Genomic DNA, 49,063 nt, shown 5'->3' with positions numbered 1-49,063 from the left:
ATTATTCACAAAGTATAAGCTATCTACATAAAATGGGGTAAATGAACTGCATAAAGAAGTTACATCTTGTCGATACTTATTTAGTGGAGGTGGAGAGTAATGGAAAAACAAATTAAAACATGTTCCGTTTGTCATGAACAGCATACAAAGGGTATTGAGGTGTTTTCCAGCTTTATATGCCAACACTGCGAGGTAGAGATTGTAGAGGTGGATTCATCTCATTTTCGTTATCAATTGTTAGTAAATCAATTAAAGAGAATATCAGGAGCGTTTTCTTACTAAAAGTCCTTTTTTATAAGGGCTTCTTTATATGGCTCAAAAAAATCATCTAAGTTTGTTATAATGAAAGAAAAATGAATTTTGATAGGAAAAATGCTTACATATTCTTTTATCAAGTTAACAATGTTATATTTACAAAAAGTAAGGAATGGATGTATGGATACATATTTACCTTTATATAACCGTTTAGTAAGGCATAGCGAAAAGAGGTCACTCTCTTACCACGTGCCCGGCCATAAAAATGGTCAAATTCTCCCTTCACATATTCAGTCTTCTTACGCAGATTTTTTGCAATACGATCTAACGGAAATTAGCGGATTAGATGATTTACATGAAGCAGAATCTGTTATTAAAGAAGCACAAGAGTTAACGGCAAAGTTGTATGGAGTAGATGAAAGCTTTTTTTTAGTTAATGGTTCTACTGTAGGCAACCTCTCAGCAATTTTATCTCTTTGTCAAGAAGGAGATAAAATTGCTGTTCAAAGAGATTCTCATAAATCTATTTTTAATGCTATTACTTTATCAAAGGCATCACCTATTTTTTTAGCTCCTGAAATAGATTCAAAAACACATCTTAGTACAGGTGTATCCATTAAAACAATTAAAGCGGCTTTAGAGCGTTCTGAGGATATAAAAGCATTTGTATTAACAAATCCTACTTACTACGGGGTGGCACGAGATTTAAAGGAGACCATTGACTTTATTCATAGCTACAATATTCCTATAGTTATTGATGAAGCTCATGGAGCCCATTTTATTTTAGGCAATCCTTTTCCGTCGTCAGCTGTTACGTATGGAGCTGACCTTGTCGTTCAGTCAGCACATAAAACGCTACCAGCTATGACAATGGGTTCTTATTTACATATGCAGGGAACATTAGTGAATAAGCAAGCGGTGCGCCATTACCTACAAGTACTTCAGTCAAGCAGTCCTTCATACCCTATTATGGCTTCTCTCGATTTGGCACGGTATTATCTGCAGCAGTTTACACAGCATGATATCGATAGAATGACTGACAATATTCATTCGTTTGTTGAAAAGATTAATAAGATTGATACACTTTCAACTATTAATGTGGAAACAGATCAAACTGCTACCGACCTTTTGAAAATGACATTGACTTGTTCAGCGGCAACAGGATATGATTTGCAAAAGGAACTGGAAAAACAAGATATTTATACAGAACTAGCTGACGTTAACTATGTATTGTTTGTTCTACCGTTAAGCAGCAGTTGGGACTTTAATGATACAATTAAGCGGGTTAGACAAGCAGTAGCAAATATACAGCGTAAGTCGTATGAAAAACCACTAATCAAACCATTTCGTTTTTCAAGGGCAACGGTTCTCCTGTCTATGGAAGAAAGAAAATTAAGGACAAAGCATATGTGTTCGTTTGAAGAAGCGATTGGGTGTGTAAGCGCACAATCTATTATTCCATATCCTCCTGGAATTCCTATTTTAATGGAGGGAGAAACGATTACGAGCAATCATATTGACTATATTTTGCATATTCAAAGGTTAAATGGTCATATTCAAGGCGGCTCTTGTATGGAAGAAGGAAAGATAGAAGTATTTAAATAGAGAAAGGAATTTATACATGTCAGGAACGTTTATTACATTCGAAGGGCCAGAGGGTGCTGGTAAGACGACCATCATCCATATGGTTCAACAAAAATTAATACAAGATGGCTATAACATTGTATTAACAAGAGAGCCTGGAGGCATACGAATTGCTGAACAAATTCGTGAAATCATCTTAAATCCATCTAACACGGAAATGGATGCCAGAACAGAAGCACTTCTTTACGCTGCGGCTAGGAGACAACATCTTGTAGAAAAAGTGATTCCTGAGCTAAATAAAGGGAATATAGTATTATGTGACCGTTTTATTGATAGCTCACTTGCTTATCAAGGAAATGCGCGGGGGATAGGTGTAGAAGATATTTTTGCTATCAATCAATTTGCTATTAAGCAAACGATGCCACAGGCCACTTTATATTTTGATATTGAGCCTGAGGTAGGATTAGAAAGAATTAATAAAGGTCGAAAAGATGAGATTAATCGATTAGATTTAGAATCCTTAGACTTTCATTACAAAGTACGAGATGGATATCTATCTCTTTTGAGTCAATTTCCAGAGCGTATTCGCCGAATTGATGCAAATCAATCCATTGAAAAGGTCTGTGAAGAAGTTTATAAACAGATACAATTGATTTTAAAATAAATACAGATGATTGTTATTCTTGCTATACTATTCTTAACAATAAAGTAAAATGAGGTGTTATTCATGAAATTAGTAATGGCCGTTATTCAAGATTCAGATAGCTCAAAGCTTTTAAATGCACTTGTAGAAAGAGGATTTCGTTCAACCAAATTATCAAGTACGGGCGGATTTTTAAAATCAGGGAATACAACAATTATGATTGGTACAGATGATCATAAAGTAGATGAAGTACTTGATATTATTAAGGGCCAATGTGAAAACCGCAGACAGATGATTTCTCCTGTGGCACCGATGGGTGGTAATGCAGATTCATACATTCCGTATCCTGTTGAAGTTGAAGTGGGCGGAGCTACAGTATTCGTACTACCAGTAGATCAATTTCATCAATTTTAAGAGAGAAGATTTTAAATAGAAAGTGATGATTGAATGGGAAATACATGGGAACAGCTTGAAGCTCTTCAGCCGAACGTATTAAAGATTTTGCAAAACAGCTTACTTAAAGAGCGAGTTGCTCATGCTTATTTATTTGAAGGAAGCAAAGGAACAGGTAAAAAACAAATTAGTTTTTTGTTTGCTAAAGCACTGTTTTGCCAAAATCCAGTTAATCATAGGCCATGCCATGAGTGCAGTAACTGCCGGCGAATTGATTCAGGTAATCATCCAGATATTCACTTTATTGAGCCAGCTGGTTTATCGATTAAAAAAGAGCAAATTCAATTCTTGCAATCAGAATTCACAAAAACCGGTGTTGAATCTAATAAAAAGTTATATATTGTGAATCATGTTGATAAAATGACAGTAAGCGCAGCAAATAGTTTACTGAAATTTTTAGAAGAGCCTGGCAACGGAACTTATGCAATTTTATTAACAGAAAATATACAGCGCTTATTAGATACGATTATCTCACGTTGCCAAGTAATATCATTTCGATCTCTTACACCAGAACAGTTAGCTGAAAAACTAGTAGAAAATGGCCTTTCCGCAGTAGATGCGTCCATCTTGTCTAATTTAACAAACAGCATTGATGAAGCAATTGAATTAAGTAAAGATGAATGGTTTGGACTTGCAATAAAGTTAGTGATACAATTATATGAAGTGTTAACAACGAGACCTCAACAAGCTCTTCTTTTTATTCATGAAAAGTGGGTAACACATTTTAAAGAAAAAGAACAAGCTCATATTGGTTTAACTTTATTGATGCTTCTTTACCGTGATTTGTTGACGCTGCAAGTTGGACAAGAGTCTAAAATCGTCTATCGTCATAAAATAGAAGAATTAAAACAGCAAGCTCTTCAGACAACGCAGGAAAAAGCGATTTATCGCTTAGAGGTTATCTTGAAGGCCAAAAATAAATTAAATTCAAATATGAATCTACAGTTATTAATGGAACAGCTGGTGTTGGATTTGCAGGAGGGATAAAAGCTTGTATGATGTAGTAGGCGTTCGCTTTAAAAAAGCGGGAAAAATATATTATTTTGACCCTGGAGAACTTACAATTCCAGATGGTGAGTTTGTTATTGTAGAAACAGTTCGTGGTGTTGAATTTGGCAGAGTGGTTATTAACAAAAAGCAAGTAAGTGAACATGATGTCGTGCTTCCTTTGAAAAAAGTAATCCGCATTGCTGAACAAAAAGACAGGCTGATTGTGGATGAAAATAAACAAGCTGCTAGAGAAGCGTATGACGTATGCGTGCAAAAAATTCAATCACACGATTTAGATATGAAGTTAGTAGATGTAGAATATACGTTTGATCGTAATAAAGTCATTTTTTATTTTACAGCAGACGGCCGTATTGATTTTAGAGAGCTAGTTAAAGATTTAGCTGCTATTTTCCGTACGCGAATTGAGCTTCGTCAAATTGGTGTACGAGACGAGGCAAAACTGTTGGGCGGGATAGGTCCTTGTGGACGTATGCTATGTTGCTCAACGTTTTTAGGTGATTTTGAGCCGGTTTCTATTAAGATGGCCAAAGACCAAAACCTATCGCTTAATCCAACGAAAATTTCTGGTTTATGCGGACGTTTGATGTGTTGTTTAAAATATGAAAATGATGAGTATGAAACGGCAAAAGAACAGCTTCCTGATATAGGCTCAACAATTAAAACTTCAGATGGTTCAGGACGTGTAGTAGGTTTGAATATTTTGGAAAGAATTATTCAAGTGGAACTGTCAGATCACGAACAAATTTTAGAGTATACTCTGGATGAGATCAATAATGAAGGTGCTGTTTCGTTTCAAGCCACAGATTAACGAGGTGGGCAAAGGTGGATAAAAAAGAGATTTTTGATTCGGTGACAAACATGGAGGAACAAATTGGTCATTTATATAAGCAGTTAGGTGAGTTGAAAGAGCATCTTGCTGAGCTAATTGAAGAAAATCATCATCTGCAAATAGAAAATGATCATTTGCGCCGTCGCCTTGACCAGACAAACTTCGAAACGAAGCTGAAAAATAGACATTCAAAAGCAAGCGCTCAAACAAAAGAGCAAAAACAAATTGATATCGGAGAAGGATATGACAATTTGGCTCGCCTTTACCAAGAGGGTTTTCATATTTGTAACATTCATTATGGAAGTGTGCGTAAAGATGGAGACTGTTTGTTTTGCTTGTCATTTTTAAATAAAAAGTAACAACACCTCTCCCTTTTGGAGAGGTTCTTTTTATGAGTAAAAGATGTAAATAATAGATGTACAAGGAGAAGAACGATTATGGTTGAGTTATATGGAGATGAACGTTTAGATTATCTATTAGCCGATGAGGAAATGCGCATTATTCAAAGTCCATCTGTCTTTTCCTTTTCATTGGATGCTGTGCTTTTATCTCACTTTGCTTATGTCCCAATTCGTAAAGGCAACTTGGTTGATTTATGTTCAGGAAACGGTGTAATCCCACTGTTTTTATCTAAACGAACAAAGGGAAAAATCATTGGTGTAGAAATTCAAGAGCGGCTACATAGTATGGCACAAAGAAGTATTGCGTATAATCAGCTGGATGGGCAGATTAAAATGATACATGGTGATTTAAAAAATGCACCTCAAGAACTGGGTTATGGAAAATATGATGTTGTAACATGTAATCCTCCTTATTTCACCACATCCAATAAAGAAGAAATAAATGAAAACGAACACTTTGCAATCGCTCGCCACGAAATTCATTGTTCGTTGGAAGATGTGATTAGAGCCAGTAGTCAACTAGTTAAGCAAGGCGGAAAAGTAGCATTGGTTCACCGTCCAGGGAGACTATTAGATATCGTTACGTTAATGAGGCAATACCGTTTAGAGCCAAAGAGACTTCAGTTTGTCTATCCTAAAGATGGGAAAGAAGCAAATACACTTTTAATTGAAGGTACGAAGGATGGAAGTCCAGATTTAAAGATTCTTCCTCCGCTGGTGGTCTACCAAGATAATGATGAATACACGGACGAATTAAAAAGGATTTTATATGGAACAGAATAATCATTATTTTTATGTAGTTGAATGCAAGGACTGTACGTATTACGCTGGTTACACGAATAATTTGCAAAAACGTATTTCTGTCCATAATGAAGGGAAAGGGGCAAAATATACGAGAGCAAGAAGGCCTGTTTCATTAATTTGGCATGAGGTGTTTACTTCTAAAACAGAAGCTATGCAAAAAGAGTATTGGTTCAAACAGTTAAGCAGAGTGCAAAAACAGGCTTACATTCGAAGGGAGCAAGAAAAGCAGAATGAAATCACAAAAAAGTTATGATGTATCGAATGAACGAGGCGTTTTATATTTAGTTCCCACTCCTATTGGAAACTTAGAGGATATGACATTTCGTGCGATTCGAATTTTAAAAGAAGTTGATTATATTGCCGCAGAAGATACGAGACAAACGAAAAAACTATGTAACCACTTTGAAATCGATACGCCTATTACAAGTTATCATGAACATAATAAACATACAAAAAGTGAACAGCTGTTAAGCGACTTGGACAGTGAAAAAAATATTGCTTTAGTAAGCGACGCGGGTATGCCCTGTATTTCAGATCCTGGTTATGAGTTAGTGGTAGCTGCCGTTAAAGAAGGATATACGGTTGTTCCGCTGCCGGGGCCTAACGCAGCATTAACAGCTTTAATTGCTTCTGGTCTACCTACAGGGCAGTTTTATTTCTATGGATTTTTAAACAGAAATAAAAAACAGCGTAAAGAACAGCTTCAAGAGCTTCAGTATATTAAAGAAAGCATGATATTTTATGAAGCCCCTCATCGATTAAAAGAAACGCTAAAGAGTATAGAAGAAATTTTAGGGAACCGATCTATTGTGTTATGTAGAGAGTTAACCAAACGCTATGAAGAATTTTTAAGAGGAAGCGTATTAGAAGCAATTGAATGGACAAATGCCACAGATATTAGAGGGGAATTCTGCTTAATTCTTGAAGGGACAAATGAAGAAGCGCCAGATGAAAGTAATCTATGGTGGGAACAGCTCACCATTATCGAGCACGTTGATCACTATGTAGAAGAAGGACTTTCAAACAAAGAAGCGATTAAGCAAGTGGCAAAAGACCGAGATGTATCAAAACGAGACATTTATAGTGAATATCACGTACATTAAAAAAAGCTGTCTATCATAGACAGCTTTTCGTTTTATTTAGAAGCTTGTAAAGAATCTTGAAGTTCTTTCATGATTTGTTCTGCACCTTCACGGCTTAGAATTAATTTGCCGCTAGCAAGTTGAATGTTATCATCAGATACTTCACCTGTTACTTGGCAAGTCATGTTTGGTTTATATTTTTTTAAGATGATGCGCTCTTCATCTACATAGATTTCTAGAGCATCTTTCTCTGCAATTCCTAATGTACGACGTAATTCAATTGGAATTACTACGCGTCCTAATTCATCAACTTTACGAACAATACCTGTAGATTTCATGTTAATCGTTCTCCTCTCAATGATCATTTTTCTATGTTATTACTTTCGTCATTATTCGACAATTTCAACGTACTTTCATAATACCAGCGTTTCCAAAACTAGTCAATCATTTTATATGTAAAAAAATGTAGCTGGGAAAAATTTTTTTCCCCGACTCGTTTAGAAGCTAATTGTGACCGTCAGTCAAGGAATGACAAGGGGTTTCATTGGAAAAAAGATTAATCGCCTAAATAGCTTGATATTAACTATTTTGAAGATAGGGTAAATATAATTCGACATAAAACGACAAAATTAGACCTATTTGTCGTTTTTATCAAAGTGACTTTTTGAATGGGGGTATATTTTATATAAAAATAGGGCGAAGCTGATACAATTAACAGGATTATTTTTTGGGAAAATAACGATTATTTAAAAATGAAGTGAATCCGTCATATTCCCGTGTATATAGGAAGAGAATGTTTTGAAATTATCATGTAAAATAGTATGATAGATAGTAGAATAAGAAGACAGGGTTTATATGATTACATCCATATAAATCAAAATGTTGAAATGGAATGTTGGAGGTTATGAACATGGCAGATGGAAATAATACATTTTACATTACTACGCCGATTTATTATCCGAGTGGTAAATTACATATAGGGCACGCATACACGACGGTAGCGGGAGATGCAATGGCTCGTTATAAACGTTTGAGAGGGTTTGACGTACGTTATTTAACAGGTACGGATGAACATGGTCAAAAAATTCAGCGAAAAGCAGAAGAGAAAAACGTGACACCTCAGCAATACGTAGATGATATTGTCTCTGGAATCAAAGAGCTGTGGGATAAGATGGATATTTCGTATGACGATTTTATCCGTACAACAGAACCAAGACATAAAGAAATCGTGGAAAAGATTTTCGCGCGCCTTTTAGAACAAGGTGATATTTATCTTGATGAGTATGAAGGTTGGTATTCAGTTCCCGATGAGACGTACTATACAGAGCATCAACTAGTAGATCCAATCGTTGAAAATGGAAAAGTTGTAGGTGGGAAAAGCCCGGATAGCGGACACCCTGTAGAGCTCGTTCGAGAAGAGTCCTATTTCTTTAAAATGGGGAAATACGTAGATCGTTTACTAGCTTTTTATGAAGAGAACCCTTCATTTATTCAACCGGAGTCTCGTAAAAACGAAATGATCAATAATTTTATTAAGCCGGGTCTTGAAGACTTAGCTGTTTCTCGTACGACGTTTGATTGGGGGGTAAAAGTTCCAGGTAACCCAAAACACGTTATTTACGTATGGATTGATGCGCTTTCTAACTATATCACCTCTCTTGGGTATGATACTGAGAATGATGAAAACTATCGAAAATACTGGCCGGCTAACGTACATTTAGTAGGAAAAGAAATCGTACGTTTCCATACCATTTATTGGCCAATCATGTTGATGGCACTTGATTTGCCACTTCCTAAGAAAGTATTTGCTCACGGCTGGTTATTAATGAAAGATGGAAAGATGTCGAAGTCAAAAGGTAATGTAGTAGACCCAGTGACATTGATTGACCGCTATGGGTTAGATGCCCTTCGTTACTACTTGCTTCGTGAAGTTCCATTCGGTTCAGACGGTGTATTCACACCAGAAGCGTTTGTTGAACGTATTAACTTTGACTTAGCAAATGACCTTGGCAACCTAGTTAACCGTACAGTGGCGATGATTAATAAGTATTTTGATGGTGTTATTCCGACTTATGAAGGAAATGTAACAGAGTTTGATGCACTTATCGTACAAGCTCAAAAAGATACAGTGAATAAATATGAAGAAGCGATGGAGGATATGGAGTTTTCAGTGGCTCTTGCTTCTATCTGGCAATATGTAAGCCGCACGAATAAATACATTGATGAAACGCAACCTTGGGCGTTAGCAAAAGATGAGAATAAGCGTGCAGAACTTGCTTCCGTTATGACACATCTAGCTGAATCAATTCGTCACATTGCGGTATTACTACAGCCATTCTTAACACGTACACCTGAGAAAATTTTTGCTCAGATCGGTGTAAAAGAAGATGTGTTAAAAACGTGGGAAAGCACGACGCGCTTTAATATGCTTAAAGAAGGCACAAAGGTAGAAAAAGGTGAGCCAATGTTCCCTCGTCTAGATCGAGAAGAAGAGGTAGCGTTTATTAAAGAGCAGATGCAAGGAAGTGCTCCGAAGGAAGAAAAACCTGTTGTGAAGGAAGAGCCTTCTGAAGAGATTACGATTGATGATTTCATGAAAGTAGAGCTTCGTGTAGCGCAAGTTACGCAAGTAGAACCAGTTAAGAAGGCAGATAAACTATTAAAGCTGCAGCTTGATCTTGGCTATGAAAAACGCCAAGTTGTATCAGGTATTGCCAAGTTTTATAAGCCTGAAGAATTAGTAGGTCGCAAAGTAATTTGTGTAACCAACTTAAAACCTGTAAAATTGCGCGGCGAACTATCACAAGGAATGATTTTAGCCGGTGAAGATGAGAATGGTCTTTCACTAGCAAGCGTAGATCAAAACTTAGCAAACGGCACGAAGATAAAATAAGTATAGTTAAAAGGGGTGTTTCACGTGTAACATGCGAGGACCCCCTTTTATTCATGGAAAGGATCGATTAGATGTTATTTGATACACATGTTCATTTAAACGCAGAACAGTATGAAGACGATTTGCAAGAAGTAATTAATCGCGCGTTAGAAAAAGGTGTTCAAAACATGGTGGTTGTTGGATTTGATGAACCTACCATTAAAAAAGCTATTCAAATAGCTGAAACGTACGACTTTATCTATGCTAGTGTAGGCTGGCATCCAGTAGATGCAATTGATATGACGGATGAGCATTTAGCTTGGATTGAAGAGTTAGCTCAGCATCCGAAAGTTGTGGCTTTAGGAGAGATGGGATTAGACTATCATTGGGATAAATCACCTAAAGAGGTTCAAAAGGACGTATTTCGCCGTCAAATTCGCTTAGCGCGCAAAGTGAATTTACCTATCATTATTCATAATCGTGATGCCACCGAAGACGTGGTAACCATTTTAAAAGAAGAGCACGTAGAGGAAGTAGGCGGGATTATGCATTGCTTCACGGGCAGTATTGAAGTAGCGAAGCAGTGTATGGATATGAATATGTATATTTCTTTTGGTGGACCTGTTACTTTTAAAAATGCAAAAAAACCAAAAGAAGTTGCTGCAGAACTTCCTTTAGATAAACTATTAATTGAAACAGACTGTCCTTATCTAACTCCTCATCCATTCCGCGGCAAGCGCAATGAACCTGGTTATGTGTCATACGTAGCGGAGCAAATTGCAGAGTTAAAAGGCATAACGTATGAAGAGTTGGCTGATATTACAACAGCTAACGCTAAAAAGCTATTTGGCATTAATGATTAAAACTTTTTCTCATATAACAATCATTTTCGTGTTAAAGTAAAGATAGGCGCAGAGGAGAATGTTATCCTCTGCCTTTTTCAGTTAAAATAACAGATAGATGCTTTTTAATTTAGTTGATAATAAGATAAAACGTTGATTTCATAGAAGAAAAATGATGTGAGTAACGAGCATTTCATTTTTACTGAAAAGCAAATGAACAAAACTGAATGTTTTGGAGGAAGAAATGAAGATTAAAGAAATTATTGTAGTAGAAGGTCGGGACGATACCGTAGCGATTAAACGTGCAGTGGATGCGGATACTATCGAGACAAATGGATCAGCTGTAAATGAAGAAACCATTGAAAAAGTAAAATTAGCTCAAAAAACAAGAGGCGTAATTATTTTTACAGATCCAGATTATCCAGGACAGCGAATTCGAAATATTGTTTCAGAACGTGTTCCAGGATGTAAACATGCATTTTTAGATAAAGAAGAGGCTCGCCCTAAAAACGGCAAAGGTATTGGAGTTGAACATGCTTCTATTGCGTCTATTCAAAAAGCACTAAAAGATGTAAAGCAAGAGTGGGTAGAAGCAGATATGGAGATTTCTCAAGAGGATTTAATCGTAGCTCGTTTGGTAGGAGATAGTAAAGCCAAGTCTCGACGTGAAAGAATAGGAAAGTTATTAAAAATAGGCTATGCCAATGGAAAGCAGCTTCATAAACGATTACAGATGTTCCAAATTTCAAAAGAGGAGTTTATCAAAGCTGTTGAGCAGATAAATAAGGAGGAAAAGGAATCGTGTTAAAAGATATTGCAACGCCTAATCGAACCAAGGAAATTTTAAAGAAATACGGTTTTACATTTAAAAAGAGTTTGGGACAAAATTTTTTAATTGATACGAACATTTTACATCGCATTGTTGATCATGCAGAAATAACAGAAGAAACGGGAGCAATTGAAATTGGACCCGGTATCGGAGCGTTAACTGAACAGCTAGCAAAGCGCGCAAAAAAAGTACTGGCATTTGAAATCGACCAGCGTCTGCTTCCGATTTTAGCCGACACTCTTTCTCCTTACCCAAATGCAAAAGTTATTCATCAAGATGTGTTAAAAGCGGATTTAAAAGAGACGCTCGAACAAGAATTCGAAAACATAGAAGATTTAATGGTCGTTGCGAATTTACCGTATTACGTGACGACACCCATTTTGATGAAATTATTAGAAGAGCAAATTCCGGTACGGGGAATCGTTGTTATGCTTCAAAAAGAAGTTGCCGACCGTATAGCAGCTAAACCGGGAACAAAGGAGTACGGTTCACTTTCTATTGCGATTCAATACTATACAGAGGCTGAGACGGTTATGATTGTGCCTAAAACAGTATTTAATCCGCAGCCTAATGTAGATTCAGCTGTTATTCGGCTGCTGAGAAGACCGAAGCCAGCGGTAGAAGTACAAGATGAAGCATTCTTCTTCCAAGTTGTACGAGCAAGTTTTGGACAGCGCCGAAAAACCATTTTAAACAATCTAGTGAACAACTTGCCAAATGGGAAACAGAAAAAAGCGGACATTGAGCAAGCACTTGCAACTGCTGAAATTGATCCGAAAAGAAGAGGCGAAACGCTGTCTATTCAAGAATTCGGAGCGTTAAGTGACCAACTTTTAAAATCATTTCGCTAAATCATCACATTTTTATCATGAAGTCATAGGCTATGAAGAGAATTTATTTTTGAAGTAGCAAAGACGGAGTGAAGCATATGAACATCAAAATTGGTGATATAGTTACACGACCTTCTTATCAAAGAGATTTGCTTTTTCGTGTTATAGCTATTAATGACAGCGAAGCGGGGAAATATGCGACTTTAATAGGAGAAGACGTTCGGTTGATTGCCGACGCTCCTTGTACAGATTTAGAGGTTGTGGATGCTAAAGAACAGGATCAAAGAAAAAAACAAGAAGAAGAACTTTTAGAAAGATCCTTGGAGCTTATTCAACAGGATTATCGGCTCGTTCGAGAGAAAACTGAATATAGTATGACTAATGGATACAGCCATTCACATCGCTTGTTTCAAATTCCTGGAAAGGTCCTGCACGTAGACGGAGACCCTAATTATTTACGTAAATGTTTGTTGGTTTATGAAAAAATTGGTGTTCCTGTTTATGGTGTTCATTGCGTAGAGTCAGAGATGCCGGAGAAAGTTGGAAAGTTAATTGAGGATGTAAGGCCTGATATTCTGGTGCTGACAGGGCATGATGCTTATTCCAAAGGAAAAGGAAATAAGGATGATCTTCTTGCTTATAGACATTCCAAGCACTATATTCGAACAGTCCAAGAAGCAAGAAAAAGAGTTGGTAATTTAGATCAGCTGGTGATTTTTGCAGGTGCCTGTCAATCGCATTTTGAATTATTGATTCAAGCTGGAGCAAACTTTGCTAGTTCACCTTCGCGTGTAAATATTCATGCGCTTGACCCCGTGTATGTAGTAGCAAAACTAAGTTTTACTCCTTTCACGGATCGTATTAATGTATGGGACGTCTTACGTAATACATTAACGGGTGCTAAAGGTTTAGGAGGAGTAGAAACAAAAGGGCTGCTTCGCACGGGCATGCCTTATGAAAGCGATGAGTAGAAATAAAAACAACTGGTTACAGCATGTACACGCATGATGTGCAACCAGTTGTTTTTTCGTATGAAGCCAAAGTATACGCTGAATTTCACAAAATCATTTTCAATATTTGCTAAAGATATACATATTTCGTTAAAAAACGAGCATACTAACAGCGAAATGTAGATTCATGTTGAAAATTATTTATTGACACAATTAGAGATAGATTGTTATAATTTTATGTTTTTGACTATTTTTCTAACATGTGTTACACTATACATAGTGAGGTGGACCAATATGGCGAAAACTTTGTCTGATATTAAGCAAGCGCTGGATTTGCACCTAGGCCAACGATTAACTTTAAAAGCAAACGGTGGTCGTAGAAAAACAGTAGAACGTTCAGGTGTATTAACAGAAACGTACCCATCTGTTTTTATCGTTGAATTAGATCAAGAGGAAAACTCTTTGGAGCGCGTTTCGTATAGTTACGCAGATGTGTTAACGGAAACAGTGCAACTAAAATTTTTCTAAGAATGACATAGGCAATATAGCAAGTGGTGATGAGCAGTGGACATTGGTTTACTGCTTTTTTATTGGTCTTTTTTTCAAATTATATATACATTATTTTTTATATATACTATACATATCGTCCTCGCATTTTCATGTATAAAGAGCGAGGAGATTCAGGTTGAAATTTCATTTTATACGTAAAGGAGCCATGTGCAATGTCAAGGCGTAGAGGGATTATGTCATCGAAGCTGAAAGAAGAACTGGCTAAAGAACTTGGTTTTTACGATACTGTACAAGCAGAAGGTTGGGGCGCTATTCGGGCAAAAGACGCAGGCAATATGGTGAAGCGAGCAGTGGAGCTTGCACAGCAGCAGCTAAGGCAATAGTGAAAATCAATGCTTATGCGATTATTTAAAGTGAAATGAGGAAAACCGAAGTGTATAACCGCTTCGGTTTTTTTGTCCCAAAATGAAAGATAAAACAGAGGATTAAACAAAGATGTTTAAATGAACAGCTATATCTTGTTCATTTTATGATAAAATAGCGTTAAACTCGATAAGATGAAGTAGGTGAAGTAAGTTGAAATTAATGGTGAAAGCACCGGCTAAAATAAATTTGTCACTTGATGTGTTACATAAACGCCCAGATGGTTACCATGAAGTTAAGATGATTATGACAACAATTGATTTAGCGGACAGAATTGAACTTTCTGATCGTGAAGATGGACGAATTGTTATTTATTCTCATAATCGCTTTGTTCCAGATGACCAGCGAAATCTTGCTTATCAGGCAGCGCAGATTTTGAAGCGGCGTTATAACATTTCAAAAGGTGTAAATATATTAATTGATAAACATATTCCAGTAGCTGCTGGATTAGCTGGAGGCAGCAGTGACGCGGCTGCTACATTACGCGGTTTAAATACGTTATGGGAATTAGGGTTATCATTAGACACACTTGCAGAAATAGGGGCTGAGATTGGCTCTGACGTATCTTTTTGCGTGTACGGAGGGACAGCTCTTGCTACAGGGCGCGGAGAGATTGTAGAGCATATTGAGGCACCTCCAAGCTGCTGGGTGATTTTGGCTAAGCCTGAAATAGGTGTTTCTACAGCAGATGTATATCGAAACTTAAAAATTGAGGAAATGGATCATCCTAAAGTAGATGAGATGGTTCACGCCATACATTCAGGAAATTATGATCAAATGTGTAGCCTTGTCGGAAATGTATTGGAAGCAGTAACGCTGAAAATGCATCCGGAAGTAGCTCTCATTAAAGAACAAATAAAGCGTTTTGGCGCCGATGCTGTACTCATGAGTGGCAGTGGGCCAACTGTATTTGGACTTGTACAGCATGATTCACGTATGCATCGCATTTATAATGGATTACGTGGCTTTTGTGATAAAGTTTATGCAGTTAGGTTACTAGGTGAACGAATAACGCTTGAATAAATCCGTATGTTAATGTTATATTTACATTACAATATTCGGATTTTCAGGAGGATGTTATGAAGTTTCGACGTAGTGGACGATTAATTGATATGACCAACTATTTCATTCAAAACCCTCAGCGCCTTATCCCTCTTACGTATTTTGCAGATAAATATGATTCCGCAAAATCATCTATTAGCGAAGATATGGCGATTATTAAACAAACTTTTGAACAGCAGGGTATCGGAACTTTGGTTACGCTACCAGGGGCTGCCGGCGGAGTTAAATTCATTCCAAAGATGACGAATGAAGAAGCCGGTCAGCTTGTTCAAGAATTATGTGGGTTGATTGAAAAACCTGAGCGTTTATTGCCAGGTGGATATTTATATTTAACTGATATTTTAGGGAACCCCCGCGTTGTGAATAAAATCGGTCGCTTGTATGCATCGCTTTTTGCTAACCGCAAAATCGATGTTGTGATGACTGTAGCAACAAAAGGTATTCCTATTGCGTATGCGGTTGCTCAGTATTTAGACGTGCCCGTTGTTATTGTGCGCAGAGACAGTAAAGTAACTGAAGGATCGACCGTTAGTATTAACTACGTGTCAGGTTCATCTAAGCGCATTCAAACGATGCTGTTAGCTAAGAGAAGTTTAGCGGTGGGGTCAAATGTACTCATCATTGATGACTTCATGAAAGCCGGCGGTACGGTAAATGGAATGGTTAGTTTGCTTGAAGAGTTTGATGCAACTGTTGCTGGTATTGGAGTTTTAGTAGAATCAGAAGATATTGAAGAACGTTTAGTGGATGAGTATGTGTCTCTTGTACAATTAACAGATGTAAATATTAAAGATAAACAAATTCGTGTACAGGAAGGCAATTACTTAAAATATATTTGATCAAGTAAGGGAGAGGAACATATGTTACAGGTTCAAACAAAAAATGCACCGCAAGCTATTGGTCCATATTCACAGGGAATTGTTGTGAATAACTTGTTTTACAGTTCAGGTCAAATTCCACTTCGTCCAGATGGTACGTTGGTCGAAGGCGATGTTCAAGTACAAGCTACTCAAGTATTTGAAAATCTAAAAGCAGTTCTTGAAGAAGCAGGAGCTTCTCTAAATACAGTTGTAAAGGCAACCGTGTTCATTAAAGATATGAACGACTTCGCAGCATTAAATGAAGTCTATGGTGACTACTTCGGCGACCATAAGCCAGCACGTTCGTGTGTAGAAGTAGCGAGACTACCTAAAGATGTACTTGTTGAAATTGAAGTTATTGCGCTTGTTAAAGGGTAATTAAATTAACAAATTTCTAACAAAAAGCAAGTAACTTCCAATTGTTCACTTTTTTTGCGAAAATTTTCTAAAAATTTTTTCTGAATAGCAGGAAAACACAAAATTCTGTGGAATTAAGTATGTAAAGCTTCGCATAGAAAAAGGTGGTGAACAAGATGGAAGTAACTGACGTAAGATTACGCCGCGTGAACACTGAAGGACGTATGAGAGCGATTGCTTCAATCACATTAGATGGTGAATTTGTTGTTCATGATATTCGTGTGATTGATGGTAATAATGGCTTATTTGTAGCCATGCCAAGTAAACGTACACCGGATGGTGAGTTCCGTGATATTGCACATCCAATCAATTCAAATACTCGCGGAAAGATTCAAGATGCTGTTTTAGCAGAATATCATCGTTTAGGTGAGGTAGAAGTTGAATTCGAAGAAGCGGGTGCTTCGTAAACATATGATACATTAAGAGTCTACTGAAAAGTAGGCTCTTTTCTTTTTGATTACCGCTTATATAATTTCACACCTTTGTAAAACTTTAGCATTACCAAAAAATAAAATTCATGACTTATAAATGATTCCTTGAAATGCTGTCATTTTTGATATAATATTCTTAATGGATAAAAAGGTAAAATTGGAGGCCTGTTATGTCAAAAAGATATGCAGTCATATTGGCAGCTGGTCAGGGTACACGTATGAAGTCATCTTTATATAAAGTGTTACACCCTGTGTGTGGCAAACCGATGGTGCAACACGTAATTGATCAGTTATCACGCTTAGATTTAACAAATTTAATTACAGTTGTAGGTCACGGTGCCGAAAAAGTGAAATCACATGTTGGAGATAAAAGCTTATTTGCTTTACAAGAAGAGCAGTTAGGAACAGCTCATGCAGTAATGCAAGCAGAATCTTTACTTGCACATGAAAAAGGTACGACAATTGTTGTATGTGGAGATACTCCGCTTATTACAGCTGAAACAATTGAATCTTTATTAAAGCATCATGAAGCAACAAATGCAATGGCAACTATTTTAACGGCTCATGCAGAAGATCCAACAGGATATGGACGCATCATTCGAAATGAACAAGGCTCTGTTGAAAAGATTGTTGAGCATAAAGATGCCACAGAACAAGAGCGTCTTGTACAGGAAATTAATACTGGTACGTACTGTTTTGATAATGAGAAATTATTTGAGACACTTTCAAAAGTTTCAAATGATAATGTACAGGGAGAGTACTATTTACCTGATGTTATCGAAATTCTAAAAAATGAAGGTCAAATTATTTCTGCATATCAAACATCCGATTTTGCTGAAACATTGGGCGTTAATGATCGATTTGCTCTGTCTCAAGCAGAAGAAACAATGAAAAAGCGTATCAACAAGCAGCATATGTTAAATGGAGTGACGATTGTGGATCCTTCTAACACGTACATTTCAGCAGATGCTGTCATTGGCAGAGATACGGTTATTTATCCTGGTACGGTTATTCAAGGAACAGTTGTAATTGGAGAGAACTGTGAAGTAGGACCTAACAGTGAAATTAAAGACTGCAAAATAGGTAATAATACTTCTATTCGCCATTCTGTTGCTCACGATAGTGAAATTGGTCACGAAGTCACAATTGGCCCATTTGCACATATTCGTCCTCAATCATTAATTGGAGATGAAGTGCGCGTAGGAAACTTTGTAGAAATTAAAAAAGCATCTTTTGGCAAAGGTAGCAAAGCTTCTCATTTAAGTTATATTGGAGACGCAGAGGTCGGAAAAGGTGTAAACTTAGGGTGCGGATCTATTACAGTTAACTACGATGGGAAAAATAAATTTTTAACAAAGATTGAAGATGGGGCATTCGTAGGATGTAACTCAAACTTAATTGCACCTGTAACAATTGGTGAAGGCGCCTATGTTGCAGCTGGTTCAACCGTAACGGATAATGTGCCAGGAAAAGCATTATCAATTGCTCGTGCGAAACAAGTAAATAAAGAAAACTATGCTGAAAAGCTTGATATTAATAAAAAATCCTGACGGAGGTTTCACAATAAAATGTCAAATGTATATGCTGATGAAAATTTAAAGTTATTTACGCTAAATTCAAACAAGGCTTTAGCTGAAGAGATCGCAAAAGTAATTGGTGTGGAATTAGGTAAATGTTCGGTTGATCGTTTCAGTGACGGTGAAATTCAAATTAACATTGAAGAAAGTATCCGTGGTTGTGATGTATTTATCATTCAATCAACAAGTGCTCCAGTTAACGAACACTTAATGGAATTATTAATTATGATTGATGCATTAAAACGTGCATCAGCTAAAACAATTAACATCGTTATGCCTTACTATGGCTATGCTCGTCAGGATCGTAAAGCTCGTGCACGTGAACCAATCACTGCCAAATTAGCAGCAAATATCATTGAAAAAGCGGGAGCTACTCGTATTATCACATTAGATTTACATGCTCCTCAAATTCAAGGTTTCTTCGATATTCCAATTGACCATTTAGTAGGTGTTCCAATTTTAGGTGAATACTTCAAGAGTAAAAACCTTGATGACGTTGTTGTTGTATCTCCGGACCACGGTGGCGTAACGCGTGCTCGCCGTTTAGCGGAACGTCTAAAAGCGCCGATCGCTATCATTGACAAACGTCGCCCACGTCCAAACGTAGCAGAAGTTATGAACATTGTTGGACAAGTGGAAGGGAAAACAGCAATCTTGATTGATGACATGATTGATACAGCTGGTACAATTACAATTGGTGCAAGTGCATTAATTGAAGCAGGTGCAAAAGAAGTATATGCTTGTTGTACACACCCAGTTCTTTCAGGCCCTGCGATTGAGCGTATTCAAAACTCTACAATCAAAGAGCTAGCTGTAACAAACTCTATTGCTTTAACAGAAGATAAGAAAATTGGTAAAGTAACAGAACTTTCAGTAGCTCCGTTAATTGGTGAAGCGATTATTCGTGTTCACGAAGAGCAATCAGTTAGTACGTTATTTGATTGATAAACAGAACCTCTTTCCATTTGGAAAGAGGTTTTTTTGAAAAAAATTAAATGGGCTAATCCTTGGTTTTAAAGGGATTTGGACGGGATGAGCAAAGATATATTGCTGATTGAAACGAGTTTTATGTTTAGCAGCCTTCTAAAAAGGGTACATTTTAAGTAGAAAACATACTGGAAGGTGAATAAAATGAGTATTTCAATTCAAGCAAATAAAAGAACGGATTTCAAAAATTCTACAAATAGAAAAATTCGCGACGAAGGAAACTTCCCAGCGGTTGTTTACGGAAATAAAACAGAATCCACGCCTATTTACTTAAACAGTGCTGATTTTATTAAGACTATTCGTGAAGCAGGACGCAATGGAGTGTTAACATTACAAGTGGACAAGCAAAAATATTCCGTAATGTTACATGATATTCAAACCGATCCATTAAAAAACGAAATTGTCCACGCCGATTTCCAAGTGGTCGACATGAAGAAAGAAATTGATACTGAAGTTTCTTTATCTCTAGTAGGAGAAGCAAAAGGAACAAAAGAAGGCGGCGTATTACAGCAGTCTCTATATGAAATTTCATTAAAAGGCTTGCCGCAAGATATCCCATCATCTATTGATGTAGATGTATCAGATTTGGGAATTAACGATACAATTACAGTAGGGGATATTAAGGTAGATAAAAAGCTAGAAATTACGCATGATGCAGAAGATACAGTTGCTTCTGTACTACCTCCTCAACAGGAAGAAGAGCCGGATAGCGGCGAAGTTCAGGATGCTGAAGGCGACGTTGAAGCAACAAAAGAAAAAGATAGCGAAGAATAATATAAAAAGACGTAACCAAAAGGTTACGTCTTTTTGTGTGAATTGATTATAATAAAAGTGATACTATATATTAATGTAAAACATTAAAGACATTTACCTATTATGTACAACTTACATAGAGTGGAAAGGAGTATCTATTTTGAAATTAATCGTTGGTTTAGGGAATCCTGGAAAAGAATATGACCGTACTCGTCATAACATAGGATTTATGGCAATTGATAAAATTGCCGAACAGTTTATGATTTCATTAGATAAAACAAAGTTTAACGGAATATATGGAACAGGTATAATAAGAGGAGAAAAAGTCATATTATTAAAGCCTCTAACATATATGAATTTATCAGGAGAAAGTATTCGCCCGTTAATGGACTATTTTGATATAGACGTCGAAGACTTGCTTGTTATTTACGATGACTTAGATTTGCCGTGCGGAAAAGTAAGATTGCGTACAAAAGGAAGTCCAGGCGGCCATAACGGAATAAAATCAATTATTCAGCATTTAAAAACCCAAGAGTTTAACCGAATTCGTATTGGGATTGATCGTCCGAAAAACGGTATGAAAGTAGTTGACTATGTACTAGGGCGCTTTACAGAAGATGAAATGGTTCATATGGAAGAAGCGATGAAAACGTCTGTGCACGCGAGTGAAGACTTTTTAGGTCAAACGTTCTTAGAAGTAATGAATCGCTATAATTAAGCAGAATAAAATTTCTCTCAATCGTCCATACTAACACTAAAAGATTTGGGAGGATTTGTATGTCTATTCATTATTTCTGTAGACATTGTGGCGCAAAAGTCGGTATGATAGAAAAGACAGCTCACAATACAGAAGCACTCGGTTTTAATCACCTGACCGCAGATGAACGACAAGACTTTATTCACTACCATAATAGTGGAGACATCGTGGTTAAAATTATTTGTGAAGACTGTCAAGAAGCGCTAGAACGAAATCCAGACTATCATCAGTACGAAACATTTATACAATAAAAAGCTTTGGTCTCAAACCAAAGCGTTTTTCTGTTTAGTTTAGACATATCATGGGAGGAGGGAATTCCTTTGCGAGGGATTAGACAGCAATTTGAAGAAAATAAAGAAATTGGAGCTGTTGTCAGCAGTTTAGAAGAAGGTTTGAAAGAACAGTTAGTAACGGGAATTTCCGGTTCAGCTCGATCTGTATTAATGGCACTCTTAAATGAGGATAAAAAATACCCCTTATTAGTAGTGACTCATAATTTATATCAAGCCCAAAAAGTGTATGAAGACCTTTTGCACCTTTTACCGGAAAAAGACGTTTTCTTATACCCTGTTAACGATTTAGTTGCTACAGAAGTGGGGATTGCAAGTCCAGAATTAAAGGCTCAGCGAATTGAAGTACTCAATTATTGGAGTCAACATACAGGTGGAGTAGTTGTAACGCCGCTTGCAGGAATTCGAAAGCTGCTGCCTCCTAAAGCAAGATGGGAGCAAACGCAGCTGCCGTTTCAAATGGGAATTGACATCGACGTTGATCATTATTTAAAAAGGTTAGTTGAGTTGGGTTATGAGCGGGCATCGATGGTTTCAGCTCCGGGTGAGTTTAGTGTGCGCGGAGGAATCATTGATATTTATCCGTTAACAGAAGAGCTACCTGTCCGAATTGAACTATTTGATACCGAGATCGATTCCATTCGTACTTTTACAATTGAGGATCAACGCTCTCAAGAACAGTTAAAAGAAATTTCAATCGGCCCTGCTACGGAAATCATTGTGAACCAAAATGAAGTGGCCCAAGGAATTGAAGAACTAGAAGCACAGCTGGCTTCGACGCTGCAGCAAGTGAAAAACGCAGCGCTAAAAGCTACCTTAACAGAAAATATTAAAGGTGAAATTGAACAGCTGCGTCAAGGTCAACTTCTTGAAAATATGTTCAAGTATTTATCATTCTTTTACGAATCGCCTGCTAGTTTACTAGATTATTTACCAGAAGGTGGCCTTGTCATCTTTGATGAAACAACTCGAATTCAAGAGACGTCTGATCAGCTTGAAACAGAGGAAGCTGAATGGATAACAGAATTATTAGGACAGGGGCAAATTGTTCGAGATGTTCAATTATCTCATAAGCTCCCATCTCTTATTCAGCGAGCAAAACATCAGTTTTTATACTTATCGTTATTTTTGAAGCACGTATCGTATACGAGTCCGCAAAATATTATTAATATTTCATGTAAGCAGATGCAGCAGTTTTACGGTCAAATGAACTTATTAAAAAGTGAAATTGAACGTTGGAAAAATGCTAATTATACGGTAGTCCTCTTAGGAGCAGATAAGGAGCGCGTAAAAAAACTCGAAGGTGTGCTAGCAGATTATGATATTGATTCATCTATTTTAGATGGAAATGGTCAGCTTGTGCCAGGTCTTGTTCAAATTATTGAAGGCGATTTACAAATGGGCTTTGAACTGCCGATGCAAAAATTAGCAGTTTTAACCGAGGAAGAATTGTTTAAAAAGCGGATCAAGAAATCAAAGCGTCGTCAAAAGCTTTCCAATGCAGAGCGTATTAAAAGCTATTCAGAGTTAAACGTAGGTGACTATGTCGTTCACGTGAACCACGGTATTGGCCGTTATTTAGGAATGGAAACGTTAGAGATTAACGGTAATCATAAAGATTATATCCATATCAAATATGAAGGCTCTGACAAGCTGTACGTTCCTGTTGAACAGATTGATCAAGTACAAAAATATGTAGGCTCTGAAGGGAAAGAGCCGAAAGTATATAAACTTGGCGGAAATGACTGGAAGAAAGTGAAACGAAAAGTTGAGTCTTCTGTTCAAGACATCGCTGATGACTTAATTAAACTGTATGCAGAGCGCGAAGCAAGTAAAGGTTATGCATTTTCCCCGGATGGCGATTTACAGAGAGAATTTGAAACAGCTTTCCCTTATCAAGAAACCGAAGATCAGCTTCGTTCTGTACAAGAAATTAAAAAGGATATGGAACATGAAAGACCAATGGATCGTCTGCTTTGTGGAGACGTTGGATACGGAAAAACAGAAGTAGCCATTCGTGCTGCGTTTAAAGCTGTGACAGATGGAAAACAAGTGGCTATTTTAGTGCCAACCACTATTTTAGCTCAGCAGCATTATGAAACCATCCGTGAGCGTTTTCAAGACTACCCAATTAATATTGGTCTATTGAGCCGCTTTCGCAGCCGTAAACAGCAGCAGGAAACAATTAAAGGGCTAAAAAACGGGACCGTAGATGTAGTGATTGGTACACATCGTTTACTATCTAAAGATGTGATTTATAAGGATTTAGGGTTGTTAGTTATCGATGAAGAGCAACGTTTTGGTGTAACGCACAAGGAAAAAATCAAGCAAATGAAAGCAAACGTTGATGTCCTTACACTTACAGCAACACCTATTCCACGAACATTACATATGTCTATGTTGGGCGTAAGGGATTTGTCTGTTATTGAAACGCCGCCTGAAAATCGTTTTCCGGTTCAAACATATGTAGTGGAGTATAATCCGGTTCTAGTTCGTGAAGCGATTGAGCGTGAGTTAGCGCGTGATGGCCAAGTTTACTTTTTATATAATCGCGTAGAAGATATTGAACGAAAAGCAGAAGAAATTTCGATGCTCGTGCCTGATGCTAGGGTAACGTATGCCCATGGAAAAATGAATGAAACAGAACTCGAAGCAGTTATCTTAAGCTTTTTAGAAGGCGAATATGACGTGATTGTGAGTACAACTATTATCGAAACAGGAGTAGATATTCCAAATGTAAATACGCTCATTGTCAACAATGCTGATAAGATGGGATTATCACAACTGTATCAATTAAGAGGACGCGTAGGTCGTTCAAATCGCGTGGCATATGCGTACTTTACGTATCATAAAGACAAAGTACTGACAGAAGTAGCTGAAAAGCGTCTGCAAGCTATTAAAGAATTCACCGAATTAGGTTCTGGTTTTAAAATTGCTATGCGTGATCTTTCAATACGTGGCGCCGGAAACCTCCTGGGTGCTCAGCAGCATGGATTTATCGATTCTGTCGGTTTCGATCTCTACTCACAAATGCTTAAAGAAGCGATAGAGGAAAGACGCGGGTCTGACGGAGAAAGTGTGAAATTTAATGTGGAAATGAATCTGGACTTAGACGCGTATATCCCTGATCAGTACATTACAGACGGCCGCTTGAAAATTGAGATGTATAAGCGCTTTAGAGGAATTGAAGCGCTAGAGGATATTCAAGAATTGCAAGATGAAATGATTGATCGTTTTGGGGAGTATCCGGCTGAGGTTGAGTATTTGTTTAAAGTAGCTGAAACAAAAGTATATGCAACGCAGAACCTAGTAGAATCTATTCTTCAGTCAAAACAAGAAATTTCTATTCTGCTTTCTGAAGAAGCGAGCTCAACGATAGACGGCCAAAAATTATTCATGCTAGGTGATCAATTTGGCAGAATGGTCAGCTTAGGTATGGAAGGCAAGAAAGTAAAATTAGTGGTTAACGTAAAAGGACTTGCTCAAAAAGAATGGCTCAATATTGTGTATCAGTTAGTAAAAGGAGTAGCCACTGTTAAAAAAGAACAAGTTACGAATTAAAAAGAAGGCTCATTTTTGAGCCTTCTTTTTATATAGCCGAAATAAAAATGTCCAAATCCCCATGTTTTGGCGGTTTTTTGGACATTTTTTTAATAAAAGCACACTTTTTAACAAAAAAAGAGATGGTTGGTGAATAGAAGTTGTAGAGTGAAGAATACTAACCTCAACAAAGGTGAACCTTTTATCATATAGCCATCAGTGATATTCACCAACTATTTTAATCATCATATGAAAGAGAGGCTTCAATGAATGAAAGCAACAGGTATTGTTCGTCGTATTGATGATTTGGGTCGCGTTGTGATTCCAAAAGAAATTAGAAGAACACTTCGCATCCGAGAGGGAGACCCGCTAGAGATTTTCGTCGATCGCGATGGAGAAGTTATTTTAAAGAAATATTCGCCAATTAGTGAATTAGGAGATTTTGCAAAAGAGTATGGCGAAGCGCTATACGATAGCTTAGGTCATCCTGTACTTATTTGTGACCGCGATGTATTTATTGCGGTAGCAGGAAGCTCTAAAAAAGAATACTTAAATAAAAACATTAGTTCTTTAGTAGAATCTGTTATGGAAAGCCGCAGTTCTTCTTTAGTAACTGATGGGAAAAACCTTGAATTTGTCGATGGATACGAAGAAAATATTTCTTCTTACACAATCGGTCCGATTATTGCAAATGGAGATCCGATTGGAGCTGTTGTCATCTTCTCAAAAGAGAAGTCTCTTGGTGAAGTAGAGCATAAAGCAGCCGAAACGGCAGCTAGCTTCTTATCTCGTCAAATGGAGCAGTAAGCGTAATTATCTTTATTTTACATTATTTACTGAAAAGGTAGCAGTTTCTGCTACCTTTTTTCATGCTGTCTTACCTTAGAAATAAAGAGAACATGATATAATGGTACGGTATTTTATTTATTGGAAAGTGCAGGATGTTTTATAAGAACAAAGCGCTATTCTTCTACAGTTAGCGGCTCATAAAAAGCATTGTTCACATAATTACAAGCTGCAGGTGAAAGGTGTAGGAATGCAGAAACAATCAAAGCTCTATTCTATTTTTAACGGCGCGATTATTTTAACGCTCGCAGGTTTATTTACGAAAATCTTAAGTGCTACTTACCGTATTCCATATCACCATATTGCGGGAGATATAGGGTTTTATATCTATCAGCAAGTTTATCCGCTATATGGAATTGCGCTACAGCTAGGTACATACGGTTTCCCTGTAATTATTTCAAAGTTAGTAGCCGATTATGTGGCAACAAATCGGAGAAAGGAAATCCGAGGAATACTTCAAGTTTCATTTGCTTTTTTGTTTGTAGTAGGCTGCATAATGTTTTCCCTCCAATATATCTTTGCAGAAACGATTGCCGAGTGGATGGGAGATCGTCAGTTAACGCTTCTCATTCAAATTATTTCATTTTCGTTTTTACTTATTCCGTTTATTGCTGTCATTCGTGGTTATTATCAAGGATTATATAATATGTTTCCTACTGCGTTGTCTCAAATCGCAGAACAAATTGTTCGAGTAGGGACTATTTTGTGCCTATCTATTTTCTTTATCCACCATGGGTATGGTCCTTATACTGCAGGAGCAGGAGCTATTTTTGGTTCCATAACAGGCGGTATAACATCTCTTATTATTTTATGTTTATTTGTTTTTAGAACAAAGACAAATTCTAAGGGAGTATTTCAACGCATAAAAAAAGCAGACATCAAAAAAGTAGTGAAAATCCTTATTATTCAAGGTTTATTAATTTGTATCAGCGCTATGGGTCTGCTGTTTATTCAGCTTATTGATTCCTTTACATTATATTCCGGTCTGACGGCGCATGGCATGGCTGAACAGGCAGCAAAAGTTTCAAAAGGTATTTATGACCGTGGACTTCCGTTGATTCAATTAGGTACAGTAGTAGGTACAGCTTTTTCACTTTCACTTGTACCCGTTATTTCTTCAGCCATTGCGAAAAAGAACTTGTCATTTGTGCTTGAAAAAGTTCAGCTGTCTCTCCGACTATCGCTTGTAGTCGGAGTTGGAGCAGCCTTTGGCTTGATTGCGCTGATGAAACCCATTAATATGCTTTTATATAGTAACTCCGACGGAACGGACGTTTTACAAATTTTGAGCTTGTTAGTTATATTTACAACCGTAGCAGCAACTGCTGGAGCTGTGCTTCAGGGGATGGGAGCTGTTTTCGCACCTGTAATAGCCGTCATCGCTGGCATGACGGTTAAACTGATATTGAATCTTTGGCTAATACCAGATTTTCAAACCATAGGAGCAGCCATTGCTTCCTCAGCTGGATTCGCTATTGTTGCAGCAATCAATCTATTTTGTCTGTATAAAAAGCTAGCTGTATCGCTCGTTCCGAAAAAGGCGAGTGGAGGTATTTTTATAACGGGCATAGCAATGGTCATTCTTTTACAAAGCTATTTATTTTGTTTATATCACTTTGTATGGTCTAATGGTTTAGATACAAGCAAACAAGTGGTTGAAACAGGATCTGGTGTTTTAATAGGCGGTTTGTTTTATTTGTTTATCATTATGAAACAACATATTTTTACCGAAGAGGAATTACGTTTACTTCCAATGGGAAGTGTTTTAGCTAAATACGTATTAAAAAATAAATAAGAAGGTGAAGCAATGACAGGTAAAGTAACAGTTATTGGTTTAGGAGCAGGCGATTTAGAGCAGCTACCCGTAGGCATCTATCGCTTGCTGCAGCAGGAAAAGCATATTTATATGCGCACAAAAGAACATCCTGTAATCAAAGAATTAGAAAGTGAAGGCTTGACGTACGTATCCTATGATGACGTATACGAATCTTATGATGGATTTGAAGAGGTATATGAACATATATCAAATGATTTAATCGATAAAGCTTCAGTAGAAGAAGTGGTGTATGCCGTTCCCGGGCATCCTTTAGTGGCAGAACGTACGGTTCAATTACTTTTACAAAAAGGAAAAGAACGCAGCATTCCTGTTGAAATTAAAGGGGGACAAAGCTTCTTAGATCCAATTTTTGGCGCACTAAAGATCGATCCTATTGAAGGATTTCAGCTGCTAGACGGAACAGACTTAAAGCGAAGCGAAATAGAGTTAACGGGTCATGTTCTAATTGCTCAAGTGTACGATCAGTTCGTTGCTTCAGAGGTAAAACTAACGCTGATGGAACACGTTCCTGATGATTACCTCGTTTACATTGTAACGGCAGCGGGAAGCAGTGAAGAAAAAATCCAGCCGGTCAAGCTGTATGAATTAGATAGAGAAATGTCGCTCAATAACTTAACGACTATTTATGTCCCTCCAGTAGCGGACGAAACGGTTTTATACCATCAATTTGACTCATTCAGAAGGATTATTGCCACGCTCAGAGGGCCAAACGGATGTCCTTGGGATCAAAAACAAACGCATGAATCGCTCAAGCGCTATTTGCTAGAAGAGTCTTATGAGTTATTAGATGCAATTGACCGTCAAGATGACGATAATATGATTGAAGAGCTCGGTGATGTATTGCTGCAGGTATTGCTTCATGCACAAATCGGTGAAGATGAAGGAATGTTTTCAATTGATGACGTCATTCGCAGTGTTTCAGAGAAAATGGTAAGACGCCATCCGCATGTATTTGGGGAAGTGAGCGTGAATGCTGCAGATGAGGTCTTAAAAAATTGGGATGAAATCAAAAAAGAAGAAAAAGGAGAGGAGCCTTCTTCTCTGTTAGCTTCTGTACCTAGGGCTATGCCTTCTTTAATGAAAGCGCACGGATACCAAAAACAAGCTGCAAAAGTTGGTTTCGATTGGTCAGAAGTTGAACCTATGTGGGAAAAAGTACAGGAAGAACTTGCTGAATTCCAAGATGAAGTACAGCATGCTGATAAAGAAAAAATGAGCGATGAATTTGGAGATATTTTATTTGCTTTAGTGAATATTGCAAGATTTTATAAAATCGACTCTGAAGCTGCATTAGCTAAAACGAATACAAAATTTTTAAATCGATTTCAATATATTGAAGAAAAAGTGAGAGCTTCTGAAAAACCATTTGAATCTTTTTCGTTAAAAGAGTTAGATGAATTTTGGGAAGAAGCCAAAAAAACAGGTTTGTAAAACAGAAAGGTGAGGGAATTATGAGGTTAGATAAATTTTTAAAAGTATCACGTTTAATTAAGCGCCGTACATTGGCAAAAGAAGTATCAGACAAGGGCCGTATTACGATTAATGGTATCGTTGCAAAAGCAAGCACAAATGTGAAAGTAGGAGATGAATTAGCCATCACATTTGGCACGAAGAAAATTACCGTTAAAATAGAGGCTCTTCAAGAAGCAGCTAAAAAAGAAGAAGCAGCTAATTTGTACTCAATTGTCAAAGAAGAGCGTATTTCATCTGAAGTATAACTGATGAAGGCTTGTTCTAAATCACCTTTCTCATTCATATGTTTTAAACAACAGATAACAAGAGCGAATGCTCTTAATGAATGAGGTGGGGATGAAGATATGAGCCAATTTTATGAAACAAGCAATTCAAACAAAGACCATACTCCAAATCATGATTTAGTGATGAAGGGTCGGCGTCTCTTAGATATCACGGGTGTGAAGCAGGTAGAGAGCTTTGACAATGAGGAATTTTTACTTGAAACAGTGATGGGTTTCTTGTCAGTTAGAGGGCAAAATCTGCAAATGAAAAATTTAGACGTTGATCAAGGAATTGTATCGATAAAAGGAAAAATCTTTGATATAGTTTACTTAGATGAGAACCAATCGGAGAAGGCTAAAGGATTCTTTAGTAAGTTGTTTCGATGAGTTTAAACATTCAGCTCTATACAATGCTTGCGATGGTATCGATGGGAAGCGGTTTAGGTGCTTCTCTCGATACTTATCGTTACTTTGTTAATCGCTCTAAATCACGCCCATGGTTTGTATTTGTAAATGACGTATTGTTTTGGATGGTGCAAGCTCTTCTCATTTTTTATGTGTTGTTTTTAGTGAATGAAGGAGAACTGCGTTTGTATGCGTTTCTTGCTTTGTTTTGCGGCTTTGCCGCGTATCAAAGCTTATTTCAATCACTGTATTTAAAAGTATTAACATTTACTGTCTCGAGCGTATTAAGTTTATATCGAGGTGTTTTAACGCTTAGTAATATTTTTTTGGTCAAGCCTATCCGCTTCTTTATTCATATTCTACTTGTAGTCGCTTTAGGGATCTACCGAGCTGTTCATAAGCTGCTCGTATTCTGTCTAAAGCTTATTTACTTACCGACTAGGTGGGTTCTTTTCGTATTTTGGAGAATGATGCCTAAACCTGTAAAACGATTTTTACATATGGGTTTTCGGTATATAGAAGGAATTTACAATCGTGCAAAGAATATGATAATGAGAGTCGTTGCATGGGTGAACACTTTAAAAAACAAGGGGGACGACTAATTCAATGAGTGCGGTACGAAAAAAAAAGGTCGCGAAGTTAAATACTGATTATAGCCATAAACAAGAACAAATTAAACAAAATACAGATCGAAAGCGTATCGGTTTAATTAGGCGTTTGACTGTTTTCGGAGTGTTGGCCTTAATCATTGGTGGATTGATGGTATCAGCTTTAATTACGCAAACCTCAGCTATTGAGAACAAAAAAGCTGAGAAGGTAAAATTAGAACAGCAGCTGACAAAATTACAAAGCAAGCAAAAACAGTTAAAAGGTGAAATCGTCAAGTTAAATGACGATGATTATATTAAAAAGATTGCCCGCAGAGATTATTTTTTATCAGAAGACGGGGAAATTATCTTTAATGTAAAAAAAGACTAAACGTATGGTTCGTTGACAGTGTATTTTTGCTTTTTGTATAATATAATAAATTGATTTCTTTTATCATTTAAGGAGGAGCATTTTTTTTATGTCAATCGAAGTAGGCAGCAAGTTACAGGGAAAGGTAACAGGTATTACGAACTTTGGAGCTTTTGTTGAGTTACCAGGAGGTTCAACAGGCTTGGTTCATATCAGTGAAGTAGCTGATAATTACGTAAAGGACATTAACGACCATTTAAAAGTGGGCGACGAAGTTGAAGTCAAAGTAATTAACGTTGAGAAAGATGGTAAAATTGGTCTTTCAATTAAGAAAGCGGTAGACAAACCAGAACGTCCAGAAAGACCAGAGCGTCCTGCAAGAGCGCCACGCTCAGACCGTCCACGTGATTCACGCCCACAACGTAATAACAATCGTGGTGGCGGTAATGATTTCCGTACAAAAGAAACATTCGAACAAAAAATGAATCGTTTCTTAAAAGACAGTGAAGAACGTTTATCTTCCCTAAAACGCCATACCGAATCAAAACGCGGTGGACGCGGTGCAAAACGCGGTTAACTTGCTGCTTATATCAAATAGATAGCGAGTTTTTGGAAAGTACCTTTTATCTAAAAGGTGCTTTTTTTATATGTAAAAAAGAGTAGAAAAAAAAGCATGTACTTGTTGTACATGCTTTTTGATGACCCGTACGGGATTCGAACCCGTGTTACCGCCGTGAAAGGGCGGTGTCTTAACCGCTTGACCAACGGGCCGTTATTCGAGTAGCGGCGGAGGGGATCGAACCCCCGACCTCACGGGTATGAACCGTACGCTCTAGCCAGCTGAGCTACACCGCCATTATACGTTCTCTAAAAGACATTTATAATAATATAAAAAAGCAGGGTTATTGTCAATAACTTTTTTGTTATTTTTATAGACTTTTATTTGCTTTTAAAAAAGAATGATGAGCATAGGCTTTCTCTGGGGCGAACAGTATCTCTCATATTTTTTAAATCTCCATGTAAGATTGTACATCTTTTTGTATAGTTTTCAATATAATACTAGAAAATAGTCGAACGATTATAGGTATTTTGCTAGTCCGTTTGACAAAATTTCACCTTTCGCCGCGATATAATAACGAATAAGTATAATTAGCGGGTGGTGGGAGAATGCAAAAGACGGAAAGAGATTTTGCAAGTCCAACAACAGAGGCGGTATTTAACCGAACTAGATTAGAAATGTCCCGTGTATTTACAAAGGCGGGTATGAAAACGGAAAAGGTGTTATTTCAATGGGGATTATTGCTGCTAGTCGTAGGTTTCTTATTAGGACGAGCGTTAATTTTAATGAAAATCATGCCATTTGCTTTGCCATTCTTTGCAGCCGTAATGGCTATAAAGAAAGAAAAAGCACCGTTAGCAAGTTTAGCCGTATTGGCAGGGGCATTTAGTGTTTCCATTCAAAATGGAGGTACCGTATTTGCTACACTATTTGTTTTCTTACTAATTCATCGATTTAGCGGCATACTGACAATGGATCCGTTAAAGAAACTGCCGTTCACTGTATTTAGCGCGATGTTACTTACAAAACTAACTATTTTTTATGTATTTACCAAGGAATTCACCATGTATGATTTTACATTTGTGGCAGTAGAAGCAGGGTTGAGCTTTATCTTAACAATGATTTTCCTACAAAGCGTGCCTTTAATTTCATATCGAAAGCGAAAACAATCATTAAAAACAGAAGAAGTGATTTCTCTTATTATTTTGTTGGCATCTGTTATGACAGGGACAATAGGGTGGATGATTTACGGCCTTTCGGCTGAACATATATTATCTCGTTACTTAGTACTAGTTTTTGCGTTTGTATCTGGCCCTACGATAGGAGCTACGGTCGGGGTCGTAACCGGTTTAATTTTAAGTTTCGCGAATGTTTCTAGTTTGTACGAAATGAGTTTACTCGCTTTTTCTGGCTTGCTTGGAGGACTTTTAAAAGACGGTAAAAAGCTAGGGGCAGCTCTAGGGCTGGTTGTTGGTTCATTGCTAATTGGCCTATATGCTCAGGCAGATCAAGGATTGACGACTAATTTGTATGAATCACTGACGGCCGTTGTCCTATTTTTATTAACCCCATCTTTTGTTTTGAAAAACTTAAGTAAACTAGTACCAGGGACATCTGAAAATATGCTTGAACAACAGCAGTACGTGCGTAAGATCCGAGATGTAACAGCAAATCGCGTAGAACAGTTTTCAAATGTTTTTCAAGCACTTTCCAAAAGCTTTACGCAAAATGGATTTTACGATGAAAAGCCAAGCGCTGATAAAGAAGTTGATTATTTCTTAAGCAGCGTTACCGAAAGGACGTGCCAATTTTGTTTTAAAAAAGAACAATGCTGGGCACAGCAGTTTGATACAACCTATGAATATATGAAGGAAATTATGCTTGAAGTTGATAATGGCACTCTTGAACAAAATCCAAGGCTAATTCGAGAAATGGACAAACATTGCGTGAAATCGAAAAAAGTCATCGATGTGATTGAGCATGAACTTACGTATTTTAAAGCCAATCAGCACTTAAAAGCACAAATTCAAGAAAGTAGAAGGATTGTAGCAGAACAGCTTCACGGTGTCTCTGAAGTCATGGGGAATTTTGCAAAAGAAATTAAGCGAGAGCGCGAAAATTTAAATGTACAAGAAGAACAGATTTTAGAAGCTCTTCGTAACTTTGGGATGGAAATCAATCAAATTGAAATTTATAGCTTAGAACCTGGAAATGTAGATATTGAAATGTGGGTGCCATATTGTCACGGAAGAGGAGAATGCGAGAAAATTATTGCGCCAATGCTTACGGATATTTTAGGTGAAAGTATTGTAGTAAAGAACGAAGAATGTGCTAAATATCCTCAAGGCTATTGCCACGTTTCGTTTGGCTGTACAAAAGCATACGTTGTTGATACAGGCGTAGCACATGCTGCTAAAGGCGGAGGGTTTGTATCCGGTGACAGCTATTCCATGATTGAGCTAAACGCCGGTAAATATGCACTAGCTATTAGTGATGGCATGGGAAATGGAGAGCGTGCCCACTATGAAAGCAGCGAAACGCTTCAGCTGTTAAAACAAATTTTACAAACAGGAATAGAAGAGACAATTGCAATTAAATCGATTAACTCTATTTTATCCCTGCGTACAAACGATGAGATCTTTTCGACCTTAGATTTAGCGATGATTGATTTACAAGATGCCAATGTAAACTTCTTGAAAATCGGTTCTACGCCAAGCTTCATCAAACGCGGAGATAAGGTTATTAAAATACAGGCAAGCAATTTGCCAATGGGCATTATTGAAGAATTTGAAGTGGATGTTGTGAATGAACAAATGAAGGCGGAAGACTTGTTAATTATGATGAGTGACGGTGTATTTGAAGGACCGAAACACGTTGAGAACTACGAAATGTGGATGAAGCGAAAAATTGGCGAGCTTCAAACAAACGATCCACAAGAAATTGCAGACTTAATTATGGAAGAAGTTATTCGAACAAAATCAGGTTTAATTGAAGATGATATGACGGTAGTTGTGGCAAAACTTCAGCACAATACCCCGAAATGGTCATCGATTCCTTCTTACGCTTATCGTAAAAAAGCACAATAGTTAGATAGAAGTATATTTTATCTCCTCCTCGTCTATCATGTTAATACTGATAATGAGGAGGGGATTTTTTTATGAAAAAAGGTACATTGAAACAGATGTTGGTCATTACGGACGGTGGTTCAAATACAGGTGAAGATCCGGTAGCAATGGCTGCACTAGCTAAAGAACAAGGAATTAGTGTAAACGTTATTGGTGTGATGGAAGAGGATACAATTGATGAGCAAAGCACGAATGAAATAGAAGGCATTGCCATGTCAGGCGGTGGCGTGAGTCAAATTGTTTACGTAAAACAGCTGTCTCAAACTGTTCAAATGGTTACAAGGCAGGCAATGACGCAAACACTTCAAGGCGTTGTAAATAAAGAACTTCAGCAAATTCTAGGTTCCTCTAATTCAAGATTAGAAGAGTTATCCCCTGAGAAGCGAGGAGAAATCATGGAAGTGGTTGATGAACTTGGGGAAACGGTTGACTTAGAGATTCTTATTTTAGTTGACATGAGCGGAAGTATGAAAAATAAGCTCCCTACTGTAAAGGAGTCGCTGTTAGATTTATCGTTAAGCTTGAATGCTCGCATGGGGCACAATCAATTTTCAATCTTTTTATTTCCTGGGAAAAAGAAAGATGTAGAGAAGCTAATGGACTGGAATCCAAGATTAGAGTCGCTTTCAACGATTTTCCCAAAACTAACAGCAGGAGGTATTACGCCTACTGGACCGGCTATCAAAGAGGCTACTCATTATTTCACCAAAAAGCGCTCATTGAGAGGGTTGTTAAAAAATAATGAACAATACATTGAAGAATCAGGTATGTAACCTATCTCCGGGAACAGAAATTCAAGGGAAATGGCATCACGTCCATTATAAAATTCTTGAGAAATTAGGCGTGGGAGCAACTGGAGTTGTCTACTTAGTCCAATTAGTAAACGGAACGCTAGCGGCGTTAAAAATAAGCTTTTCCAACATGTCCGTTACAGCAGAAGTGAATGTATTAAAAAAGTTGTCTCAAGTCAAAGACAAAGTGCTAGGACCGCGTTTACTTGATGTAGATGATTGGAGCTATGGTTCTCAAGCTCTTTCTTTCTATGTAATGGAGTATGTGAAAGGGCAGCCTCTCCTTTCTTTTATCTCAACAAGAGGGACAGAATGGTTGCAAGTGTTTGCAAGTCAGCTCTTAACAGACTTAGAAAACCTTCATGAAGAAGGGTGGGTATTTGGCGATTTAAAACCCGAAAACCTGGTCGTAACATCTAACCCCGTAAAAGTTCGATGGATCGACGTGGGAGGAACAACTCTGCAAGGGCGGTCAATAAAAGAATTTACCGACTTTTATGATCGAGCGCACTGGGGGCTTGGCTCCCGAAAAGCAGAACCGACCTATGATTTGTTTGCCGTATCTATGGTTTTGATTCACGCGGCTTATGGCAAGCGAATTAATAAAACAGACAAACCGGCTGAACAATTAAAACAATTTATATTAACAACAAAGCAGTTGGAACCTTTCGGAGACGTTTTGTATCAAGCGGTTACGGGAAAGTATAAGTCAGCTAAAGAAATGAAAACAGAGGTGTTATCGGTCGAAAAAAGAAGAGGGGCAAAAAGTAGAGGAACAAAGCCTCAAAACGTTCGTCAACCGTCTGCCCCTCGTGTTAAAGTAAAGAAGAAGCGTTCTCACGTGTTAGAGACGCTACTACTTTGTACGTCTGTAATGTTGATTTATATTTTGTATCTATTTATTCAAGTGCTATAAAGTTTGGAGAAATTGTGAAACTTTCCTTATAGTCATTCGTATAAAGTAAATTAATGATACATTATTGCGTGTACATTATAAGGATGAGTCATTCCTATGGAAAAGCAAGTGAACAATTTTATGACAAAACATCAGTTATTATCCGCAGGCTCTACGGTGGTTGTAGGTATTTCTGGTGGTCCTGATTCTTTAGCGCTGCTGCATTTCTTATGGAGTCTGAAAGAGCAAAAATCTCTTACGATTATTGCTGCTCATGTTGATCATATGTTCCGGGGCCAAGAGTCACAGCAAGACATGGAATATGTGCAGAACTACTGCAAACAATTGAATATTAAATGTGAGGCGAAGCAGATTGATGTTACTGCCTATCAGAAGGAAAGAAAGCTATCTTCTCAAGTAGCTGCCAGAGAATGCCGCTATGCATTTTTTACTCATGTTATGAAGAAGCACAAAGCAAACCTTCTTGCATTAGGACATCACGGAGATGATCAGATTGAAACGATGTTAATGCGAATGGTTCGAGGTAGTACGATGAATGGATACGCAGGGATGCAGCCCAAGCGGCCATATGGGCATGGATTTATTATTAGGCCTTTCCTAGCCGTAACGAAAGAAGAAATCAATCGCTACTGTAAGCTACATGGGCTTACACCTCGAATTGATCCGAGTAATGAGAAAGACTCGTACACGAGAAATCGGTTTCGTCATTACGTTTTGCCATTTTTAAAGCAAGAAAACGTCGCTGTACATGAAAAATTTCAACAATTTAGCGAGAACTTGCATGAAGATCAAGCATACTTAGAGGAATTAACGACCGATGTGATGAATAAAGTAATGAGAAAGAAATTGCAAAATGAAATTCTCATTGATAGAGATTGTTTTCTAAGGATACGCAAGCCTTTACAAAGGCGTGGTATTCAACTAATATTAAACTATCTCTATAAAGAAATTCCTCCAACCCTTTCCTCAGCGCATGTTGACACGTTAGTAGGATTTTGTGAAAGTGAAAAACCGTCTGGGACGCTTGACTTTCCAAATGGTTTACGCATTATCCGATCTTACAACGACTGTCTTTTCACCTTTAATGAGGGGAACATCGAGCCATATGAATTTATTGTTCCGATTCCAGGGGTCGTTGAGCTTCCAAATGGTCACCAGCTTATTTGTGAAATACATAATAAAGTCGAAGATATAAAAGGAAACGATGTTTTTCTTTTAGATGAAGCTCACGATTTACAATCATTAAAGGTAAGGACACGAAAAAATGGCGATAAAATGCGAGTAAAGGGCATGAAGGGACATAAAAAAGTAAAGGATATTTTTATCGATGAAAAAATCCCTTTACACTTCAGAGATCATTGGCCGGTAGTGGAAGATAGCCAAGGAACTATTTTGTGGCTACCTGGTTTGAAAAAATCTGCTTATGAACTGCATACACATAAGTCCAGATATGTTATTTTATACTATAAGTAGCGAAAACTTCTAGGAGGCAAGTAAGGAATGAAGCAGGATATTCAAGAAATTTTGATTTCAGAACAAGAAATACAACAGAAAGTAAAAGAATTGGGTAAGCTATTATCTGAGGAATACGCTGACCGTTTTCCTTTGGTAATCGGTGTACTAAAAGGCGCTATGCCTTTTATGTCTGATCTAATTAAGCGTGTTGATACATATTTAGAAATGGATTTTATGGATGTATCAAGTTATGGCAATGCGATGGTTTCTTCTGGTGAAGTAAAAATCCTAAAAGATTTAGATACATCAGTTGAAGGTCGAGACATTCTTATCTTAGAGGATATTATCGACAGCGGCTTAACACTTAGCTATCTTGTAGAGTTATTCAAGTACCGTAAAGCTAAGTCAATTAAGATTGTCACACTCTTAGACAAACCAACAGGTCGTAAAGCAGCTATTAAAGCAGATTACGTTGGATTTGAAGTACCTGATGCGTTCGTAGTAGGGTATGGATTGGATTATCAAGAAAAATATCGTAACCTGCCGTATATTGGGGTTCTTAAACCGCAAGTATACAGCAATTAAGAAGCACATATCCAAGTGCAATTTATTGGATAGGATAAATGTTCTATGTTAGTATTGAATACAGTATTTGTTTATCGTGGGAGGAGGTAAGAAATGAATCGGATCTTCCGTAATACCATCTTTTATTTACTTATATTTTTAGTCATTATTGGCGTGGTAAGCTTCTTTAGTGGCTCTAATCAAAAAGCAGAACCAATGAGATACGATACATTTGTTCAACACTTAGACAAAGGTGATGTGAAATCACTCTCTATGAAGCCTGAAAGAGGCGTGTATGTTGTGCAAGGAAAGTTAGATTCTTATAAAAAGGATCAAACGTTCCAAACTTACATCGTAGATGGTGACAAAGCACTTGATCGTATTGACGCTGCTTCAGAAAATAATCAAGTAGAAGTTGATTTTAAACCTGCTGATGAAACAAGCGGCTGGGTAACGTTCTTTACGTCAATCATTCCGTTTGTTATTATTTTCATCCTATTCTTCTTCTTACTGAACCAAGCTCAGGGCGGCGGAAGTCGTGTTATGAACTTCGGTAAGAGTAAGGCTAAGCTTTACAGCGAAGAAAAGAAAAAGGTTAAATTTAAAGACGTAGCTGGTGCAGACGAAGAAAAGCAAGAACTTGTGGAAGTTGTTGAGTTCTTAAAAGATCCTCGTAAATTCGCAGAGCTAGGTGCAAGAATTCCGAAGGGTGTCTTACTTGTGGGACCTCCTGGTACTGGTAAAACATTATTAGCAAGAGCTGTTGCTGGTGAAGCAGGCGTTCCTTTCTTCTCTATCAGTGGTTCGGACTTTGTTGAAATGTTTGTTGGGGTCGGTGCTTCTCGTGTTCGTGATTTATTCGAAAATGCGAAGAAGAATGCTCCATGTATTATCTTTATTGATGAAATCGATGCTGTAGGTCGTCAACGTGGCGCAGGTCTTGGTGGTGGACACGATGAGCGTGAACAAACATTGAACCAGTTGCTTGTTGAGATGGATGGTTTTGGTGCTAACGAAGGTATCATTATTATTGCAGCAACAAACCGCCCGGATATTTTAGATCCAGCGTTATTACGTCCAGGCCGCTTCGACCGTCAAATTACGGTAGATCGTCCAGATGTAAATGGCCGTGAAGCAGTGCTTAAAGTACATGCTCGCAATAAGCCTTTAGATGAATCAGTAAACTTAAAAGCAATTGCTATGCGTACGCCAGGTTTCTCAGGTGCAGATTTAGAAAACTTGTTAAACGAAGCTGCCTTAGTAGCTGCTAGACAGGACAAAAAGAAAATTGAAATGGTCGATATTGACGAAGCAACAGACCGCGTAATTGCAGGTCCAGCTAAGAAAAGTCGAGTTATTTCTAAAAAAGAACGCAATATTGTTGCTTATCATGAAGCAGGACATACAATTATCGGTGTCGTATTAGACGAAGCTGATATGGTACATAAAGTAACCATTGTTCCACGTGGGCAAGCTGGTGGATATGCTGTTATGTTACCAAAAGAAGATCGCTACTTTATGACGAAGCCAGAGCTGCTGGATAAAATTGTTGGATTGCTTGGTGGTCGCGTAGCTGAGGAAATTATTTTCGGCGAAGTGAGTACAGGTGCTCACAATGACTTCCAGCGTGCAACAAGCATCGCTCGTAAAATGGTAACAGAATACGGTATGAGTGAAAAGTTAGGACCAATGCAATTCGGTCAATCACAACAAGGCCAAGTATTCTTAGGTCGTGATTTACACAGTGAACAAAACTACAGTGATGCGATTGCTCATGAAATTGATAATGAAATCCAACGTTTCATTAAAGAAAGCTATGAGCGTGCGAAGCAGATCTTAACGGAAAACCGTGACAAGTTAGAGCTTGTAGCTCAAACATTGTTAGAAGTAGAAACGTTAGACGCTGAGCAGATCAACCACTTAGTAGATCATGGAACTCTTCCAGACCGTTCTAGTCACGTAACAGATGAAGATGTTAAAGTAAACATCCAAACAAAGACAGACGATGAAGAGCCAAAAGCATAAGATCAAAAAAGATCAGTGGAGACAATCTCCACTGATCTTTTTTATTTGGTAGAAGTTAGGTTTGGCAAAAAGTTTTTCATATATATAGTGGATAAGTAGGATATCCACTAGAGAATTGTGTCATTATATTCCTATTTTATCTAGAATATACACGTCTATTTACCAGTTATGGTATGATGGTTTCAGTGTGAATACTGAATTTAAATAAAGTGGTGATTGAAATGATTTTTGTATTAGATGTTGGAAATACCAATACGGTATTAGGTGTATACGATGGAGATGAATTAAAGTACCATTGGCGTGTAGAAACAAGCCGTAATAAAACAGAAGACGAGTATGGCATGACAATCAAAGCCTTGCTTGAGCACGTTAGTTTATCTTTTAAAGATATTCATGGTATTATTATTTCCTCTGTTGTTCCTCCTATTATGTTTGCATTGGAGAGAATGTGTCAAAAGTATTTTCATTTAAAGCCGCTTGTTGTTGGTCCTGGAATTAAGACGGGTTTAAATATTAAATATGAAAATCCACGTGAAGTGGGAGCAGACCGTATTGTCAATGCTGTTGCTGGAATTCAGCTGTACGGAAGCCCTTTAATTATCGTTGATTTTGGTACCGCAACCACATATTGCTACATTGATGAAAATAAGCAATATATGGGTGGTGCAATTGCCCCTGGTATTAATATTTCGACAGAAGCTCTTTATTCAAGAGCATCTAAGCTTCCGCGTATTGAAATTGCGCGACCAAATAGCATTGTTGGGAAAAATACAGTATCTGCGATGCAAGCAGGTATTTTATATGGATACGTTGGACAAGTAGAAGGAATTGTAGCAAGAATGAAAGAGCAAGCAACAGTAAATCCTAAAGTTATTGCTACTGGAGGACTCGCAACATTGATTGCTAAAGAGTCGGATATTATTGATATTGTGGATCCATTTTTGACTTTAAAAGGATTACAAATAATCTATACAAAAAATATGGAGTAAGAGGTGTATATTATGGGCGACTATTTAGTAAAAGCACTAGCTTACAATAGTCAAGTTCGCGCTTATGCGGTAAAAACAACGGATACAGTTGGAGAAGCGCAGCGCCGTCACTATACATGGCCTACAGCCTCTGCAGCATTGGGACGTTCAATGACTGCGGGAGTTATGATGGGGGCTATGCTAAAAGGTGAGCAAAAGCTAACAATTAAAATTGAAGGCCGCGGCCCAATTGGTGTTATCTTAGTAGACAGCAATGCCAAGGGTGAAGTGCGTGGATATGTAACGAACCCGCAAACGCACTTCGATTTAAATCAGCATGGAAAATTAGATGTAGCACGTGCTGTAGGTACAGATGGTACGCTGAGTGTTGTAAAAGATATCGGGATGCGTGATCAATTTAATGGACAAGTACCTATCGTATCGGGAGAATTAGGAGAGGATTTCACGTATTATTTCGTGACATCTGAGCAAGTTCCATCTTCAGTAGGTGTAGGTGTACTTGTTAACCCTGATAACACAATCTTAGCTGCGGGTGGATTTATCATTCAGCTTATGCCAGGAACAGATGATCAAACGATTACAGCTATTGAACAACGTTTACAAACGATTGAACCCATTTCAAAACTGATCCAAAAAGGTCTTTCTCCTGAGGAAATCTTAGAAGAAGTTCTTGGAAAAGAAAACGTAAAGTTTCTAGAGACAATGCCTGTAGAGTTCAAATGTCAGTGCTCAGAAGAAAGAATTGCTAATGCCATTATCAGCTTAGGAAAAGAAGAGATTCAATCGATGATTGAAGAAGACGGCCAAGCTGAAGCACAGTGTCATTTTTGTAATGAAACCTATCGTTTTGATAAAAAGCAGCTAGAAGAAATGAAAGAACAAGCAATTTAAATGAAATAAAAGATTCTTTAAAGGCGTCATTTTATAAATGAACGCCTTTTTTTATAAGTGTTAAGTCCTATTTATGTATATATTGATCTAAAAATATAACAAAAATAGGTAAATGGAAAGACAAAATGATTGACAATTTAGAAAACATCTGATAAATTGTATACAAAATCAATAAAATTAGTTGGTATTAGGAGTGGTCATATGGCACGTATTGCAAATTCAATTACAGAGTTAATTGGTCAAACACCAATCGTAAAACTAAACCGTCTAGTTGAAGAAGATATGGCGGATGTATATTTAAAATTAGAATTTATGAACCCAGGAAGCAGCGTAAAAGATCGTATCGCATTAGCAATGATCGAAGATGCTGAAGCAAAAGGTGTATTGAAGCCTGGAGACACCATCATTGAACCAACAAGCGGTAACACAGGAATTGGCTTAGCAATGGTAGCTGCAGCAAAAGGATACCGTGCTATTTTAACAATGCCTGAAACGATGAGTATTGAGCGTCGTAATCTGCTTCGTGCGTACGGTGCAGAGTTAGTGTTAACACCAGGTCCAGAAGGAATGAAAGGTGCGGTTAATAAAGCAACTGAGCTTGCAAAAGAGCACGGCTACTTTATTCCTCAGCAGTTCCAAAATGAAGCTAACCCAGAAGTGCACCGTCAAACAACGGCTAAAGAGATCATCGAGCAGTTTGGCGATCAGCTAGATGGATTTGTGGCAGGTATTGGTACTGGCGGTACTATTACAGGTGCTGGCGAAGTATTAAAAGAAAAGTATCCAAACATCAAAATTTATGCGGTAGAGCCAGCTGATTCTCCGATCTTAAGTGGTGGTCAACCAGGACCTCATAAAATTCAAGGAATCGGTGCAAACTTTGTTCCGGATACGCTTAACACGGAAGTATATGACGAAGTTGTCGCTGTTCAAAACGACCAAGCTTTTGAATATGCACGTAAAGTAGCAAAAACAGAAGGCGTACTAGTAGGTATCTCTTCTGGGGCTGCGATTTATGCTGCGTTAAAAGCTGCAAAACAGCTAGGAAAAGGTAAAAAAGTGTTAGCGATTATTCCAAGTAACGGTGAGCGTTACTTAAGTACTCCATTGTTCCAATTCGAGGAACAAACACAAGCATAAAAACCATAAAAGAACAGCTTCTATACGAAGCTGTTTTTTTTCATCTGAGAATCATGTAAAATGAAAGCAGGTGATTTATTTTTAGGAGAGTGAACAAATGCAGCAAAGAATGACTTGGGGCGAATCTATTTCTATCTCTAAAAACCAATGGTTCAAAAAATATCAAGAGTTGTCAAAAGAGGAACCGAATCATATCCTGCTTGAAAGCGGTCGAGGCGGAAAGTTTCAAATGATGGGATTAAAACCTGTAGCCATTTTGCGAGGCGAACAAAACGAGCTTCATATCAAAACGGATGGCCAAGCTACTGTTCAAAAAGGTAATCCGCTTCATCTTATGCGAGACTGGATGAAGAAGTTTGAAGCAGAGGTGAATCCAGATCTTCCTCCTTTTCAAGGTGGAGCAATTGGCTTTATTAGCTATGATTATATCCGCTATGTAGAAACCATACCTGATCTTGCTGAAGATTCATTGAAAACGCCGGACGTTTATTTCCTTATTTTCGATGACGTATTTGTATACGATCAAGAAAAGGAAAAGCTCTGGATTATCGTTAACGATGAAGCAGATTGTAAAGAGCAGGCACATAAGCGTATTGATCAATACAAAAAGGACTGGATGGAGGCAAGTGCTGAAGGGCTCTCATATGAGCGTATTCATCGTGTTGCCGAAAAGAGTGAGGTTTCAATGTCTGAAGCTGCTTTTTCAGATGCCACAACTCGCGTACATGAGTACATCGGTCAAGGCGATGTGTTTCAAGTGAACTTATCTGTTCGACAGTCTCAACAGCTTCAAACTCATCCTATGCATATCTACGAACAGGTACGAAAAATCAACCCGTCTCCTTATATGTCTTATATGCAGACAGAAGAATTTCACATTGTGAGCTGTTCACCAGAACTATTAGTGAAAAAAGCCGGTGACGAAATCAGTACGAGACCAATTGCGGGAACGCGCTCTCGCGGTAAGGATGATCAAGAAGACCAACAGTTAGCGGATGAGCTTATTCATAACGAAAAAGAGCGTGCAGAGCATGTGATGCTTGTTGATTTGGAGCGTAATGACCTTGGTAGAGTAAGCGACTATGGTACCGTTCATGTTGACGAGTTTATGGTTATTGAAAAGTATTCACATGTGATGCATATTGTGTCTAATGTAAAAGGCAAGCTCGCGCGCAATAAAGATTTTGTAGATATTGTAGATGCGGTTTTTCCTGGAGGAACGATTACTGGAGCGCCTAAAGTTCGTACAATGGAAATCATTGAAGAACTTGAACCTGTAAGGCGAGGAATTTATACAGGATCGATTGGTTGGATTGGGTTTAATGGAGATATGGAATTAAATATTGCGATTCGCACTATGATTATTCAAGACGGCCAAGCTTATGTGCAGGCTGGTGCGGGTGTTGTAATTGATTCAAATCCGAAACACGAATACAAAGAATCACTGAAAAAAGCAATTGCACTATGGAAAGCAAAAGAGCAGAGCGAAAATGAGCTGAGTGAGGGTGAGTAAAGATGATATTAATGATTGATAATTATGATTCTTTTACGTTTAATTTAGTACAGTATTTAGGTGAGCTAGGGCATGAGCTTCTTGTAAAAAGAAATGATGAAATTACACTTTCTGAAATTGAAGTGCTAAATCCAGATTTCTTGATGATCTCCCCGGGACCTTGTAGTCCTAACGAAGCGGGAATCAGTTTAGAAGCCATCGAGTATTTTGCAGGTAAGATTCCAATATTCGGCGTATGCTTAGGGCATCAGTCGATTGGGCAAGCTTTTGGAGGGAATGTGATTCGTGCGGATAAATTAATGCACGGTAAAACATCTGAAATGCATCATGATGGCCGTACTATCTTTAAAGGTCTTGATAATCCGTTCACGGCAACTCGATATCATTCTTTGATTGTAGAAAAAAGTTCACTGCCGGATTGCTTTGAGATTTCAGCGTGGACAGCAGAAGATGAAATTATGGCGATTCGCCATAAATCATTACCTATTGAAGGGGTACAGTTCCACCCTGAATCTATCATGACTTCTTATGGTAAAGAAATGCTGAAGAATTTTATTGAAACTTACGAAAAAAAGCGAGTGTAATGATATGTATATATACGTCAATGGTGAAGTAAAGCCTGCGTCTGAAGCCACTATTTCTCCGTTTGATCACGGATATATGTATGGTCTAGGGCTATTTGAAACGCTACGAGTTTATGATGGTCATCCATTTTTAGTGGAAGACCATCTGGATCGACTGCGTAGCAGCTTACGTGAATTAAATATTGTATGGGACTACTCCACACAGGACGTGTTGGCAATTATTAATAGTCTGTTAATGAAAAACAATGAGAGAAATGCGTATGTTCGATTAAATGTTTCAGCAGGAAATGGCGGAATTGGACTGCAAGTGGAAGAATACGACAAGCCATCTACAATTGTATACATGAAATCAATGCCTCATCCATCGAGCCCCCTTGTAAAAGAGGGGCTTATTCTTGAGACAAAGCGAAATACGCCCGAAGGAACCGTGAGGTTGAAGTCTCATCATTATTTAAACAATGTACTGGCTAAGCGAGAAGTTGGTTCAGACTTAAATAAAGAGGGTATTTTTTTAACAAAAGAAGGGTTCTTAGCCGAAGGTATTGTGTCCAATTTATTTTTTGTAAAAGATGATTGTGTATATACACCGTCTCTTGAAACAGGTATCTTAAATGGAATTACGAGACAGTTTATCTTTACGCTTTTAAAAAAGAAAAACATAGAAGTTGTAGAAGGTTTATTTACGGCGGAACAGCTTTTGGAGAGTGATGAAGCTTTCGTTACAAATTCCATTCAAGAAATCGTACCTCTTCGAAGTATAAAGGATAAGAAGTTTTCAGTCGGAGACCATACGTTAACAGCTCAGTTGCAAAAAGAGTATCGCTCTTACACGATGTCGCTAATGAGTCGACGCGAGCTACATGTATAAAAGCGAAAGGAGAGGCTAAAGATGGATAAAATTTATGTGAATGATATGCGTTTCTATGGATATCATGGTGTATTTCCAGAAGAAAATAAATTAGGGCAGCGTTTTCACGTGGATTTAACTGTAGAACTAGATTTAAAACAAGCTGGTACTACGGACAATTTAGAATACTCGGTGAGCTATGCAGATTTATACCAAACATGCCAGGAAGTTGTAGAGAAGCGCACGTTCAAGTTAGTTGAAACGGTGGCCGAAACGATTGCATCTGAATTGCTTGCTAATTACGAACTCGTGCAGGCTTGTACAGTAAAGGTATATAAGCCTGATCCGCCAATTCCCGGTTATTATCAATCGGTAGCTATTGAAATTAAAAGGAGCCGTTGAATGACAACAGAAGCATATATTGCATTAGGATCAAATATTGAAAATCGAATGGAACATTTGAAGTCGGGAGTTACTGGCTTGATGAAACATTCTGAGGTTAAGGTAGTGGCTGTTTCATCTGTTTATGAAACGGCCCCGGTCGGGTATACGAATCAAGCAAGCTTTTTAAACATGGTAGTAAAAATACAAACAACGTATTCGTCAGAGCAACTTTTAGATTGTTTGCAAGCCATTGAACAAGCGGCAGGTCGAAAAAGAGAGATTGTATGGGGACCTAGAACCCTTGATTTGGATATCTTACTTTATAGTAATGAAATCATTCATACGGATAGGCTGAACGTCCCTCATCCCCGAATGTTTGAACGGGCGTTTGTGATGGTTCCTCTGAACGAACTAGCTCCATCTCTTATTCTCCCTGTAGCAGAAGAAAAAGTTGAAACCATCACAAAACGGTTATCGGATTTAAAAGATGTAAAATTATTTCGAGAGCAAACAACTGATATACTAGATATGTTCGAAAATAATAGGAATGATTTACATAAGTAAAAATGAATCTTATTAGTTGATTCATTTTTATATTGGCGTAAAGTAGAGTTCACAGTGAAAACTTTAAGGTTTGGGTTCGCAGGTTGTTGGTTTATTCGGTAGCTTGTTAGAGAAATCGAAGAAAAAGAGAAGCGAAGCAAGAATAAAGCGATTTGACATAGAGAAACGACTGAACCTATAATAATTTTAAAGAAACGTAGTAGTTGCCAGTAAACATGCTGGCCTTTTTTCTGTTTCGGAAAACTTAATTATACGATGGAGATGAGTAAACGATGAGTCATGAAGAATTAAATGATCAATTTCTCGTTCGTCGCGAAAAAATGAGCAACCTACGAGATCAGGGTATTGATCCGTTTGGTCAACGTTTTGAACGTACACATACATCACAGCAATTAATTAGTGAGTATGACGAGTTAACAAAAGAACAGTTAGAAGAAAATGAAGTGCCTGTGTCACTAGCTGGTCGTATTATGACAAAGCGTGGAAAAGGAAAAGCAGGTTTCGCTCACGTTCAAGATTTAACAGGACAAATTCAGCTTTATGTACGTAAAGATGCAATTGGCGAAGAACAGTACGAAATCTTCAGCAGCGTAGATATCGGTGACTTGGTAGGGGTTGAAGGTGTTTTATTCAAAACAAAAGTTGGCGAACTTTCTATTAAAGTAAAAGATTTCACGTTACTAACAAAAGCGCTTCGTCCACTTCCAGATAAATATCATGGTTTAAAAGATATTGAACAGCGCTATCGTCAACGTTACTTAGATTTAATTACAAACCCAGAAAGTAAACAAACATTTATCTCAAGAAGCCGCATTATTCAATCGATGCGCCGTTACTTAGATAATCACGGATACTTAGAAGTTGAAACACCGATGATGCATTCAATCGCAGGTGGAGCAGCAGCTCGTCCGTTTGTGACACACCACAATGCGCTTGATATGGAACTTTATATGCGTATTGCGATTGAACTTCATTTAAAACGTTTAATCGTAGGTGGATTAGAAAAAGTATATGAAATTGGCCGTGTATTCCGTAATGAAGGTGTATCTACACGTCACAATCCTGAATTTACAATGATCGAATTGTACGAAGCGTATGCGGACTACAAAGATATCATGGCTTTAACAGAGAACTTAATTGCACACATTGCGCAAGAAGTACTTGGCACAACAAAGATTCAGTATGGTGATCAAGAGGTAGACCTAACGCCAGAATGGACAAGACTTCATATGGTCGATGCTATTAAACAATATACGGGCGTAGACTTCTGGGGAGAAACATCTGTTGAAGAAGCTCGTGCTTTAGCAAAAGAACACGGGGTAGAAATCACTGAACATATGCAATATGGACATATTGTAAATGAATTCTTTGAACAAAAAGTAGAAGAGCAGTTAATTCAACCGACGTTCATTTACGGACATCCTGTAGAAATCTCTCCACTTGCTAAGAAAAATGCGGAAGATCCGCGTTTTACTGACCGTTTTGAGCTGTTTATCGTGGCGCGTGAACACGCGAACGCATTTACAGAGCTAAATGATCCAATTGACCAACGTGAGCGCTTTGAAGCTCAGTTGAAAGAGAAAGAACAAGGAAACGATGAAGCACATGAGATGGATGATGACTTCATTGAGGCATTAGAATACGGTATGCCACCTACAGGTGGTCTAGGAATCGGTATTGACCGCCTTGTTATGTTACTAACAAATGCACCGTCAATCCGTGATGTACTATTATTCCCACATATGCGTCAACGCTAAAAAAAGAGATGGCTACGGCCATCTTTTTTAGGTATTAATATTAGAAAATTTAAACTTTTAATTTACCTCTTGTTTTTATGAAAACGATTTGGTATATTTATATCTGTTGCTAACGCAGATAAGCGAAAACAACAAAAAGAAATAAAAAAAGTTGTTGACATTACGTTGATAACTTGATAAGATAGT

51 protein-coding genes and 2 tRNA genes are annotated in these 49,063 nt (G+C 37.7%); 50 read left to right on the top strand and 3 right to left on the bottom strand.

All coding sequences use genetic code 11. From position 1 onward, the window contains the following. Window positions 1-99 precede the first annotated feature (99 nt). The 10 genes from AC1VNJ_RS24570 (at window position 100) to rsmI (ending at window position 7,083) form a co-directional block, all read left to right on the top strand. Entirely contained in the window at window positions 100-282 is a 183-nt protein-coding gene (locus AC1VNJ_RS24570; RefSeq protein WP_013081329.1) for a sigma factor G inhibitor Gin, read from the top strand. A 153-nt stretch (window positions 283-435) separates the two neighbouring features. Continuing rightward, window positions 436-1,860: an aminotransferase class I/II-fold pyridoxal phosphate-dependent enzyme gene (locus AC1VNJ_RS24565; protein ID WP_028412631.1), complete on the top strand. Its 1,425-nt coding sequence runs from the start codon at window positions 436-438 to the stop codon at window positions 1,858-1,860. Between the two features lie 16 nt (window positions 1,861-1,876). Beyond that, complete coding sequence (gene tmk / locus AC1VNJ_RS24560) at window positions 1,877-2,503, top strand: dTMP kinase (RefSeq protein ID WP_482641460.1); 627 nt, start codon at window positions 1,877-1,879, stop codon at window positions 2,501-2,503. Between the two features lie 63 nt (window positions 2,504-2,566). Then, window positions 2,567-2,896: a cyclic-di-AMP receptor gene (locus AC1VNJ_RS24555; RefSeq protein ID WP_013054845.1), complete on the top strand. Its 330-nt coding sequence runs from the start codon at window positions 2,567-2,569 to the stop codon at window positions 2,894-2,896. A 33-nt stretch (window positions 2,897-2,929) separates the two neighbouring features. Beyond that, on the top strand, window positions 2,930-3,922 hold the full coding sequence (holB, locus tag AC1VNJ_RS24550) for a DNA polymerase III subunit delta' (protein ID WP_482641459.1): 993 nt from the start codon (window positions 2,930-2,932) through the stop codon (window positions 3,920-3,922). 4 nt (window positions 3,923-3,926) lie between these two features. Beyond that, on the top strand, window positions 3,927-4,754 hold the full coding sequence (locus AC1VNJ_RS24545; RefSeq protein WP_013054847.1) for a PSP1 domain-containing protein: 828 nt from the start codon (window positions 3,927-3,929) through the stop codon (window positions 4,752-4,754). A gap of 14 nt (window positions 4,755-4,768) precedes the next feature. Beyond that, the gene (gene yabA / locus AC1VNJ_RS24540; RefSeq protein ID WP_013054848.1) at window positions 4,769-5,134 is read left to right on the top strand and encodes a DNA replication initiation control protein YabA; all 366 of its coding nucleotides are present in this window, start codon (window positions 4,769-4,771) and stop codon (window positions 5,132-5,134) included. A gap of 78 nt (window positions 5,135-5,212) precedes the next feature. Further along, window positions 5,213-5,959 carry a tRNA1(Val) (adenine(37)-N6)-methyltransferase gene (locus AC1VNJ_RS24535; RefSeq protein ID WP_028412633.1) on the top strand — a complete coding sequence of 249 codons (747 nt, stop codon included), beginning with the start codon at window positions 5,213-5,215 and terminating at the stop codon, window positions 5,957-5,959. Beyond that, the gene (locus AC1VNJ_RS24530) at window positions 5,946-6,233 is read left to right on the top strand and encodes a GIY-YIG nuclease family protein (protein ID WP_013054850.1); all 288 of its coding nucleotides are present in this window, start codon (window positions 5,946-5,948) and stop codon (window positions 6,231-6,233) included. The genes AC1VNJ_RS24535 and AC1VNJ_RS24530 overlap by 14 nt, the downstream gene beginning before the upstream one ends. Continuing rightward, window positions 6,211-7,083, top strand: coding sequence for a 16S rRNA (cytidine(1402)-2'-O)-methyltransferase (gene rsmI / locus AC1VNJ_RS24525; RefSeq protein ID WP_016762698.1), 873 nt, complete (start codon window positions 6,211-6,213; stop codon window positions 7,081-7,083). The genes AC1VNJ_RS24530 and rsmI overlap by 23 nt, the downstream gene beginning before the upstream one ends. A gap of 32 nt (window positions 7,084-7,115) precedes the next feature. Here rsmI and AC1VNJ_RS24520 read toward each other — a convergent pair whose 3' ends face one another. Then, on the bottom strand, window positions 7,116-7,406 hold the full coding sequence (locus AC1VNJ_RS24520; protein ID WP_170836841.1) for an AbrB/MazE/SpoVT family DNA-binding domain-containing protein: 291 nt from the start codon (window positions 7,404-7,406) through the stop codon (window positions 7,116-7,118). A 566-nt stretch (window positions 7,407-7,972) separates the two neighbouring features. Here AC1VNJ_RS24520 and metG point away from each other — a divergent pair. The 25 genes from metG to AC1VNJ_RS24395 all read left to right on the top strand — a co-directional run bounded on the left by metG (window position 7,973) and on the right by AC1VNJ_RS24395 (window position 31,350). After that, window positions 7,973-9,955: a methionine--tRNA ligase gene (gene metG / locus AC1VNJ_RS24515; protein WP_028412634.1), complete on the top strand. Its 1,983-nt coding sequence runs from the start codon at window positions 7,973-7,975 to the stop codon at window positions 9,953-9,955. Between the two features lie 71 nt (window positions 9,956-10,026). Then, window positions 10,027-10,797 (top strand): TatD family hydrolase, encoded by a 771-nt coding sequence (locus AC1VNJ_RS24510; RefSeq protein WP_028412635.1) that lies wholly within the window; start codon window positions 10,027-10,029, stop codon window positions 10,795-10,797. Window positions 10,798-11,020: 223 nt separating this feature from the next. Then, the gene (rnmV, locus tag AC1VNJ_RS24505; protein ID WP_028412636.1) at window positions 11,021-11,584 is read left to right on the top strand and encodes a ribonuclease M5; all 564 of its coding nucleotides are present in this window, start codon (window positions 11,021-11,023) and stop codon (window positions 11,582-11,584) included. Then, entirely contained in the window at window positions 11,578-12,456 is an 879-nt protein-coding gene (rsmA, locus tag AC1VNJ_RS24500) for a 16S rRNA (adenine(1518)-N(6)/adenine(1519)-N(6))-dimethyltransferase RsmA (RefSeq protein ID WP_028412637.1), read from the top strand. The genes rnmV and rsmA overlap by 7 nt, the downstream gene beginning before the upstream one ends. Before the next feature lie 77 nt (window positions 12,457-12,533). After that, complete coding sequence (gene yabG, locus AC1VNJ_RS24495; protein WP_028412638.1) at window positions 12,534-13,406, top strand: sporulation peptidase YabG; 873 nt, start codon at window positions 12,534-12,536, stop codon at window positions 13,404-13,406. A 273-nt stretch (window positions 13,407-13,679) separates the two neighbouring features. Beyond that, complete coding sequence (veg, locus tag AC1VNJ_RS24490) at window positions 13,680-13,913, top strand: biofilm formation stimulator Veg (protein WP_013054859.1); 234 nt, start codon at window positions 13,680-13,682, stop codon at window positions 13,911-13,913. Window positions 13,914-14,107: 194 nt separating this feature from the next. Next, window positions 14,108-14,278, top strand: coding sequence for a small, acid-soluble spore protein, alpha/beta type (locus AC1VNJ_RS24485; RefSeq protein ID WP_016762700.1), 171 nt, complete (start codon window positions 14,108-14,110; stop codon window positions 14,276-14,278). 193 nt (window positions 14,279-14,471) lie between these two features. After that, window positions 14,472-15,341, top strand: coding sequence for a 4-(cytidine 5'-diphospho)-2-C-methyl-D-erythritol kinase (gene ispE, locus AC1VNJ_RS24480; RefSeq protein WP_482641458.1), 870 nt, complete (start codon window positions 14,472-14,474; stop codon window positions 15,339-15,341). Window positions 15,342-15,397: 56 nt separating this feature from the next. Beyond that, on the top strand, window positions 15,398-16,219 hold the full coding sequence (purR, locus tag AC1VNJ_RS24475) for a pur operon repressor (RefSeq protein WP_013054862.1): 822 nt from the start codon (window positions 15,398-15,400) through the stop codon (window positions 16,217-16,219). A 21-nt stretch (window positions 16,220-16,240) separates the two neighbouring features. Then, the gene (locus AC1VNJ_RS24470; RefSeq protein ID WP_013054863.1) at window positions 16,241-16,618 is read left to right on the top strand and encodes a RidA family protein; all 378 of its coding nucleotides are present in this window, start codon (window positions 16,241-16,243) and stop codon (window positions 16,616-16,618) included. 155 nt (window positions 16,619-16,773) lie between these two features. Further along, a complete protein-coding gene (spoVG, locus tag AC1VNJ_RS24465; protein ID WP_013054864.1) occupies window positions 16,774-17,064 on the top strand; it encodes a septation regulator SpoVG in 291 nt (96 codons plus the stop codon). Between the two features lie 194 nt (window positions 17,065-17,258). Then, window positions 17,259-18,638: a bifunctional UDP-N-acetylglucosamine diphosphorylase/glucosamine-1-phosphate N-acetyltransferase GlmU gene (glmU, locus tag AC1VNJ_RS24460; RefSeq protein ID WP_028412639.1), complete on the top strand. Its 1,380-nt coding sequence runs from the start codon at window positions 17,259-17,261 to the stop codon at window positions 18,636-18,638. 18 nt (window positions 18,639-18,656) lie between these two features. Then, window positions 18,657-19,610, top strand: coding sequence for a ribose-phosphate diphosphokinase (locus AC1VNJ_RS24455; RefSeq protein WP_014462059.1), 954 nt, complete (start codon window positions 18,657-18,659; stop codon window positions 19,608-19,610). A 186-nt stretch (window positions 19,611-19,796) separates the two neighbouring features. Then, on the top strand, window positions 19,797-20,426 hold the full coding sequence (locus AC1VNJ_RS24450; RefSeq protein ID WP_028412640.1) for a 50S ribosomal protein L25/general stress protein Ctc: 630 nt from the start codon (window positions 19,797-19,799) through the stop codon (window positions 20,424-20,426). 139 nt (window positions 20,427-20,565) lie between these two features. Then, the gene (pth, locus tag AC1VNJ_RS24445) at window positions 20,566-21,123 is read left to right on the top strand and encodes an aminoacyl-tRNA hydrolase (protein ID WP_028412641.1); all 558 of its coding nucleotides are present in this window, start codon (window positions 20,566-20,568) and stop codon (window positions 21,121-21,123) included. Window positions 21,124-21,182: 59 nt separating this feature from the next. Beyond that, entirely contained in the window at window positions 21,183-21,413 is a 231-nt protein-coding gene (gene fin / locus AC1VNJ_RS24440) for an anti-sigma-F factor Fin (RefSeq protein ID WP_482641457.1), read from the top strand. Window positions 21,414-21,482: 69 nt separating this feature from the next. Then, on the top strand, window positions 21,483-25,013 hold the full coding sequence (mfd, locus tag AC1VNJ_RS24435; RefSeq protein ID WP_048021886.1) for a transcription-repair coupling factor: 3,531 nt from the start codon (window positions 21,483-21,485) through the stop codon (window positions 25,011-25,013). A 249-nt stretch (window positions 25,014-25,262) separates the two neighbouring features. Next, entirely contained in the window at window positions 25,263-25,799 is a 537-nt protein-coding gene (spoVT, locus tag AC1VNJ_RS24430; protein ID WP_028412643.1) for a stage V sporulation protein T, read from the top strand. A 229-nt stretch (window positions 25,800-26,028) separates the two neighbouring features. Further along, window positions 26,029-27,633 (top strand): putative polysaccharide biosynthesis protein, encoded by a 1,605-nt coding sequence (locus tag AC1VNJ_RS24425; RefSeq protein WP_482641456.1) that lies wholly within the window; start codon window positions 26,029-26,031, stop codon window positions 27,631-27,633. A 12-nt stretch (window positions 27,634-27,645) separates the two neighbouring features. Next, the gene (yabN, locus tag AC1VNJ_RS24420; RefSeq protein ID WP_482641455.1) at window positions 27,646-29,106 is read left to right on the top strand and encodes a bifunctional methyltransferase/pyrophosphohydrolase YabN; all 1,461 of its coding nucleotides are present in this window, start codon (window positions 27,646-27,648) and stop codon (window positions 29,104-29,106) included. Between the two features lie 20 nt (window positions 29,107-29,126). Continuing rightward, window positions 29,127-29,393, top strand: a complete 267-nt coding sequence (locus tag AC1VNJ_RS24415) for an RNA-binding S4 domain-containing protein (protein WP_013054875.1) — start codon at window positions 29,127-29,129, stop codon at window positions 29,391-29,393. Between the two features lie 99 nt (window positions 29,394-29,492). Next, window positions 29,493-29,798 (top strand): sporulation protein YabP, encoded by a 306-nt coding sequence (gene yabP, locus AC1VNJ_RS24410; RefSeq protein WP_013054876.1) that lies wholly within the window; start codon window positions 29,493-29,495, stop codon window positions 29,796-29,798. Beyond that, window positions 29,795-30,418, top strand: a complete 624-nt coding sequence (gene yabQ / locus AC1VNJ_RS24405; protein WP_028412646.1) for a spore cortex biosynthesis protein YabQ — start codon at window positions 29,795-29,797, stop codon at window positions 30,416-30,418. The genes yabP and yabQ overlap by 4 nt, the downstream gene beginning before the upstream one ends. A gap of 4 nt (window positions 30,419-30,422) precedes the next feature. Continuing rightward, complete coding sequence (locus tag AC1VNJ_RS24400) at window positions 30,423-30,794, top strand: FtsB family cell division protein (protein ID WP_013054878.1); 372 nt, start codon at window positions 30,423-30,425, stop codon at window positions 30,792-30,794. Window positions 30,795-30,882: 88 nt separating this feature from the next. Further along, complete coding sequence (locus tag AC1VNJ_RS24395) at window positions 30,883-31,350, top strand: S1 domain-containing RNA-binding protein (protein WP_013054879.1); 468 nt, start codon at window positions 30,883-30,885, stop codon at window positions 31,348-31,350. A 122-nt stretch (window positions 31,351-31,472) separates the two neighbouring features. Here AC1VNJ_RS24395 and AC1VNJ_RS24390 read toward each other — a convergent pair. Together AC1VNJ_RS24390 and AC1VNJ_RS24385 are read right to left on the bottom strand one after the other, a co-directional pair. Beyond that, window positions 31,473-31,544 (bottom strand) — tRNA-Glu (locus AC1VNJ_RS24390). Between the two features lie 10 nt (window positions 31,545-31,554). Further along, a tRNA-Met gene (locus AC1VNJ_RS24385) sits at window positions 31,555-31,628 on the bottom strand. Window positions 31,629-31,940: 312 nt separating this feature from the next. Here AC1VNJ_RS24385 and spoIIE point away from each other — a divergent pair. The 15 genes from spoIIE to lysS all read left to right on the top strand — a co-directional run bounded on the left by spoIIE (window position 31,941) and on the right by lysS (window position 48,877). After that, a complete protein-coding gene (spoIIE, locus tag AC1VNJ_RS24380; RefSeq protein ID WP_013054880.1) occupies window positions 31,941-34,418 on the top strand; it encodes a stage II sporulation protein E in 2,478 nt (825 codons plus the stop codon). A 71-nt stretch (window positions 34,419-34,489) separates the two neighbouring features. Next, window positions 34,490-35,230, top strand: a complete 741-nt coding sequence (locus AC1VNJ_RS24375) for a VWA domain-containing protein (protein ID WP_013054881.1) — start codon at window positions 34,490-34,492, stop codon at window positions 35,228-35,230. Next, window positions 35,199-36,164, top strand: coding sequence for a protein kinase domain-containing protein (locus AC1VNJ_RS24370; RefSeq protein ID WP_482641454.1), 966 nt, complete (start codon window positions 35,199-35,201; stop codon window positions 36,162-36,164). Before AC1VNJ_RS24375 ends, AC1VNJ_RS24370 begins: the two co-directional genes overlap by 32 nt. Window positions 36,165-36,260: 96 nt before the next feature. Further along, window positions 36,261-37,637, top strand: coding sequence for a tRNA lysidine(34) synthetase TilS (tilS, locus tag AC1VNJ_RS24365; protein ID WP_028412648.1), 1,377 nt, complete (start codon window positions 36,261-36,263; stop codon window positions 37,635-37,637). 27 nt (window positions 37,638-37,664) lie between these two features. Next, window positions 37,665-38,204 carry a hypoxanthine phosphoribosyltransferase gene (hpt, locus tag AC1VNJ_RS24360; RefSeq protein ID WP_482641453.1) on the top strand — a complete coding sequence of 180 codons (540 nt, stop codon included), beginning with the start codon at window positions 37,665-37,667 and terminating at the stop codon, window positions 38,202-38,204. A 93-nt stretch (window positions 38,205-38,297) separates the two neighbouring features. After that, a complete protein-coding gene (ftsH, locus tag AC1VNJ_RS24355) occupies window positions 38,298-40,208 on the top strand; it encodes an ATP-dependent zinc metalloprotease FtsH (protein ID WP_013054885.1) in 1,911 nt (636 codons plus the stop codon). A gap of 221 nt (window positions 40,209-40,429) precedes the next feature. After that, window positions 40,430-41,197: a type III pantothenate kinase gene (locus AC1VNJ_RS24350; protein ID WP_013054886.1), complete on the top strand. Its 768-nt coding sequence runs from the start codon at window positions 40,430-40,432 to the stop codon at window positions 41,195-41,197. 12 nt (window positions 41,198-41,209) lie between these two features. After that, the gene (gene hslO, locus AC1VNJ_RS24345; protein WP_028412650.1) at window positions 41,210-42,088 is read left to right on the top strand and encodes an Hsp33 family molecular chaperone HslO; all 879 of its coding nucleotides are present in this window, start codon (window positions 41,210-41,212) and stop codon (window positions 42,086-42,088) included. 201 nt (window positions 42,089-42,289) lie between these two features. Continuing rightward, complete coding sequence (gene cysK / locus AC1VNJ_RS24340; RefSeq protein WP_013054888.1) at window positions 42,290-43,228, top strand: cysteine synthase A; 939 nt, start codon at window positions 42,290-42,292, stop codon at window positions 43,226-43,228. 97 nt (window positions 43,229-43,325) lie between these two features. Next, window positions 43,326-44,741 carry an aminodeoxychorismate synthase component I gene (gene pabB, locus AC1VNJ_RS24335; RefSeq protein ID WP_028412651.1) on the top strand — a complete coding sequence of 472 codons (1,416 nt, stop codon included), beginning with the start codon at window positions 43,326-43,328 and terminating at the stop codon, window positions 44,739-44,741. Window positions 44,742-44,743: 2 nt separating this feature from the next. After that, window positions 44,744-45,325, top strand: a complete 582-nt coding sequence (gene pabA / locus AC1VNJ_RS24330; RefSeq protein WP_013054890.1) for an aminodeoxychorismate/anthranilate synthase component II — start codon at window positions 44,744-44,746, stop codon at window positions 45,323-45,325. Window positions 45,326-45,329: 4 nt separating this feature from the next. Then, window positions 45,330-46,193: an aminodeoxychorismate lyase gene (pabC, locus tag AC1VNJ_RS24325; RefSeq protein WP_033580816.1), complete on the top strand. Its 864-nt coding sequence runs from the start codon at window positions 45,330-45,332 to the stop codon at window positions 46,191-46,193. Window positions 46,194-46,214: 21 nt separating this feature from the next. Beyond that, complete coding sequence (gene folB, locus AC1VNJ_RS24320) at window positions 46,215-46,574, top strand: dihydroneopterin aldolase (RefSeq protein ID WP_028412654.1); 360 nt, start codon at window positions 46,215-46,217, stop codon at window positions 46,572-46,574. Next, window positions 46,575-47,120 carry a 2-amino-4-hydroxy-6-hydroxymethyldihydropteridine diphosphokinase gene (folK, locus tag AC1VNJ_RS24315; RefSeq protein WP_033580815.1) on the top strand — a complete coding sequence of 182 codons (546 nt, stop codon included), beginning with the start codon at window positions 46,575-46,577 and terminating at the stop codon, window positions 47,118-47,120. Window positions 47,121-47,392: 272 nt separating this feature from the next. Continuing rightward, complete coding sequence (gene lysS, locus AC1VNJ_RS24310; protein WP_013054894.1) at window positions 47,393-48,877, top strand: lysine--tRNA ligase; 1,485 nt, start codon at window positions 47,393-47,395, stop codon at window positions 48,875-48,877. Window positions 48,878-49,063: the final 186 nt, after the last annotated feature.

This window comes from Priestia sp. 3CA3, from assembly GCF_056836725.1.
This window is presented reverse-complemented; position numbering and strand designations above follow the sequence as displayed.

Coding starts and splice junctions, on each gene's coding strand:
- yabP (WP_013054876.1), top strand. CDS start 29,493: ATGAGCCAATTTTATGAAACAAGCAATTCAAACAAAGACCATACTCCA.
- yabQ (WP_028412646.1), top strand. CDS start 29,795: ATGAGTTTAAACATTCAGCTCTATACAATGCTTGCGATGGTATCGATG.
- metG (WP_028412634.1), top strand. CDS start 7,973: ATGGCAGATGGAAATAATACATTTTACATTACTACGCCGATTTATTAT.
- AC1VNJ_RS24510 (WP_028412635.1), top strand. CDS start 10,027: ATGTTATTTGATACACATGTTCATTTAAACGCAGAACAGTATGAAGAC.
- AC1VNJ_RS24350 (WP_013054886.1), top strand. CDS start 40,430: ATGATTTTTGTATTAGATGTTGGAAATACCAATACGGTATTAGGTGTA.
- spoIIE (WP_013054880.1), top strand. CDS start 31,941: ATGCAAAAGACGGAAAGAGATTTTGCAAGTCCAACAACAGAGGCGGTA.
- spoVT (WP_028412643.1), top strand. CDS start 25,263: ATGAAAGCAACAGGTATTGTTCGTCGTATTGATGATTTGGGTCGCGTT.
- holB (WP_482641459.1), top strand. CDS start 2,930: ATGGGAAATACATGGGAACAGCTTGAAGCTCTTCAGCCGAACGTATTA.
- fin (WP_482641457.1), top strand. CDS start 21,183: ATGTCTATTCATTATTTCTGTAGACATTGTGGCGCAAAAGTCGGTATG.
- purR (WP_013054862.1), top strand. CDS start 15,398: ATGAAGTTTCGACGTAGTGGACGATTAATTGATATGACCAACTATTTC.
- lysS (WP_013054894.1), top strand. CDS start 47,393: ATGAGTCATGAAGAATTAAATGATCAATTTCTCGTTCGTCGCGAAAAA.
- hslO (WP_028412650.1), top strand. CDS start 41,210: ATGGGCGACTATTTAGTAAAAGCACTAGCTTACAATAGTCAAGTTCGC.
- AC1VNJ_RS24400 (WP_013054878.1), top strand. CDS start 30,423: ATGAGTGCGGTACGAAAAAAAAAGGTCGCGAAGTTAAATACTGATTAT.
- AC1VNJ_RS24455 (WP_014462059.1), top strand. CDS start 18,657: ATGTCAAATGTATATGCTGATGAAAATTTAAAGTTATTTACGCTAAAT.
- AC1VNJ_RS24530 (WP_013054850.1), top strand. CDS start 5,946: ATGGAACAGAATAATCATTATTTTTATGTAGTTGAATGCAAGGACTGT.
- AC1VNJ_RS24555 (WP_013054845.1), top strand. CDS start 2,567: ATGAAATTAGTAATGGCCGTTATTCAAGATTCAGATAGCTCAAAGCTT.
- AC1VNJ_RS24535 (WP_028412633.1), top strand. CDS start 5,213: ATGGTTGAGTTATATGGAGATGAACGTTTAGATTATCTATTAGCCGAT.
- AC1VNJ_RS24370 (WP_482641454.1), top strand. CDS start 35,199: ATGAACAATACATTGAAGAATCAGGTATGTAACCTATCTCCGGGAACA.
- folK (WP_033580815.1), top strand. CDS start 46,575: ATGACAACAGAAGCATATATTGCATTAGGATCAAATATTGAAAATCGA.
- glmU (WP_028412639.1), top strand. CDS start 17,259: ATGTCAAAAAGATATGCAGTCATATTGGCAGCTGGTCAGGGTACACGT.
- AC1VNJ_RS24415 (WP_013054875.1), top strand. CDS start 29,127: ATGAGGTTAGATAAATTTTTAAAAGTATCACGTTTAATTAAGCGCCGT.
- tilS (WP_028412648.1), top strand. CDS start 36,261: ATGGAAAAGCAAGTGAACAATTTTATGACAAAACATCAGTTATTATCC.
- rnmV (WP_028412636.1), top strand. CDS start 11,021: ATGAAGATTAAAGAAATTATTGTAGTAGAAGGTCGGGACGATACCGTA.
- veg (WP_013054859.1), top strand. CDS start 13,680: ATGGCGAAAACTTTGTCTGATATTAAGCAAGCGCTGGATTTGCACCTA.
- AC1VNJ_RS24450 (WP_028412640.1), top strand. CDS start 19,797: ATGAGTATTTCAATTCAAGCAAATAAAAGAACGGATTTCAAAAATTCT.
- pabB (WP_028412651.1), top strand. CDS start 43,326: ATGCAGCAAAGAATGACTTGGGGCGAATCTATTTCTATCTCTAAAAAC.
- yabN (WP_482641455.1), top strand. CDS start 27,646: ATGACAGGTAAAGTAACAGTTATTGGTTTAGGAGCAGGCGATTTAGAG.
- AC1VNJ_RS24375 (WP_013054881.1), top strand. CDS start 34,490: ATGAAAAAAGGTACATTGAAACAGATGTTGGTCATTACGGACGGTGGT.
- cysK (WP_013054888.1), top strand. CDS start 42,290: ATGGCACGTATTGCAAATTCAATTACAGAGTTAATTGGTCAAACACCA.
- ftsH (WP_013054885.1), top strand. CDS start 38,298: ATGAATCGGATCTTCCGTAATACCATCTTTTATTTACTTATATTTTTA.
- AC1VNJ_RS24565 (WP_028412631.1), top strand. CDS start 436: ATGGATACATATTTACCTTTATATAACCGTTTAGTAAGGCATAGCGAA.
- AC1VNJ_RS24570 (WP_013081329.1), top strand. CDS start 100: ATGGAAAAACAAATTAAAACATGTTCCGTTTGTCATGAACAGCATACA.
- AC1VNJ_RS24485 (WP_016762700.1), top strand. CDS start 14,108: ATGTCAAGGCGTAGAGGGATTATGTCATCGAAGCTGAAAGAAGAACTG.
- folB (WP_028412654.1), top strand. CDS start 46,215: ATGGATAAAATTTATGTGAATGATATGCGTTTCTATGGATATCATGGT.
- tmk (WP_482641460.1), top strand. CDS start 1,877: ATGTCAGGAACGTTTATTACATTCGAAGGGCCAGAGGGTGCTGGTAAG.
- spoVG (WP_013054864.1), top strand. CDS start 16,774: ATGGAAGTAACTGACGTAAGATTACGCCGCGTGAACACTGAAGGACGT.
- hpt (WP_482641453.1), top strand. CDS start 37,665: ATGAAGCAGGATATTCAAGAAATTTTGATTTCAGAACAAGAAATACAA.
- pabA (WP_013054890.1), top strand. CDS start 44,744: ATGATATTAATGATTGATAATTATGATTCTTTTACGTTTAATTTAGTA.
- AC1VNJ_RS24395 (WP_013054879.1), top strand. CDS start 30,883: ATGTCAATCGAAGTAGGCAGCAAGTTACAGGGAAAGGTAACAGGTATT.
- pabC (WP_033580816.1), top strand. CDS start 45,330: ATGTATATATACGTCAATGGTGAAGTAAAGCCTGCGTCTGAAGCCACT.
- AC1VNJ_RS24470 (WP_013054863.1), top strand. CDS start 16,241: ATGTTACAGGTTCAAACAAAAAATGCACCGCAAGCTATTGGTCCATAT.
- AC1VNJ_RS24425 (WP_482641456.1), top strand. CDS start 26,029: ATGCAGAAACAATCAAAGCTCTATTCTATTTTTAACGGCGCGATTATT.
- yabG (WP_028412638.1), top strand. CDS start 12,534: ATGAACATCAAAATTGGTGATATAGTTACACGACCTTCTTATCAAAGA.
- rsmI (WP_016762698.1), top strand. CDS start 6,211: ATGAAATCACAAAAAAGTTATGATGTATCGAATGAACGAGGCGTTTTA.